Origin of the sequence: Rhodococcus sp. RS1C4 (assembly GCF_002258225.1) — a bacterium.
In the GTDB taxonomy this organism is placed as follows: domain Bacteria; phylum Actinomycetota; class Actinomycetes; order Mycobacteriales; family Mycobacteriaceae; genus Rhodococcoides; species Rhodococcoides fascians_E.
Genome location: NZ_NOXZ01000027.1, coordinates 1 through 47,944, shown reverse-complemented (window position 1 = coordinate 47,944; position 47,944 = coordinate 1). Strand labels below are relative to the sequence as shown.

Below are 47,944 nucleotides of genomic sequence, written 5' to 3'. Positions count from 1 at the left end.
ACGGCGGACTCACCACCCCACCACCCGGCGCACTGACCTACCGACCCGGCCCCTCGCTCGCAGACCTCGTCCGACACCGCGACCGCACCTGCCGCCACCCCGGATGCGACGTCCCCGCAGCCGGCTGCGAGATCGACCACGTCATCGCCTTCGACCACCACAACCCCACCCGCGGCGGCTGGACCATCCTCACCAACCTCCACTGCCTCTGCAGATACCACCACTCCCTCAAAACCATGGGCGCCTGGAGACCCACCATGCTCGCCGGTGCCGTCGAATACTGGAAGTCGAGTTCCGGCACCACAGCAGTCACCCTCCCCGCAAACACCACCGGCCGAACCGACCTGGCCCCGAGCTCACTCCTACCCCACATACCGAAGAAACGACGACAACCCCACCACCGCACCGACAAACCCGAATCCGATCTCGACGACACCACTGCTCCGCCGACCTACGCAGAGGACACCGATGACCCCGCACCGTTCTGACAGGCGCAGCACAGTCGTCGAGAAAGAGACCGGTGCCGACTACTGCGCTGTGGTGGAATGGCGGGGTGACCCGTCCGGATTCCTCGGTGTCGATTCCGCCTGCGGTGCGGCGCCACGCTGGCAGCTCCGAGATAGAGCCGGTCTGGCTGAACGAGTTGGGTGGACTGACCTTCCGCACCGGACAGGTGTTCGTGAAATGGTGTCCGCTGGACGTGCAGATCGACCTTGCTGTCGAGGCCGACAAGTTGCGCTGGGTTTCGGCCTACACTCGGGTTCCGGAGGTTGTCGACGCCGGTTCCGACTCCGACGCGCAGTGGCTGGTAACCGTAGCGCTACCGGGGACAAACGCAGTCGACGATGCCTGGACGGCGAATCCCACCGTCGCGGCCCGCTCCATCGGCACCGGTCTACGCGCGTTTCACGACGCAGTGCCTCGCGCCACGTGCCCCTACGACTGGTCGATCGAATCCCGAGTCGAGTCCGCCGAAAAGCTGGGGTCGAATCCGTCCGTCGGTACAGCACCTCCAGTAGACCCGGTGGTGTGTCACGGCGACGCGTGCGCTCCGAACACGCTGCTGGACAACGACGGCAACTGGTTCGCCCACGTCGACCTGGGTTCTCTGGGCGTCGCCGACCGATGGGCTGATCTGGCGCCTGCAATCATGAGCACGGAGTGGAACTACGGCCGTCGGTTCACGTCCGAAGTTCTCGACGGCTACGGCATCGAACTGGACCGCCGGAAACTCGACTTCTACTGCCGACTCTGGGACGAGACCTGAACGGGGAACACATGACGAGGGCCCCGATCAGACTGGGCGAGACTCAGCCGTGAACGGACAGATCCACCGCAGCCCGGGCACAGCCGACTCCGCATGCGGTGTGACTGTCGAACCATCGCAGATCGAACAAGCGCCTCAGCCAGGACATGTACAGCAACCTAGACCCATCGACACCGCAGCGGGACCCTTCGAATCAGCCTGATTCTTAACCTGCCCGCCGGAACTATCCGATCCAGGTGTCGAAGAACTGCAATCTGGCGGATGCTTCGAATTCCAGATCATGTACGCGTGGCCCTGCACCGATGGCCTGGGAGAGCTCGATGGTCGGGATCAACAGCCCGTTGCTCGACACCAGTTGCTGCGCGTCGGCGAGGATTTCCTTTCGCTCGGCGGGATCGGTCGTGCTCAACTGCCGCGCCAGCACATCGTCCAGTTCTGGGATGGGGCCGCGACGGTTGTTGTTGCGACCGTCGAGTGCATACGAGGTGCGCAGGATGTCGCCGTCGGCTCGAGTGCTGTTTCCGTAGGTGGAGTCGAAGTCACCGCTCGCCTGCCGCGCCAGAGCTTCCGGCGTCGAGACCAGGTCGAGGACGAGCTCGACGCCCACGTCCGCGAGTTGCTGCTGCACCAGCTCCAGAATGGCCTGGTTACCGGCGAACACCGCGCTGAACGTGACGGAGAACGACAGCCGTCGGCCGTCCTTCTCTCTGATTCCGTCGGCGCCCGGGACCCATCCGGCGGCGTCGAGGATGTCGCGTGAACGATCAGGGTCGTAGGTGACGTCGTCGAGCTTCACGTACTGCGGGGTCTTGCTCGCAAGCGTCCCAGTGGCAGGCAGGAAGTCCGGCCCGAGCACCGTGTCCACCAGTTCCTGACGGTTCAGGGCCGGGATCAACGCACGGCGTACCTCGACGTCGCCGAGAACGGGACGAGTGACGTTGGGTGTGAAGCCGAACGGAGTGCCTGGATTGGATGTCGTGAGCACACGGCCACCCGACGCCTCGATCTGCGGCGCATCCTGCGGCAACGCGTCGCTGATGGCGTCGAGCTGGTCCGAAGCCAGGCTGCCGGTCCGCACCCCGGACTCGGGCACGATCGTGAACTCGATCGCGTCGAGGTATGCCTCCCCGTCGTGGGAGAACACGTCCGAACCCCAGGCGTAGCCGGAGCGCTTCTTCAGCGTGATCGCCTTGTCCTGCTGATAGGACTCGTAGACGAACGGGCCACTGCCGATGTTGTCGCCGAGGCACCGTTCCTCGGCAGGCTTGTCCGTGGTCGCCTTGGCCAGCAGTCCGAGCTGAGGTGTCGACGTGGCCTGCAAGAACTGCGCGTTCGGGGCGTCGAACTGCACTCGGGCCGTCAACGGATCCACGACGGTGGTGCCCGCGTAACCGGAGAGGTAACTGGCACCGAGCTGCGCTTTGGGGGCGCCGAGAACGTTCACGACAGAATCGAAGGTGGCTTTGACCGCATCCGCGTCGACAGGAGTTCCGTCGCTGAACGTGACGCCGTCCTTCAGAACGAAGGTGAACTGCGTCGCGTCACTGCTGACTTCCCAACTCTCGGCCAACCACGGCGTGATCTCGCCGGTCTCGGGGTCCTGGTCGGTCAGGGAATCGACGATCTGACGGGACACGTAGATGGTCTGGTTGGTGCCACCCTGCGCGGGATCCGAGCACGTCGGAGCCTGCGACAGCGCGTACCGGAGCGTGCCGCCGGCTTGCGGCTCCCCTTCCTGCGACGTCGATTCCGCCGATCCGCCGCATGCGGCGACGAGCGTCGTCGCCGACACCGCGAGCACAACCGAAGCCGACCGTTTCATGCTTCCCCCTGGAATCGAGCGAGTGGAGGGAGTTCGAGATTCTCCCTGAATGTCCCTCCGCGATAATCGTTTCCGACGATTCCGCGGCGCCGAAGCTCCGGCAGCAATCCGTTCTCGACGAAATCGCGTGTGCTTGGATCACCGAGACCGCCGAGACTGATCACGTCGAGGACCCCGGCGTCGTACCGTTGCGCGATCGCGTCGGCCAGCTGCTCGGGTGTCCCGGACTCGGCCCAATGTCCGGTGTCCTTCGAGGCGATGATCAACTCGCGCAGCGTCTTTCCCTCCGCGGCGAGCTTACCGAATATCTCCACTCGTCCACGACGGCGGTTGACTGTCTTCGGGTCGGGCAGCAACTCCACCGGGATCGGCTTGTCCAACGACAGCTCCGACAGGTCGATTCCGCCTCCGAGCATGTCCTCCAACCGTGCGCGTCCGGCGACGAAGTCCAGAGTGCCGATCGACTCCTCGACCCGTTGTCGGGCCTCGGCTTCCGTCGCACCGTACGTCGCGTGGAACGAACTGAAGATCAACGGAAGTTCGTCACCGCGCCCCAACTCGGCAGCGCGGGCTCGGATGGTCTTGGTGTAGGTGATGGCATCCTCGAGGGTCGCCAGCGACGTGAACACGACTTCGGCGAAACGCGCTCCGAGTTCGATTCCTCCGGCAGACTGTCCGGCCTGAAATTGAACGGGCCTGCCCTGAGGCAGCGACGGAATGTTCAGCGGCCCTTGGACGGTGTAGTACGTGCCGCGGTACTCGATGGGTCGCACCAACGACGCATCCAACACCGCGCCGTCGGAACCCGGTACCAGCGCGCCCGGCTTCCAGCTGTCGAAGAGTGCGTTCACCACTTCGAGCGACTCGGTGGCACGTGCGTACCGTTCTTCGGGACTCGGCAGGTCCTGATCTCCGTAGTTCTCCTCACCCAGCGAGGACGTCACCGCGTTCCAGGCGGCGCGTCCGTTGCTGACGTGATCCAGCGTCCCGAACAGTCGGGCCAGGTTGTACGGGTGATGGAACGTCGTGGTCACGGTCGCGATCAATCCGATGTCCGTGGTCACACCGGCCAGCGCCGCAAGGTAGATCAGTGGCTCCTGGGCCCCGATCGCCCCCTGTGCACCGAAACTCAACAGGTCCGCGGCGAACAACGCGTCGATCTTGTTGTTCTCGGCGATCTTCGCGATCTCGATCGACGACGCGAGGGTGGACCGCGCCGGGTCGACCGCGGCGTCGTACACGTCGAGGCCGCCGCTGACCCCGGTGACCGTCTTGAGTGTTCGACGTCTGCTCATCGGGTAAACACCATGGACAACTGCACCTCACCAACGAACGAGAACGAACAGGAAAGCCGCCGTGGACACAGCACACGCGGCAGAGCAACACATAAGTTTAAGGAGCTCCGACGGCCCTGAACAGAAATAGAATCAGCGTGATTCTGCGTTGACTCTTCAATGCGACTCCCGCAACAATCAGGCGGTACTACCAGGGTCGACGGAGGCACCAGAACTATGAGCACCACCCCCGCGCACCGTATTGCGATCGTCGGTGCGGGACCGCGCGGTACCGGTGTCCTCGAGCGACTGCTCGCCCATCTCGATGCGACGCCGGAGCGCCGCGTCACCGTCGACGTCTTCGATCCCTTTCCTGCCGGCGCCGGCCGCATCTGGCGAGGCTCGCAACCGCCGCTGCTGTGGATGAACTCGGTCGCCGCCGACGTCACGATGTTCACCGACGACACCACCGTGGTCGCCGGGCCGGTCTCGACCGGCCCGACTCTCGCCGAATGGGTCGAGAGCAACCTCGAATCCCTCCGCGACGACCCGGCGCTCACCGCCGAGCTTGCCGATTTCACACCCAGGTCGTTCGCTTCGCGGACACTGCAGAGCCGCTACCTCGAGTGGGTCTTCGCGAGAGCCGTGACGGACGCTCCCGTGGATGTCACGGTGCATCGCAACACCGTCGTCGACATCGTCGACGACGAGCCCGGGCAGCGCCTGATTCTCGACGACGGTTCGGTGGTCGGGGTCGATGTCGTGCTGTTGTCCCAGGGCCATCCGGACGCCCTGCCGTCGTCCGCCGAGAAGTATCTGCACACGTTCGCCGATACCTACGGACTGACGTACGTCGGGCCCGGATACACGGCCGACCTGGATCCGGACGTCGTCCCGGAGTCGGAACCCATCCTGGTGGCAGGCCTGGGGCTCGCGTTCGTCGACTGGATGGTGTTGCTCGCCGAAAGCCGGGGTGGAACGTTCTCGCGGCTACCGGACAAAACCCTGACCTACCGGCCGTCGGGCCGTGAGCCGGTCATCTATGCAGGCTCGCGCCGCGGCGTGCCGTACCACTCGAAGATCGGCTACGACATCGCCGCCGCCCGGCCACCGCTCCCGAAGTACTTCACCGCCGACGGCTTCCCCGGGGACGGGTTTCTCGACTTCCGGCGCGACGTGTGGCCGACCGCAGCGAAAGAGCTTGCCGGCGCTCACTATCACGAGCTGTTCGCCTCGCACGCCGACCGCACCACCGGCACGTGGCAGGATTTCGAGATCGAGTTCGACGCTGTCGCCTGGGGTTCGGAGGAGTCGGCAGCCCTGGTCGAGCGGTTCGTACCCAAAGACGACGACCGTATCGATCTCGCTCTGATCGATCGCCCTCTCACCGGTGAGACGTACGACAGCGTCGACGACGCCACCGCGCGCATCATCGGATACATCGAATCGGACCTGGCCCGACGCGCCGATCATCACTACAGTAGCGACGCAGCGGTGTTCAACGCGCTGCTGTCGGTGTACATGACCACGGGAGAATTGCTGAGACGCGGTCGAATTCCTGCCGAGTCGGTAGCGCAGGACATCGAAGGGTGGCTGCACTCGTTCTTCAGTTTCATCGCCAGCGGCCCTCCTCCACAACGTCTCGAACAGCTGCGCGCGCTCGCGTCGAGCGGGATCGTTCGGTTCCTCGGCCCCGACACCACGTTCAGTGCCGATACCAACGCCGGCGTGTTCACGGCTCGGAGCGCGTCACACGACGACACCGTCACCGCGCGAACGCTCGTCGACGCCAGACTTCCCGTCGCGTCCATCCGATCCAGCGGGGACGCACTGCTTCGCTCCCTGCACGAATGTGGACAGATGGTGGAGGTGCGCGCCAACGAACGCAGTGCCGCCAAGATCTCCGTCGACGGACGGTCCCGAATCCTGCACTCCGACGGCAGCGTTCACCCCGCTCGGTTCGCGGTCGGTCCGTGGGTCGCGGGTCACACCTGGTCCTCTGCCTTCCCGCGACCTCGGACCAACGCCGGATTCTTCCGCCACAACGATGCTCTCGCCGTCGAGCTCCTCACGTCCGGCGCCAACGAATCACGCTGATCGAAAGGGTTTTACGGCCTGGCCGACTGATACAGGCTGGGGGACATGAGGCGCAACCATGTCCTGTCGGCGTCAGCTCTCGCCGTCGCTGCCGGTCTGTTCCTGTCCGCCTGCGCGGGCGGCAGCGACACGGCGAGTACGTTCGACGAGAACGCCGAGCCCGTCAGCGGCGGCACCTTCACCTTCGGTCTCAACTCGGACCTCGATTGTGTCGATCCGCAGCAGACCGGCAGTTCCGTTGCCGCACTGGTGTCGCGCAACGTTCTCGATTCGCTTGTGGGACATACCGAGAACAACGAGTTCACGCCGTGGCTGGCGGAGAGCTGGGAAGTGTCCGACGACGCGACGAGCTACACGTTCTCGCTCCGCGACGGCGTCACGTTCTCGGACGGAACGCCACTCGACGCCGACGCCGTGAAGTTCAATCTGGATCGGATATTCGATCCGGCCACCAAGTCCAACTACGCACGCTCGTTGCTGGGCCCATTGCGTGAGGTCACCGCAGTCGATCCGACCACGGTCCGCGTCGACTTCACCGCGCCCTATCCGTCGTTCCTGCAGGGCGCATCGCTACCGTTCCTGGGTATCGAATCTCCGACTCACTTGCGTGGCACCGACAATGCCGAGTGCACCACCGTCGTCGGCTCCGGTCCCTTCGTCCTCGACAGCTACACCAAGGGCGTCGGTTTCGAACTCTCCAAGCGTGACGACTACAACTGGGGACCCGGGTACGCCGATCACACCGGCGCCGCGTACCTCGACCGACTGAACTTCCGCATTCTGCCGGAGAACTCCACCCGCCTCGGGTCGCTCGAGAACGGCGAGGTCGACGCCATCGCGGCGGTACCGTCGGCCAATGCGCCCGTGGTGGACGAGGATCCGAATCTGCAACTGATCAAGTACGAGAATCCAGGTGTCAACTACGGCATCTTCCTCAACACACAGGCGGAACCGTTCACGGACGTCAGGGTTCGCAAGGCTTTCCAGAGCGCGCTCAACTCACCTGAGCTCGTGCAATCGGTGTTCTTCGGACAGCTCGCGGCGGCGGACAACGTTCTCGGCCCGAAGACGCCGTACTACGATTCCTCGATCGCGCAGACGTGGGGATTCGACGCGGACCAGGCCAATTCGCTTCTGGACGAGGCGGGGTGGACCGGACGCGACGCCGACGGGTACCGCACCAAGGACGGTCAGCGCCTCACCGTGCGTTTCCCGTACGACTCCTCCAGCTACTTCGCCGAGAACGCGCCTCTGCTCGAAGCGTTCCAGGACCAGATCAAGCGCGACGTGGGCTTCGACCTCGTCGTCGAGCCCATCGACACCGGTACGTGGACGGACCGAGCTGCGCGGGGTGACTACGAGGCTGCGGCCATCTTCTTCGTGCGACCGGAGCCGGACATTCTCCGTACCGTGTTTCTCTCCACCAACACCCCGCCGAACGGTGGCGCCTATGCACGGAACACCGATCCCGCACTCGACGAACTCCTGACCAGGGGCGCGGCTACGGCCAACGGACCGGATCGTGAGCAGATCTACGCCGACGTGCAGCGCGAGGTCATCGACAAGGCGTACTACGTACCGGTCTACGTTCAGGCCTACCGGCTCGGGGCGTCCAACGGCGTACACGGAATCAAGTTCGCCACCAACGCATCACCACTGTTCTACGATGCCTTCCTCACAGACTGACGCCTCACGGCCGGTCGAGACAGCGCCGGTGCTCGATACAGCGCCGCCGTCCACCGCACACCGCCTGGTCCGTGCAGTGGGCGGTAAGGCACTCGCCGCGGTTCTCGTGGTGTGGGGTGCGGGAACGGCGACGTTCCTGGCTCTGCACGCAATCAAGGGCGATCCGGTGGACATCATCCTGGGTAGCGACTCCGTGGTGCAGCCCGCCGAGAGGGATGCGATACGCAGCTCGTACGGGCTCGATCAGCCAGTGCTGCTCCAGTACCTGAGCTATCTGAAGCGAGTCTTCACCGGTGATCTCGGCCGGTCCTACCAGTTGCAGCGACCGGTTGCCGACGTCATCGGGGCCGAGCTGTGGCCGACGGTGTCGTTGGCGGTTCCGGCTGTCGTTCTCGCCGTCGTCATTGCGTCCGTCCTTGCGCTGACCACCGCAGGCCGTCCCCGATCACGTTCGTGGGCGTCGAGTTTCGAGCTGCTGTCCGTGTCGATCCCCACCTTCTGGATCGGAATCCTGCTGCTGTGGGTGTTCGCGTTCACCCTCGGATGGTTCCCTGCGTCGTCCGCGAAGACCGATGCTTCCCTGGTTCTTCCGGTCGTCACACTTGCACTTCCTGTCGCAGGGCTGCTGTCGCAGGTCCTTCGAGACGGTGTCGAGGACGCCCTGGCTCAACCGTTCGTCCTCACCGCCCAGGCACGAGGTGCATCGAGGGCACGCGTCCTTCTCGTGCACGCCTTTCGGCACGCACTCCTGCCTGCCACGACACTGACGGCGTACTTCGTCGGCGCGACCCTGGGCGGGGCAGTCCTCACCGAAACCGTCTTCGCCAGGCCCGGACTCGGTCGCGTGACGCTCGCCGCCATCGGATCCAAGGACATGCCCGTCGTACTCGGCATCGTCCTGCTGTCCGCGCTGGTGTTCATCGTCGTCAACACCGTGCTCGACGCCTTGTACGTGGTCATCGACCCCCGGCTCCGCACGACCTCTCGCCGACGCCCGGGCACGGCGAAGGAGGTTCCCGCGTGACCGATGTACTCACCGCGCGGCGATCGGTTCCGCGGACCACCCGCCCCGGCCTCGCCCTGGCCGCGGTATTCGTCGTGATCGCAGCGCTCGCGGCCGCCTTTCCGACGCTGCTGGCGTCGGCCGATCCGAACCTCACCGATCCCAGCTCACCGTTCGCCGAACCCGGTGTCGACCACCTGTTCGGGACCGACAACCTGGGTCGCGACGTGTTCGCTCGGGTCGTGCACGGGGCACGGTTCTCGTTGCTGATCGGCGTGGGGGCAACTGTTCTCGCGGTCGTGATCGGCACTGCACTCGGCATCGCGGCCGCGCTCGGTCCCCGTGTCGTGCGCGCGACACTGCTACGCGGCATCGACATCGCCATGGCATTTCCCGACCTGCTGCTGACGTTGCTCGTGATCGCCGTGCTCGGACCCGGGCCGCTCAACACGCTGATCGCCGTCGCTCTTGGAATGGTTCCCCGGTTCGCCAGGGTGGTACGTGCGCAGGCGCTCCCCGTCGCCGGCGCGGGGTACGTGACGTCCGCCGTCGCACTCGGAACGCCGCGACTGCGAATAGTTCGTCTCCACATCCTCCCCAACACGGTGCGCCCGCTGCTCGCGGTGGCGACCGTGGGTGTCGGGACCGCCATAATCTCCGTCGCTGCACTGAGCTTTCTCGGCCTGGGAGTGAAGCCTCCGGACGCCGAATGGGGCGTGATGCTTGCTCAGGGCCGCGAGTTCCTGAGATTGGCGTGGTGGATCTCGATCTTTCCCGGCCTGGCCGTCGCCGCGACCGTCGTCTCCATCACCGTGCTCGGGCGGGCACTGCAGCGCAGAAACTCGGAGGTCTGACCCATGCCGGTACGACAACGCTTGGTGGACATCGAGAACCTGTCCGTGTCCTTCCCGGCGGCCGGTCGACGATCGGCGCCGGTGCGCGCCGTGCAGGACGTGTCACTGCACGTCTCCTCCGGCGAGTGCCTCGCCCTCGTCGGCGAATCGGGTTCGGGCAAGTCCGTCACAGCACGTGCCGTCATCGGCCTGGCCGGGCGACGGGCGGACGTGCGCATGTCGCGGTTCCACATCGACGGCGTCGACGCATCGTCGTTCGGCGAGAAGCAGTTCCGGCAAGTGCGTGGCACGACGGTCGGACTGGTGTTACAGGACGCTCTGGTGTCGCTGGATCCGCTGCGTACCATCGGCCGCGAGGTCGCCGAGCCCATGGCGATACACAACACCGTCCCGCGTCACGCGCGTTCACGTGCTGCCGTGGACTTGCTCCGCTCGGTCGGCATCGACGACCCCGAGGTCAGAGCCACGCAGATCTCGCACGAGTTGTCCGGCGGCCTTCGTCAACGTGCTTTGATCGCATCGGGTCTCGCTGCAGGCCCCTCACTGTTGATCGCGGACGAGCCGACCACGGCGCTCGACGTCACGGTTCAGGCACGCATTCTCGCTCTGCTCGGTGACCTCCGAGACGACGGCACCGGTCTGCTGCTCATCAGCCACGATCTGGCCGTCGTCGCCGCACTCGCCGATCGAATAGCAGTGATGAAGGACGGTCGGATAGTCGAACAGGGTGCAGCCCAGGATATTCTGCGGGATCCGCAGCACGAGTACACACGAGCCCTGTTGAGCGCAGCCCCGAGCGGAGCGACACGAGGAACGACTCTAGTGGGCCGGACACCGATCGCTGTCCCGTCCGCCCACTCAGGCGATCCTGTGCTCGTCGTCGACGCGGTGAGCAAGTCCTTCGATCGGCGTGACGGCTCACGGCACCGGGCGGTCGATTCGGTCTCGCTCACGCTCCGTCAGGGTGAGATCCACGGTCTCGTCGGCGAATCCGGTTCGGGGAAGTCCACTCTCGCGTCGACAGCCCTCGGACTCGTCGAACCGGATACCGGGACGGTGCGTCTGACCCCACCCGGTGGGCCGAGCCTGAACTGGAACTCACCCAGCGGCCCGGGAGAACGAGGCAGGCGTGCGCACCGGTCGCGGATACAACCGATCTGGCAGGATCCACTGAGCTCGTTCGACCCCAGATTCACGGTCGCCAACGTAATCGATCGTGCACTGGTCGAGACCGGAACACTCGATGCCGACGCGCGCAAGGCTCGGACGATCGAACTGCTCCACCAGGTGGGCCTGGACCCTGATCACCTCGCTCGCACACCGCGCCGGCTGTCCGGTGGCCAGCGTCAGCGCGTGGCGATCGCCCGGGCACTGGCAACCGAGCCGGACATCCTGATCTGCGACGAGCCGGTCTCGGCACTCGACGTGTCCATCCAGGCCCAGGTACTCGATCTGTTGCTCGACCTCCGGGCACGAACCGGTGTGTCGATGATCTTCATCTCCCACGACCTGGGTGTGATCAGCCATGTCAGCGACACCGTGTCGGTCATGAAGGACGGGGCGATCGTCGAACGAGGCAGAGCCGAGCAGATTTTCGAGGACCCACAGCACAGCTACACCGTCGAGCTCCTCGATTCGGTCCCGTCGCTTCCGTATCCGGTGGCCGTCGAAGGCTAAAAAATTCGACGGCTGGAAAGTCGACGACTGAGAAGTCGGGGCGCTCGGACCGACCTGCACATACTTATATTCACGGAAACGTAAACTGTTGTCGGCGCTTCGCTGCCGATGTTGGCTGTGCGGATGCGAACATTCCTGGCAAGCCGAAGATCGACGCGGCGGACAGCAATTGCCCTCACCTCACTTGTCCTCGCGGTCGGAATGGCCGCCGGCTGCGCCGGCAGCGACACTCCGGAGAACGCACTTGCGTCGGATGCGGCACTTCCGACCGAGATCCCGGCCGGCACCACGCTTGTCATCGCCGACCAGTCCGAGTTCCAGCAATCCGTCCTCCGCGCCTCGGGTGAGCTGGACAAGCTGCCGTTCGAGTACGAGTTCGCGAACTTCGTCGGTGGCCCGGCCATTCTCGAAGCGTTCCGGGCAGGCGCAGCCGATACTGCGAGAGTGGGCGACACCCCACCGATCCAAGCGCTCATCGCCGGCCAGGACGTCCCGATCATCCACGCCACTCAATCCGAGCCGAACAACACTCGGTTGGCCGTAGCTGCGGATCGGGACATCACGACACTGGCCGATCTGAAGGGCAAGAAGATCGCCTACGCCGAGGGCACCGCGCAGCAGGCCATCGTGTTGCGCGCACTCGCCAAGGCCGATCTGAGCACCGACGACGTCGAACTGGTCCGTCTGCAACTCTCGGAGTTTCCCGACGCCATCAGAACCGGACAGGTGGACGTCGCTCCGTTGAACGAGCCGAACCTGACTCGTTTTCTGAACAATCCGGGGACCACACTGATCGACACGTCGGAGTCCGGGGGCACGTCCACGGGCCTGTCCTACCTCTACGCCCGTCGTGAGGCCATTCAGGATCCCGCCAAAGCCGCTGCGCTGCAGGCATACATCGCCAGCTTCACGCGTGCCGTCCAGTGGGCCAACGAGCATCCCGACGAGTGGCTGCAGAAGTACTACGTCGAGGGGCAGGGGTTGACGCCCGAGGACGGCCGGCGCATCGTCGACTCGCTCGGCGCGTACGCATTTCCCAAGTTGGACAGTCTCGTGGAGCAGCAGCAGTCGACCATCGATGTCATCGACGACGCCGGTGAGCTACCCAAGTCCGTTCAGGCCTCGGACGGATTCGACCTCCGGTTCGGCGACGTCGGCGCCCGCACCGTCGAAGAAGTCGGCGGATCGTTCACCAGGAGTGAGAGCTGATGGCAATCGCAACCCCGGTAGGAGACAAGAGAAAATCCAGGACCACCAGTACCTCGAAGAACACGGGTACATCGAAGAACACGGCGTCGTCGACGGTTCTACGACCCCGGAAGATCGCGCGTCGCAGGCTGGGGCCTGGTAAGGCCATTCCGTACGGTCTCGCGATCGGTCCGCTCATCCTGGTCGTGGCATGGATAGCCTCCTCGGCGGCAGGGATACTCGATCCTCAGACCCTGCCCGCACCGCTGACCATCGTCGAGGCCGCGCGAGACCTGATCGACGACGGTCGACTCCAGAGCAACCTGCTCACGTCGCTGCAGCGGGCAGTGATCTCGCTCGTTCTCGGTGTGGCGATCGGTGTCGTACTCGCACTCGTGTCGGGTCTGTCGAGGCTCGGAGAATCGATCATCGACGGCCCGGTCCAGATCAAACGAGCGATCCCGACGCTTGCGCTCATTCCTCTGTTCATCGTGTGGTTCGGCATCGGCGAGTCGATGAAGATCATCGTCATCACCACCAGCGTGCTGATCCCGGTCTACATCAACACCCATGCACAGTTGCGCAGTGTCGACAATCGTTACGTCGAGCTCGCCGAGACGGTCGGTCTGTCCAGGTGGCAGTTCGTCCGGCGAATCGCCCTCCCGGGCGCGTTGCCCGGCTTCTTCACCGGACTTCGCATGGCCGTGACCATTTCGTGGCTCGCCCTCGTCGTCGTCGAGCAGGTCAACGCCACCAGCGGCATCGGTTACCTGATGACCCAGGCGCGAACGTACGGACAGATCGACATCATCGTCGTCGGCCTGGTCGTCTACGCCATCTTCGGACTCGTAGGCGACTTCCTGGTCAGGCGAGTGGAAAGGAAAGCATTGTCATGGCGCCAGACACTGGGCGGGTAGGAACGGGCGGGGATCAGGCCGGTCGGGTGGTGAGTGCGAGGTCGTTGAGCCGGGGGTTCGGTGATCGGGTGGTGCTCGATGCCATCGATCTCGATATCGCACGGGGTGAGTTCGTGGCGCTGCTGGGACGCAGTGGGTCCGGCAAGAGCACGTTGCTGCGTGCGCTGGCGGAGTTGGACTACGACGTACTCGGTTCGGGTGAACTCCAGGTGCCGGCGAATCGGTCCGTGGTGTTCCAGGATTCACGCCTGCTTCCGTGGTCCCGAGTGCTGGACAACGTGATCCTCGGTCTTCCCGGCCGCGATGCAGCGGAGCGAGGCCAAGCGGCGTTGGCCGAGGTCGGCTTGGCCGGCCGCGAGAAGGCCTGGCCCAAGGAGCTTTCCGGTGGCGAGCAGCAGCGCGTTGCACTGGCGCGTTCGTTGGTGCGTGAGCCCGAACTCCTGTTGGCGGACGAGCCGTTCGGTGCCCTCGATGCACTCACTCGAATCCGCATGCACGCTCTGTTGCGCGAGTTGTGCGCCAAGCACACGCCTGCAGTTCTGTTCATCACCCACGACGTCGACGAGGCTCTTCTGCTCGCAGATCGTGTACTCGTCCTTCAGGACGGTCGCATCGTCTCCGATCGGACAGTCGAACTCGACACGCCCCGTACACACAGTGATCCGAAGTTCGCCGCTCAGCGTGAAGATCTGCTGACCGCGCTCGGCGCTTTCGAGAAAGTGACGGCATGACAAGGCAATTGCACTTCAACGCTTTTCTGATGACGACCGGGCATCACGAGTCGTCCTGGCGTCTACCTCAGTCCGACCCGCTCGCCGGTGTCGACATCAAGCATTACCAGCGGCTCGCGCAGATCGCGGAACGGGGGAAGTTCGATTCGATCTTCTTCGCCGACAGCCCCCAGCTCGTCGCCGACGTCGGTCGTCGGCCGTCGGGATATCTCGAACCTCTTCAGATCCTGACCGCGGTGTCGACGGTCACCGAGCGAATCGGCCTCGTAGCCACAGCGACGACGAGCTACAACGAGCCGTACAACCTGGCCCGAGCGTTCGCGTCGCTCGATCACATCTCCGGTGGCCGCGCGGGATGGAACATCGTCACCACAGCGGGGCTCGATGCGGCCCAGAACTTCAATCTCGACGCGTTACCTGCGCACGGCGATCGGTATGCCCGAGCGGCCGAGTTCGTCGACGTCGCCCAGAAACTCTGGGACAGTTGCGACGACGACGCCGTCCTCGCGGACAAGGATTCCGGAGTGTGGGGTGACAACGACCGGGTTCGCACCGTCGACCATCGAGGTGACTACTTCACCGTGCGCGGCCCGTTGAACGTTCCGCGTCCGGTACAGGGGTATCCGCTTCTGGTTCAGGCGGGTTCGTCCGACGACGGCAAGGTCCTCGCGTCGAAGTACGCCGAGGCCGTGTTCACCGCGCAGCAGACCATCGAGGACGCGAGGGCGTTCTACTCGGACCTCAAAGCGCGCACCGTCGCCGTCGGCCGTGACCCGGACCACATCAAGATTCTGCCCGGCATCGTTCCGGTGATCGGTTCCACCGAGGCCGAGGCTCGTGCACTCGACGCCGAGCTGGACCGCCTCATCGTTCCGGAATACGCACTGCTGCAGCTCGCGAAGACATTGAAGGTGGATCCGTCGGCGCTGTCGCTCGACGAGCAGCTACCGGAGAATCTGCTGGCGGAAGACGACATCGAGGAAGCCAAGAGTCGCTACACGCTGATCGTCGAGCTTGCGCGACGGGAGTCGCTGACCGTGCGCGAACTCATCGGCAGACTCGGCGGCGGCCGCGGACACCACACGTTCACCGGCACGCCCGAGCAAGTCGCCGACGCCATCGAAGAATGGTTCCTCGGCGGTGCAGCCGACGGCTTCAACATCATGCCGCCTGCGTTGCCGTCGGGACTCGAGATCTTCGTCGACGAAGTGGTGCCCATTCTGCGGGCCCGTGGGCTGTTCCGCAGCGAGTACACCGGGACCACATTGCGCGAGCACTACGGTCTTCCGCGTCCGGCCAACCGGTTCACAGCGGTACCCGTGTAGCGCTACGCACCGATCTCGATCAGCAGAACGCCGCCGATGATCAGGGCGATACCTGCGCCCATGACCCAGGTCAACGGTTCTCGGAACAGGTAGCGGCCGGCGATGGCCGTCAAGGCCACGCCGCTCGCTGCCCACACGCCGTAGGCGACACCGACAGCCATCCCGGCCGACAGTGTCAGGGCCAGCAGAGTGAACGCGGCTCCGTAGCCTGCGACGACGGGGACGAGCCACCACTTCTTGCGTCCTCCCTCGGATGCTCGCAAGGACAGCGTGGCCATGACTTCGGTGACGATTGCTCCGGCAAGTAACAACCACATCAGGCGTGCGCCCTGTCCGCGCCGAATTCCACCAACACCACTCCCCCGATGACCAGCACGATGCCGGCCAGCATCGTCGGCGTCAGCGGTTCACCGAACACCGCGGTACCCAGTACGGCGGTCAACGCGATTCCCGACGCCGCCCAGATCCCGTAGGTCTTCCCGATGGGCGAGCCCATCCGCAGGATCAGCGACAGCAGTACGAACGATGCGCCGTACCCTGCCACCACGACGCTGTACCAGGCGGGTGTGTTCAGCGCAGCTTTCAACGACAGCGATGCCGCTACTTCCGACACGATGGCCGACGCCAGCAGCGCCCAGTATCTGTTGCTCACCGTTCGACGAACCATCGGCGATCGAGATTGATTCCACACCTGGCACACGAGTTACGGGATCAACACGAACTTCCCGCGCGGGTGTTCGGCTTTCAATTCCTCGTGTGCCGTGGCCGCCTCCGCGAGAGGAAACGTCTTGGCGACTGTCACGATGAAATCGCCTGCACCGGCCGAGTTCACCAGGTCGAGTCGGGCTGCCTTGCGGCGCTTCGCACTCTCCGGGTTGCCACCGCCCACGGAGGGGAACCCTTCCTCGGCCGCGCGGTCGAATGCGGCGATCGTGACGATGCGATCCTTGTCCGAGACGAGAGCAAGCGAGACGTCCACGGCCTCGTCGGTACCGACCGTGTCGATCGCGACATCGATTCCGTCGGGAGCGAGTTCCTGCACCCGCTCCAGCAATCCGTCACCGTACTCGACGGGCTCGGCGCCCAGTTCACGCAGTGCGTCGTGGTTGACGGGCCGAGCGGTACCGATGACCCGCGCCCCGCGCGCTTTCGCTTGCTGAACGACGATCGACCCGACACCTCCCGCTGCGCCGTGTACCAGCACCGTGTCGCCCTCGGCGACCTTCGTGACCTCGAGGGCGTCGTACGACGTCCCGGCAACGACGAGCAGTCCTGCTGCGGCCTCCCAGCCGAGCGACGCAGGCTTGGGAAGCACAGCATCTGCCGGAACCAGCAGCTTCTCCGCGTACGCTCCCTTCGCCCCGGAGACGATGACCTCGTCGCCGACGGAGATCTGCCCGCCCGGACCACTGGTCGAATTGCCAACGGCGACAACGACACCGCTGGCCTCACTTCCGAGATGAAGTGGGAGAGTGGAGGGGTCCGAGCCGAACGCTCCGCTGTAGAGCTTGTAGTCGATCGGGTTCACGCCGATGGCCTTGACCTCGATCGAGACCTGGCCGGCCGCCGGGGCGGCCAAGGCCTCGTCGACGATGCGCACCACCTCGGGTCCACCGAATGCCGTTGCTACCGCTACTCGTGTCATGGAACTTTTCAACTCCTCGCTGTCACGGATTGTTCCTGCAGCAGATTACGCCGCGTCATCTCTGCCACTATCGCACTTCCGACGGCTCCCACCGCGGCCAGAACCACGAAAGGCAGTGCACGCCAGCTTGGTTCTGTGATGTCGAGGGCTCGGCCAACGACGGAACCGACAACGAGCGATGCCACGGCCGACACCAGGTAGAACCATCCGTAGTAGGTACCGGACAGCCGATCTTCGCCCACCACTCCCAGCAGTTCCATGATGTAGGGATTCGCCAACGCGATTCCGATGCTGAACACCGCCGTCGTGAGAATCACCGGCCACAACAGGGTGAGCCATCCTGCGATCGGCCTCGACTCAGCAGCCGTGTCGAGAATCGGCGCACTGACCGCGAGCGGGACGAACGCGGCACCCATCAGTCCCACGCCGAGACCCGCCGCGCTGCCCGGTCGCAGCAGCCGTCGTGCCACGGCCGTGACGGGCATCTGCAACCCGATCCCGAGCACCGTGGACACCACGAACACAACGCTGACCGACTGCGGGTTGCCCGTCACGCGTTCGGCTTCGATCGGCAATGCCAGATACAGCTGGTTGAACAGCGCGAAATACGCGCACCCTCCGAGCGTGAAGATCAGAAACCGCCTGTTGCGCAATACCAGTCCCCAGCTGCCGACGACGCTGTCATGGTGCTCGATCCGTGGCTGACGCGGCAACGCAATCAATTGCGCAGCGGTCAACACCGCGAACACCGCGGCGGCGATCGCGGCGATCAACCGAAAGTCCACACTCAACAGAGCGGCACCCAGCAGCGGGCCCACCAAGGCACCGGCGTTGCCGAACACGTTGTACACCGAGAACACTTCGGCACGATCGGTGTCCGACTCACGCATCAGGTAGGTACGGACCGCCGGGCTGAATATTGCACCAGCAACGCCGATCGCCACCGTCGCCGTCACAACTCCGACCGCACTGTCGGTGGTCGCGTAGAGCCCGAATGCCACGCTCCTGAGGGCACATCCGGTGATGATCGTCGCTCGCGGTCCCCATCGGTCCGCCAGGGTACCTCCGACGAGGAACAGACCTTGCTGACTGAACGTCCTCAGTCCCAGCACGATCCCGACGAAGGCGACGCTGAAACCCAGGTCACCTCGCAGATAGGTCGCCAGAAACGGCAGCACCATGTAGAAACCGAGACTGATACCGAAGTTGTTGATCATCAACAGCTTCGACGCTGTCGGCAGCACAGCGTACGACGATCGCAGCGAACCTACACGCGCAGCCGTGGCAGTCCCCATTCCTTCCCGAGCAGTTCGAAGGACCGCAGCCGGTCTCCGTGTCCGTGCGTCGCGGTGGTCACGACGAGTTCGTTGGCTCCCGTGGCTCGTTGCAGACCGTCGAGCTTCTCCGCCACCGTGACGGCGGAGCCGACGAACTGAGTGGCGACTCGGTCCGACACCAACTCCGCCTGCTCCGGGGTCAGCGGCGCCGCCGTCTTGGGATCCGGGTACGCAATTGCACCGTGCCCACTACGGATGCTGTGGACCCACTGGCCGAACGACGAGGCCAAGTACTGCGCGTCCGCATCCGTGTCCGCTACGACGACGTCCGCCGACACGACGACGTACGGCTCCTTCACGGTGTCCGAGGGCACGAACGCCGCACGGTAGGCCTCGACGGCGTCGAGCGTCGTACCGGGACTGACATGGTAGTTGGCGACGAAGGGCAATCCTCGTGCTCCGGCGACCTGTGCGCTCTGGCCACCGCTGCTACCGAAGAGCCAGACTTCGACCTGCGCACCGAGTCCGGGTGTGGCCGTCAGTTCCACACCACCGGACGTGGAGAATCGTCCGCCGAGGAAGTCGAGGACGTCCTGCAGTTGGGTGTCGAAATCCGGGGCGACTGCATGTGGTTGCTGCAGCACCTCACCCGATGCGAGCACCCGCTCGGAGAGAACGAGCTTGCCGGAACGGAACGGCTTCGGGAACAGAATGCCGTCGACGACCCGTTCCTCGTGCTCGGGCTCCGGAACGTCCTTACCCGCCAGCGCTTCCTGCCTGCGCTGACCCGATCGTCCGATACCCAGGTCGATACGACCGGGATACACGGCGTCGACGGTGCCGAACGATTCCACGACCGACGCAGCCGTGTGATGACCGATCTGTACGGCCGCCGACCCGACGCGAATCCTGTTGGTGGCGGCCGCGATCAACCCGACGAGCACGGCCGGGGACGAACTGGCGGCCGCGACGAAGTGATGCTCGGCGACCCAGTAGCGCTCGTACCCCCATTCCTCTGCCTGACGCGCCAGGTCGAGAGTGTTGCGCAATGCCTCGGCGGCGGTGGAACCTTCGCTGATCGGCGACAGATCCAGTACCGACAGCGGAACCCTACTCACGACGCGCTGCCGAACGGACGCGGATTCTTCTCGCCCGCCTCGACCGCAACGGCGAGCTTGTTCTCCGCCGGCGCCACGGGGCACGTCGCGTAATCGGTGAACGAGCACGGCAGGTTCGACGCACGGTTGAAGTCCAGGATCACCTCGCCGCTGTCGGTCGGATCGGTCACGACGAGCGTCCTCGCGGCCGGGTACGTCGTCACACCCGACGTCGCATCGGTGAACATCACCCGCAGCCCACCGTCCTTGCCGCCGAAAGCTACGAACTGCTGCTTGTCTCCGCCCAGTTCGAAGTCGATGACACCGACCGCGGCGTGGTGGTGCTCCAGTCCCTCGACGACGGCACCGGTGGTGACGATCTTCGCCTCGGGATACGGCGTGAACGTGCCAGTGACACTCCACTTCTCGTCGGGATCGTAGGTCGGAATTCCGGAGAATTCCTGAAGGTGGGGTGATGCGGGGTCGTGCACTCGCAGCGCCACCGAACCGGTACGACGGATGACCTCGATGCGTCGGTCACCGTCCTCGACCAGAATGCCCGGTGCGCCCTCGACCGGTTCGAGCGTGGTGACCGACAATCCGTCGACATGAACGACATCCTCGTCGGCGCGCCAGCGGCCGGGAAGATCTCCGACGGTCTCGAATTCGTCCGTCAGCCAGTACAGCCCGGTGAGCGACACCCATCCGAGTGGGTCGCTGTAGTAACTCTCACGCTCGCTGTGCCACTGGTTCCACGATGCTTCGAACGTCTCGTTCACGGTGGCGGTCATGATGCTCGCACTCCTTCTCGCTCGGTGTCCGGATGGTTCAGCGCGGCGGAATCGGATCCGAAGAGGTGGCTGCGCAGCGTCGTACCGGAGTATTCGGTACGGAAGCTGCCGCGGTCCTGCAGAATCGGAACCACCTTGTCCACGAACTCGTCCAGCCCCGCCGGGGTGATGTGCGAGACGAGGATGAACCCGTCGCTCGCGTCGTTCTGTACGTAACTGTCGATCTCCTCGGCCACCTGTGCAGGCGTGCCGACGAACTGCTGACGCGTGGTGACCTCGATGATCAGTTCGCGGATGCTCAGACCCTTCGACTCGGCCCGCTCACGCCAGTCGCGCGCAACCTGCACCGGATCGGCGTGGCGGACCCGGCCTCGGGTGATGTTGACGTCGTCCGTCGGGTCTTCGTCGGGAAGAGGACCGTCGGGATCGTATTCCGACAGGTCACGCCCCCACACCTGCTCCAGGAACGAAATCGCTGTCTGCGGCCCGACCTGCTGGTGACGGATGGCGTCGGCTCGCTCCTCCGCGTCCTCGGCGGTGTCGCCGAGGACGAACGTCGCGGCGGGAAGGACCTTCAGATCGTCACGCTCCCGGCCGTACTTCGCCAGCCTGCCCTTGACGTCGGAGTAGAACGCCTGCCCCGCCTCGAGCGTGCCGTGGACGGTGAAGATGGCGTCGGCCTTCGCGGCACCGAACTCGCGTCCCTCGTCGGAATCGCCCGCCTGCAGAAGCACCGGGTGACCCTGCGGGCTACGTGGCACCGTGAACGCCGCATCGATGTCGAACTGCGGTCCGGTGTGGCGGACCTGTGCGATGTGCTCGCGACGTGCGAACACCCCGTTCTCTCGATCGACGACGAGCGCGTCGGGTGACCAGCTGTCCCAGAGCTCTCGGGCCGTGTCGATGATCTCGCGAGCACGGACGTACCGATCCGCTCGGTCCAGATATCCACCGCGGCGGAAGTTCTCGCCGGTGAACGCATCCGACGAGGTCACCATGTTCCACGCCGCGCGGCCACCGGACAGGTGATCGAGCGTCGCGAACTGCTTCGCCAGCTCGAACGGCTCGTTGAACGTCGTGTTGATGGTGCCGGCCAGCCCGAGATGCGTGGTGACGGAGGCCAACGCGTTGAGCACGATCAACGTGTCGGGACGACCGACGACGTCCAGGTCGTGGATACGGCCTCGGTGCTCGCGCAGCCGCAACCCTTCGGCCAGGAAGAAGAAGTCGAACAACCCGCGCTCCGCGGTCTCCGCGAGGTGGACGAACGAGTCGAACTCGATCTGGCTCTTCGATTCCGGGTCCTGCCACACCGTCGTGTTGTTGACACCCGGGAAGTGCGCTCCCAGATGGATTTGCTTCTTGATCGCGCTCATTTCGACGCTCCCTGTGCTGCCTGACGGCGTACTGCGTATCGGTTCTCCGGTCGTGCAAGGCCGAGCCTGCTGCGCAGCAGCGGACCGGGGCGCAGACGGGGCGTTGCACCATCGTGCCAGGCCAAGCCGGGTACGACATCGGTCGTGATGGCCTCGACCGACTGGGCGAGCGCCAACGGTCGCAAGGTCACGCCGTCGACGACGCCGGATGCGGCGAGGCCGTCGAGCAACTCCTGCAGTTCCGCGGCGTTCCCCCGGAAGCTCACCGAGTCCGGCACGTACGGCGACCAGCTGTTCAGCTGATCGACGTCGGCCGCCGCGGTATCCGAGACGTGCACTTCGAGATCGAGCACCACGTGAACCTCGGCAGGGTCACGTCCCTCGGCCACGACGGCACGACGCACCCGCGCGGCCACGACGGCTGCGTCGTCGATCGTCGGCGCGGAGATTCGCGCGATGTCCGCGCGCTTGGCGGCAACGGCCGTGGACGGGTCGTCCTCGGCCCGGACGACGACGATCGGCTGCCCCTGCGGCGGGCGCGGCGTGATGGACGGGCCCTTCACCGAGAAGTAGTCGCCCTCGAAGTCGATGTAGTGCAGTTTGTCTCGGTCGATGAAGCGTCCGGTGGACGCGTCGCGAATCTCCGCGTCGTCCTCCCAGCTGTCCCACAACCGGGTGACGACCTCGGCGGCGTCGTCGGCCTCATTCCAGAGTTCGTCGACGGTCTGCGGGCCCTTGCGCCCGAACAGCGTCGCTTCGTCGGCGTCCTGCGAGACAGCGACTTCCCAGCCTGCGCGACCCGACGATGCGTAGTCGATGCTCGCGATCTGCTTCGACACGTGGAACGGCTCGGTGTGCGTGACGGTCACCGTCGGGACGAGGCCGATCGAGCGGGTGCCCGCGGCAGCCCGTGCGGCGATCGCCGCCGCCTCGATCCTGCCCAGTTCGACGCCGTCACCGCTCTGAAGCGCGAAGGCGTCGGGGAGGAACGCGATGTCGATCCCTGCGCGGTCGGCCGCCTCGATGTGATCGGTCCAGTACTGCGCGGTGAACAGTTCCTCGGCGCGAGAATCCTCCCGTCGCCAGGCATGCGGGTGAATTCCGGCTCCGCGCAGTTCGACGGCGATCAAGAACTTATCGGGCACCTGCGGTCTCCTTGTCGTGACTTCTCGGGCGCGAGTTGCCGGGAATAGCCGCCAGCAACTCGCGGGTGTACTCACGCTGAGGCGAATCGAATATCCGTGCCGTCGGCCCGTATTCGACGATCGTCCCGGATTGCATCACCGCGACGGTGTCGCTGATCTGCCGCACGACGGCGAGGTCGTGCGAGATGAACAGGTAGCTCAGGTCCAGTCCGGTCTGCAACTCGTCGAGAAGGTCCAGAATCTGCGCCTGCACCGACACGTCGAGTGCGGACACCGGTTCGTCCAGAACCACCAGGTCCGGCCTGAGTGCCAGCGCTCGCGCGATCGCAACGCGCTGGCGTTGCCCGCCGGACAGTTCCGCGGGTTTGCGCCGGGAGTAGTCGGCAGGCAACGCGACTCGATCCAACAGCTCCGCGGTCCGCGCCGAACGCTCGGCACTCGTCCCGACCTTGAACGCGTCGAGTGGTTCCTCGATGATCTGCTCGACGGTCAGTTTCGGGTTGAGCGAGGCGTAGGGGTTCTGGTACACGATCTGAACGCGTCGGCGAAGATCACGAAGCCGCGAGCCACGCAAGCCCGTCACCTCGGTCCCGTCGAACTCGACGCGCCCGGACGTCGGCTTCTCCAACCCGATGGTGATGCGCGCCAACGTCGACTTGCCGGATCCGGACTCCCCCACGAGCGACAGTGTCCGCCCACGTTCGACCGTCAACGACGCAGCCTTCACCGCATCGAGGTGCACACCGCCTTTCGGGTCGTTCCGCAGGCTCCACTCCTGCCGTCCGATTCGGAACGTCTTGGACACCTCGGTGGCCGTCAGAATCGGTGTCGTCGACGGCCTGGCCGGCCGCAGTACCGTCCCCAGGCTGGGTGCGGCGGCCAGCAGCGACCTCGTGTACTCGTGCTTCGGATTCGCGAGAACTTCGGAGGTAGGCCCGGTCTCGACGATGTCGCCCTTGCTCATGACGACGAGCCGGTCGGCGCGGTCGGCAGCGACCCCGAGGTCGTGCGTGATGAGCAGAACGGCCGTCCCCGTCTCGGCGATACGGGCGTCCAGGTGGTCGAGGATGCGGCGCTGCACGGTGACGTCGAGCGCGGACGTGGGCTCGTCGGCGATCACGAGCTCGGGCGTACATGCCAGTGCGATGCCGATGAGAACGCGTTGACGCTGACCGCCCGAGAGATCCTGCGGGTACTGCTGGGCCCGCACCTCGGGGTTGTCGATCCCGGCCTCGGTGAGGATCCTGATCGCTTCGAGCTTCGCCGACCGCTTGGTGGCCAGCCCGTGCACGCGGAGCACCTCGGCCACCTGCTCACCGACTCGGATGACCGGGTTGAGCGACGTCGTCGGGTCCTGGGGAACCAGACCGATGTGAGCCCCGCGCAGGCGGTCCAGCACCTTCTCGGAGGCATCGTCGATCCGCTTGCCGTCGAAGCGGACTTCGCCGGACGTGATGCGACCCGCGCCGGGAAGCAGACCGATGATCGCGTGTGCCGTCGTCGATTTGCCCGATCCGGACTCACCCACCACCGCCACCACTTCGCCGCGCTCGACCGTCAGCGACACTCCTCGGACCGCGGCACCGTTGCCGTAGTCCACCTGGAGGTTCTCGACTTCCAGAATGGGGCTCATCGTGTGCCTCCCTCGATTGCGTGGCCGACGCGGTGGGCCGACAGGACGACGGCCACGATCACCAGGCCGGGCAGAGTGGTCATCCACCATGCGGTGGCCAGGAAACTCCGGCCCTCGGAGATCAACGATCCCCACTCGGGTGTCGGTGGGACAGCGCCGAATCCGAGGAAACTGAGGGCGGACACCGCCAGCACCGCCTGGCCGAATTCCACTGCGGCAAGGGCGATGACCGGTCCGTAGGAGTTGCGGAGGATGTGGCGCCGGAACACGTCGTACCACCGGACGCCGGAGGCGTAGGCGGCTTCGACGTACAGCGACTGCCGCACCCGGAGCACTTCGGAGCGCATGACGCGCGCGAAGTTCGCGACGAGGGAGACACCGACAGCGATGGCGACGTTGCGTGTACCGAACCCGAGCGCCGTGACCAGCGCCAGCGAGAGCAGAAGTGCGGGAATCGACAGCAGCACGTCGACGATGCGCATCAGGATCGCGTCGACGACGCCGCCGACGGCGCCTGCGAGCAGACCGATCAGCGATCCGGCCACGAGTGCAATCGCGACCGCGAACAACGTTGCGGTGAGCGACAATCCGGCACCGTGGACGACGCGGGTGTAGAGGTCACGTCCGATGTTGTCGGTTCCGAACCAGTGCGCCGCGCTCGGTCCTTGCAATTTGTCCGCAGGCGTTCCCTTCAGAGGGTCCCCACTGGCGAAGAGCGAGGGAAACAATGCGAAGCCGACGGCGAGAACCAGGACGACGACCGACAGCGCCAGCCAGATGTTCTTCACCAGTGACCGCACACGCGGCCTACGACGAACAGGGTTCGGCTTCGGGACGACAGGTTCAGCGGTGGCGACCGTCTCGACGCGGGTCAGGATGTCAGACATGTGCCTTCTCCTTCGCGGGAGCGGACTGCTTGTACTCGGACACGATCCGAGGGTCTATCAACGGATAGAACAGGTCGACCAGCAGGTTGACCAGAACGAACACCAGCGATGTCAGAACGACGATGCCCTGCACCACGGGAATGTCCTGCGCCAGAACGGACGTCTGAGTCAACCTGCCGACACCGGCCCTGGAGAAGACCGTCTCCACGACGACCGATCCGGCGAGCAGGTTGCCGACGAGTACGCCGGCGATGGTGAAGGCCGGAATCGAGGACAGCCGCACGACGTGCTTGGTCTGTACTCGCAGACGTGACACTCCCTTGGCGCGCGCAGATTCGACGAACGGTTGCTTCCACGTCGTGGTCATCGACGTGGCGAGAACCTGAGCGATCACGGCACCCGTCGGCAACGCGAGCGTGATCGCAGGCAGCACGAGCGACGACGCTCCCTGGTCACCGAACGCGGGGAAGATCCTGAGTTGGAACGAGAACACCTGCAGCAGAAGCAGCCCGACCCAGAAGGTCGGCACAGCAACGCCCAGCGGCGGGATGGAGAACAGAAGCGTGCGCAGCCACTGGACACGCGTGTAGGTGGCCAGGAAGGCAACCGACCCGCCGAAGATCAACGACAGCACCAGCGCGGTCGTCGCCAACGCCAGGGTGCTCGGCAGTGCGTCGAGGATGGCCGTCGTGACCTTCTGACCGGTGGCGATGGAGAACCCGAAGTCACCTCGCACTGCACCGCTCAGAGAGTTCCAGTACTGCACCCACACCGGCTGATCCAGCCCGTATCGCGCCTGCAACTCGGCGATGGCCGCCGCGTCGACGGGCGTACCGGACCCTGCCGAGTCGGCGGCGATGCTGACGGGGTCGGACGGCAGAAGGAACAGCACGATGAACGAGATCGTGAACGCCGCCCAGAGAACGAGGACGGCCTGCACGACGCGCAGTGCGAGATAACGAATCATGGTTATTGTCCGCTCAGCCAGGTGTCGAAGAACTGCAGCCGGGCCGACGCCTCGAACTTCAGGTCCTGCACGTTCGGTCCGGCACCGATGGCCTGCGACAGTTCGATCGTCGGAATCCACAGTCCGTTGTCGAGAACCTGCTGCTGCGCGGTAGCGATGATCTCGTTCCTGGCAGCGGTGTCGGTGGTGGCCAACTCCTCGTCGAGCGAGGCGTCGAGGTCGGGAATCGGTCCGCGGGCGTTGAGGTTTCGCCCGTCCACGGCGAAGGACGTACGCAGGATGTCGCCGTCGGCGCGGGTGCTGTTGTAGTACGTCGAGTCGTAGTCCTTCGTCCCCTGACGCGCCGTGGCCTCGGAATTGGAAACGAGCTCGAGCTGCAGATCCACTCCGACGTCGCGCAGCTGCTGCTGCGTCAGTTCGAGGATCGCCTGATTACCGGCGAACACCGCGCTGAACATGACCTTGAACGAGAGCTTCTGGCCGTCCTTCTCGCGGATTCCGTCGGCACCGGGCACCCAGCCTGCTGCGTCGAGAATCGATTTCGCCTTCTCCGGGTCGTACGTGACGTCCGCCAACTCCGTGTAACCGGGGGTCTTGCTGGCCAGCGTGCTCGTCGCGACCTTGAAGTCGGGTCCGAGAATGGTGTCGATCAGTTCCTGACGGTTGATCGCCGGCACCAGCGCCTTACGGACCTCGGGATCCTGCAGCACCCCGCGAGTGACGTTGGGTTGGAAGCCGAACGGTGTGCCTGGGTTGGACGTCGTCAGAATCTGCCCTCCGGTGGCCTCGATCTGCGGCGCGTCCTGAGGAAGCGCGTCGGAGATGGCGTCGAGCTGGTTGGAGGACAAGCTGCCGGTACGCACACCCGACTCGGGTACGACGGTGAACTCGATCGTGTCGAGGTATGCCTCGCCCTCGTGTCCGAACACGTCCGAGCCCCAGTCGTACCCGGTGCGCTTGGCCAACGTGACCGACTTGTCCTGCTGATAATCGGCGTAGGTGAACGGCCCGCTGCCGACGTTGGAGCCGTCGCACCGTTCCTCGGCAGGCTTGGCGACGGTGGACAGCGCCTGAAGGCCCAACTGCGCCGTCGACGTCGCCTGCAGGAACTGTGCGTTCGGGCCGTCGAAGTCGACCTGCGCAGTGAGCGGGTCGACGACGGTGGTGCCCTGGTAACCCGACAGGTAGCTACCACCGAGCGGCGACTTGGCCGTGGTCAGGATGTTCACGATCGAGTCGAAATTGGCCTTCACCGCCTCCGCGTCGACCGGTGTGCCGTCGCTGAAGGTGACACCGTCCTTCAGCTTGAACGTGAACGACGACGCGTCGGGTGCCACCTCCCAGCTCTCCGCGAGCCACGGAGTGATGTCCCCCGTCTCCGGATCCTGATCCGTCAGCGAGTCGACGACTTGCCTGACGACGTAGATGGTCTGGTTGGTCCCGGACTGAGCGGGGTCCGAGCAGGTGGGAGCACCCGACAATCCGTAGCGCAGAGTGCCGCCGGCAGTGGGCTCTCCGGCATCGGCCGAGGTGGTTGCCCCGCCACCTCCGCAGGCTGTGAGCACGACACTCAGGGCAGCGACAGCGCTGACACCTGCAAAAACGGAACGTGAAGACACCGAGATACTCCGGATCTTGATAGGACGCCGTCGACGCGCACGCAGGCGCGCCGAGTCAGGCGGAGAGGGATGGAGAGAACAGCAGACCGAGTGAGAACTCAGCCGCGACAGATCGAACCGGTCAACCGGCACAGATCCACGTGAATACGGCCCCAGGCCGTGACGAAGCCCTCGCTGAGCTGCGTGGTGGTCATCGTTCCTCCATCGGTCCCGGCGGTAGCACCCTCACCCGCGTGTTTCACCCCGCGGGGGGTTGCTGCGACGTCGTAGAGCCAGGTCTCTCGGTCGCTCTGGATGGTGTTTCGCCGACGAGTCTACGACGACGCGGTCGGGCTGCGCCAATTGGGTCGGTTTCCTACCGACAAACTAGGTGAAGTTCTTGCGCAGTACTTCCCCGAAGTGCTCGGCCTCCTCGAGGTGCGGATAGCCGGAGAAGATGAACTCCTCGATCCCGACGTCGACGTACTCGCGGATTCGCTCGGCCACCTCGTCGTGGCTCCCGACGAGGGCCGTGCCCGCTCCGCCGCGAACGAGCCCGAATCCGGCCCACAGATTGGGTCCGACCACAAGCTTCGTTCGATCCCCACCGTGCAGATCCAGCATTCGACGCTGCCCTTCGGACCCGATACTGCGCAACGCTTTCTGGCGCCGCGCAACGAGTTCGTCGTCGACACCCGAGATCAGATTCTCCGCGACCTGCCACGCCTCCTCACTGGTTTCCCTCGTCACCACGTGCAGGCGAATCCCGCCGCGAATGCTCCGCCCCTTCTCCCTCGCGGCGGCCTTGACCGCGGCGAGCTTGTCCGCGACCTGCGCGGGCGGTTCTCCCCAGGTGAGAAACACGTCCGCCTCGGAGGCTGCGACGTCGATCGCCTCCGGCGAGGACCCGCCCAGGTACACCTCGGGCAGCGGAGTAGATGCGTACCCGCCGAATCCACCTGCAGGCCGGTCCACCTCGTAGAACTCACTGTGCACCGAGACTGCCTCGCCGTCGCCCACGGCTCGCGCGATCTGGAGGAACTCCTGCGCTCGACGGTACCGCGACTGCTTGTCCAGCGTGTCGCCGTACGCTCGCTGCTCGGCGTCGTCTCCACCGACGACGACATTCAACAACGCGCGTCCGGCCGACAATCGTTGGAACGTACTCACCATCTGCGCGGACAGAACGGGCGCCACGGCACCGGGACGAAAAGCCACCAGGAACTTCAGATTCTTCGTCGCCGAAATGAGCGCCGACGTCACCAGCCACGCGTCCTCGCAATGCGCACCCGTCGGCGTCAGAACCGCGTGAAAACCCAGCCGATCGACGGTCTGCGCGACCTGCGTGAGGTAGTCGAGCGACGCCTCCCGGTGGCCGGTGTCCGCAACGACGACTCCGGTGGCCCCGATGCCGACTCCGTGCGACGCACCACCCAGACGTTCGTCGTCACCGCCCGTCGGGAGAAACCACGAGAACTTCGGTGTCACCGAGGCCTTCTGGCTCACTTCTGTTCGTGTCGCTTCTGTTCGTGTCACTGCTGTCTCCGATCAGCTCTACGCCGGCTGTCCGCCACTGCACATACGAGAGACCCGATCAGCATCATGCCACTGACCCCGAGTCCGAGGCCTGCCGCACGCCCGAAGTCGGTGTCGTCGGCCGCGAGAACCCCCAGGTAGATGCCCGGCACCGCGGCAAGGGAAATTGTTGCCGAAAGTCGTTGGGACAGTTGCAGAAATCCGGCCGCGACGCCGTTGGCCTGGGGAGGCGAGTACTCGAGCGTCATCGCGCGATTCGGTGCGTCAACGAATCCACTTGCCACGCCGGACAACACCGCGAGCACGACGAACGCCGGTACCGTCGCACCCCGGGGCAGGTATGCGATCACGCCGATGTAGCCGGCCACCACGAACAGTTCGAGCACGATCGCACCGACCACGGCACTGCGGCCGAACTTCGCTACGACCCTCCATCCGAACGCAGACGTCACCGCCATCAGAATCGAACTGCCGACCATGATCAGAGCGGCCTGCAGCGCGGGGTATCCCAGGCCCTCGATGAGGTAGAGACTCAGCACCGCCTGCAGCGCCAGCACGGCGCCGAACCAGAACATCGCAACGGCCGTCCCCAGCGTGTATCCCTTGGCGGCCAGCAGTGCAGGCAGGAGAACGGGTGTGCCGCCCCTCGACGCGAAACGCTTCTCCCAGAACCAGAAGCCCACCAGCAGTCCCACCGATCCGACCACCGACAGGGTCGAGAACACCGCGCCGAGCGAAGACACCATGGGCAGCAACAGCAGCAGCGTCGCGACACCGAGAGCGAGGAGGCCGAGCACGTCGATGCTGGCGCCGGAGCGCCTACTGGAATCCCTGCGTAACCACAGGGAACCCGCGATCAGGGTCGCTACGGCGAACGGGACGTTGAGCAGCAACAGCAGGCGCCAGCCGACGTCTGGATCGGCGACGCCGAGAAGCGTTCCGCCGAGGATCGGACCACAGAGGCCTGCCAGGCCCCCTGCTGTGCTGTAGACACCGAGCGCCTTCGCGCGTTCGCGGCCACTGTACCGATCGGTGATGATGCCCAGAACCTGCGAGCTGACCGTGCCCGCACCTATCCCCTGTCCCAGCCGCGCTGCGACGATCATCCACGCCTCGGCCGCACCTGCCCCGATCAGGCCCATGACGGAGAACACACCGAGTCCTGCGAGAAACAACCGTCGACGCCCGATGACGTCGCCCAGCCTGCCCGCCGGTACCAGCGCGAGACCGAACGTCAGGGAGTAACTCGCCAGAATCCACTGCACGTCGGAAGTGCCCGCATCCAGTGACGACCGGATCGCGGGCACGCCGATACTGAGAACCGCGGAGTCCAGAAGGGTGGTGAACCCCGCTGCCGCGCAGACGTATACGTCCTTCCGCGAGACACCGGTTCCTTGCTGCTCGAGATCAGCCTGCAGCGCTGCTATCGGTCTCACCGGTCTTTCTCCACGTCAACGGTTCGCGAAGACCGAGATGGCCACGCAGCGTGGTCTCCGTGTACTCGGTCCGGTACGCACCGCGCTCCTGCAGTTCCGGAACCAGCCAGTCGACGATCTCGTCCAGGCCACCGGGGACGATGTACGGTGAGATGTTGAATCCGTCCGTCGCTCCTTCGCGGACCCATTTCGTGAGCTCGTCGGCGACCTGCCCCGGCGTACCGGCGAACCCGGAGCGCGCCGTCGTCTCGATGGCGACCTCGCGTAGCGAGAGGTTCTTGGCCTCGGCCAATGCGCGCCACTCCTTGGCGATGGCGTTGGGATCCTTGCCGTCTCGGAACGCACCCCGGGTTCCGGAGATCGGCGCCGATACCGGATCCTCGGAGGGCAACGGCCCGTCCGGGTCGCGATCGGACAGATCCTTGCCCCAGACGAGGCCGACGAGCGACAGCGCGGTCGGACCGGTGAACTGTCCCTCCCGAACCCACCGCTCCTTCTCCTCCACCTCGGACGCGTTCTCCGCCAACACGATCTGAGTACCGGGAAGAATCTTGATGTCGTCCTCCGGACGACCCGCGGCGCGGAGCCGGGCGCGGATGTCGTCGGCGAAGGTCAGTGCCTCGTCGAAATCGGTTCCGTGTCGAGAGAAGATGACGTCGGCGTTCGCAGCAGCGAAATCGCGACCGGTCGACGAGTCACCGGCTTGGAAGATGACGGGATGCCCCTGCGCGCTGCGTGGCAGAGTCGCATCGAGCTCGAGGTCGAACTGGGACGTCGTTCTCGACACCCGTTGGACGGCGTTCTTCTCGGCCCAGTACTGGCTGTCACGCGAGGTCGCGAGTGCGTTGTCCGACCAGGAATCCCAGATGGCACGGGCAGTCCGGATGAACTGTCCGGCTCGCTCGTAACGCAGTTCGTGGTCGAGAAAGCCGCCGCGCCGGAAGTTCTCACCCGTCCACGCATTGTCGGTGGTGACGGCATTCCATCCCGCCCGGCCGTCGGACAGAACATCCAGGCCGGCCAGACGACGCGCGAGATCACCCGGCTCGTTGTACGTCGTGTTCTGAGTCGCGACCAGGCCGATCCGAGACGTGATGCCGGCCAACGCGGACAACTGCGCGATCGCGTCGGGACGGCCCGCGATGTCCAGGTCGAGGATCTTGCCTTCCTGCTCGCGCAGGCGCAGGCCTTCACCGAGGAAGAACGCGTCGAACAATCCCCGTTCCGCGGTCGTGATCATCCGGCGGAACGTCTCGAAGTCGATCTGCGAACCACTGGCCGAATCCGACCAGATGGTGGTGTGATTGACGCCTTGGAAGAAGACACCGAAGTGAACCTGGGCGTCGGGGCGGTACGGGCTCATGTCAGACCCTTTCGTAGCGGTTGGCGGGCCGAGTCAGTCCGAGGTTGGCGCGCAACGTCGATCCGGGTACGGGTCGATGTGCAACACCTGACTTCAACAGCGGCGGTAAGACGTAGCGCGCGAGGGCCGGAAGGTCCTCGTCGACGACGGTCGGAAACAGGCGAACGCCGTCGTATCGCGTTGCGATGTCGGTCAGAAGGTTCACCAATCCGGCCGCGTCACCGACGTATTCGCGCCGTCCGCTCGTCGGCGCACTCCCCTGCGAATTCAACAGCTCCGTACGTTCGGACGCCGTGACGCCGGACGCGTCGAGCGTGACGTCCAGTTCGAGGAACGTGAGCCCGTCGCCGCGGTGTGTGCTCTCGTTCGACTCGAGCACGACGTCGACCTGATCCCGGTCGTCTTCGGTACCGAAGACGACCAACTGCCCCTGCGGCGGCCTCGGCACGATCGCCGGGCCCTTCACCGAGAAGCTCTCGCCCTCGAAGTCCACGTAGTGCAGCTTGTCTCGGTCCAGGAAGCGTCCGGTCGCGACGTCACGCACAACGGCATCGTCCTCCCACGAATCCCACAACTGCCGTACGACGGTGATGGTGTCCGCCTGTTCGCGGTCCAGGTCCACCGCAGATTCGACGAGGGGACGGCCCCACGCCCGCGCCGCAGCAGCGTCGTCGACCCGCACCGGAATCCATCCGCCGCGGCCACGGGACGCGTAGTCCAGCGTGGCGAGCTGCGAGGCGGTGTGGAACGGCTCGGCGTAGGTGGTCCCGACGACGGGAACCAACCCGATCGTCGACGTGGTCGCAGCAACGAACGACGCGCGGTTGACGGCGTCGACCCGGGCGCTCACGTCCCCGGTGGGAGCCACGATGGAGTCGTCGAACGTCGCGAACGTGAATCCTGCGTTCTCCGCGGCAGCGACGCGGCGGCCGAGCACTCGACCGGACAGGGATTCGCTCGGTGCATGCGCCGCCCGACGCCATGCCGCTGGATGCGTTCCCTCCCCGTCCAGCTCGATACCGAGGGCGAAAATGCTCATACCAGAACCTCTTTCGGAGAACTTTCGGAAACCAGCGGCCGGCTGGGAATGCGGTGGCGCAGAACGGGAGCCACGTCGGACTGAAAAAGTTCCAGACTGCGGCGCTGTTGAGATGCGGTCACACCGTCGGCATCGGCGCTGAGGTGGATCACCTCGTGGCCGAACCGTTCGTGGTAGCGGCCGACCTTGTCGATCACCTGCTCAGGGCTGCCGATCAACGCCGAGCTGCGCTCCACCAGGTCCTCCAACGTGTCGAAGACGACGGGCAGACCGGCTTTACGCTGCGCCGCGAGGCGTGCCTCGAAGGTGAAGCGGTACGCAGCGAGAGCTTCCTGCGAGGTCGGCGCCACGTGGAAGCCTGCTGTGCCCGCGCCGACGAGTGCGTCCTGTGGAGCACGCCCGTAGTGCTCCCACCTCTCGCGGTAGTAGCGGATGAGCTCGGCGTACGGCTGAACAGGGTGGCTGACGTTCGCCGAGAACAGCGGATCACCGTAGCGCGCAGCAAGATCCACGGACTCGGTGCTGGTTGCGCTACCGTGCCAGATTCTGATGCGCTCCTGCAGCGGACGCGGGAGCGCCTTGGCGTTGTTCAACGACGGGCGGAACCGACCGGACCACGTCACGGTCTCGCTCTCCCACAGCGTGCGGAACAACTCGTAACCCTCGCGGTTACGGTCCCACTGATCGTCCGGGGTGACATGGAACAGATCTGCCTGCGCGCTACCGTTCCCCTTGCCGATGATCAGTTCGAGCCTGCCACCCGACAGGTTGTCCAGCGTCGAGTAATCCTCGAACGCTCGAACCGGATCCAACAGACTCAGCGTCGTGACGGCGGTGAACAACCCGATCCGCGACGTACGAGCCGCGATGTTGCTGAGCACCACCGGCGGCGACGACGAGATGAACGGGTCCTCGTGACGTTCACCGACCGCGAAACCGTCGAAACCCAGTTCTTCTGCGAGAACTGCAGTCTCGACCACATCCGTGAACCTCTCCGCAGGACTCTTCTTCTCCTGCGAGATCGGATCCGGTCGGTGGGCGATGAGGCTCATCAGCAGAAACTTCATTCTGCGCCCTCACAGCTCAAGGACTTCTCGAACGGGTGAACGCCGACTTCCGCCGAGGGCAGCGACCGATCGTAGAGCGCTGTGTACCCGGTGGACAGGTACAGCGCAACAGCCTCGGGCTGATTCCATCCGGTGGTCAGGTAGACACGGCGGTAACCCCGCTCGGACGCGATACGCTCGAGTTCGGCAACGACGAGCTTTCCGTAACCCCTCTTACGGTGCGATGCCGAAGTCCAGATGCGTTTCAATTCCGCAGTGGTGGCGTCGTACTGACGAAAAGCTCCCCCGGCCACCGGAACACCTTCGGCGATCGCCACCACCAGCGCACCGCCCGGTGGCTCGAACTCGTCGGCCGGATACGACGTCAACTCGCTGTACATCTGCCCCGGCGTGGTGTCGTACCGGCTCGAATACTCGAGTGCCAGCTCCTCGATCAGCGGCGCCGCCAGCGGATCGCTCTGGTGGACGGCAACGAACTGCAGTGCTGTGGTTCCCAGCGAGGTTGTCATGTTTCTCCTCCATCGGTCCTGGCGGGAGCACCCGCACGCACACGGCGTGATGGTTGCTGCGACGTCGTCGAGCCAAGGTCTCTCGGTCGCTCTGGATGGTCTGGATCGTCTGGATGGTGTTTTCAGTTGTACGAACCGGGACCGGTGCTGTTCCATTCCCGATTGCTAGGAAATCTGTCGAGCTCCCAGCCGGAACAAGGGTGTCTCGGACGTCCCACCGTCGACCAGGTCCGCGACGAGCTCGCCGATCGCAGGCGCGAATTTGAAGCCGTGTCCGGAGAATCCACCGGCGACGGTCAGGTTCCCGACACGGTCGACGACGAAATTGGAGTCGGGCGTTGTGGTGTACAGGCAGGTCAGAGGGTCGGCTGATGCGGCGTCGACGCCGGGCAGCCAGGTGCGGGCATACGTCTGCAGTCGGTCGACACCGTCCTCGCGAGCGACGAAATCTCGCGTGTCGGGATCGACGATCGGTCCGGTTCCGTGTTCGCCGATCTTGACGCCCTCTTCGCCCTGCAGACCGTAGATCCCCTCACCGTCGAGTTCGGCGCCGGGGTGGTGGATGAAGCTCGGCCAGTCGGCCGAGGTGGTCGGTAGGAAGTGTGCGGGTTGTTCCTGTGTGGTGACCAGTTCGGGCAGGGTGACGTGCGAGTCGACTACCTTCGACGTCCAGGCACCTGCGGCGACCACGATGTGGTCGGCCACGTAGGTGTGCGCGTCGGTGGACACCTCGCTCGCGGAGATGCTGCGCACCGGACTGCCGTACTCGATTCTCGCCCCGAGGGCGGCAGCCGCAGCGGTGAACGCGGCCACACTACGGTCGGCGTGCAACCGCCCGGCGTCCGGGTGATAAAGCACTGTTGTGTCGAATTTCAGCCCTGCCCAACGCTTCTGTGCCTCACGCGGTTCGAGGACCTCGCTCGCCAGCCCGGCCTTCGCGAGCGCCTCGACGCGCGGAGTCACGATGACGGGTGCACCGTGATCGACGGCGCCCGTGAGCGTCAGTAGCTCTGTAGCGGTCTCGTTTTCGAGCTTTCGCCACAGTGTGTACGCACGCGCGGCGAGGTCGACGTAGTAGTCGTCGGCGTAGGCATGACGGAAGATGCGGGAAGTTCCGTGTGACGCGCCGTTACGATGGCCCGGCGCGAATTGTTCCAGCAGGGTGACGCGGTGGCCACGCCGTGCGAGCACCCAGGCGGACGCCGCACCGATCACTCCGCCACCGACGACTACTACGTTCATGTACCGATTATCCAGCCTTGCGCGGCAGACCCGGCGGGTTGACGACCGATTCGGTGACTGCCTCGTCCTTCAGGCCCCACCGGTCGATGACCTTCTGGTAATCACCGGTCTCGATCGCATGGTCGATCGCCTCCTGCACGGCCTCGATGAGCCCGTTGTCCTTCTTCGTCGTCACGGCGATCTCACCCTGCAAAGCGTCGCCTGCTCCGGAGACCGTGCCGATGATCTTGCTCTCGCCACTGGTGGCAGCGTGATAGACAGCGCTCGGGTTCGGCCCGACGTAGCCGTCGATGCGACCGGAAGACAGTGCGAGGTAATAGTCGGACGTGTTCTGGTAGTAGGCGATCTCGGCCGGAGCCAACCCGTCGGCGATGTTGGCCTCGTTCCACTCCACCAGCAGCTGCTCCTGGTTGGTACCCGATCCGACACCGATCTTCTTGCCCGCGATGTCCTCTCGCTTGTCGACAGTCCAGTCCGTGTCCTTCTGCGTCTCGAACGCGAGGTTGTCCAGACGGTACGTCGCGAAGTCGTACTTGTCCTTGCGCTCCTCGGTGACCGTGACGTTCGAGATGAAGACGTCGTTCTCGCCCGAGTCGATCTTGACGAAGTTCTGCGCCCAGTCGGCGACGGTGATCTCGGGCTTCAATCCCAGGATGTCGGCAATGAGGATGCCGAAGTCGACCTCGGATCCGACGACGGTGGTGTCGTCGGTGGCGTAGAAGCGCAGCGGCGGGGCAGTTCCGGATGTTCCGGCGATGGTCAGCACGCCGCTGTCACGGATCGCCTGCGGAACCTTGGCTGCGATGTCGTCCACCTTGTCGGCGTGGACTCGGCCTTCCTGCTCCGGCGAGAGATCGAAGGTCTGACCTGTCTCGGTCACCACCTCGGATTCCGCCGCCGGCTCGCTGCATGCGGTGAGGGTCACGGCCGCAGCAGAGAGTGCAGACGCGAGGACAAGAAGTCCCCGGTTGAATCTGGGCATGGTTGTTCCTTGTGTTGTGTGGGTGTGGAGGTCTAGAGAACGTGCGCGAGAAAAGCTTTGGTGCGCGGTTCCTGTGGATTGTCGAGCAGTTCGGAAGGAGTGCCTCGTTCGACGACCTGCCCGGCATCCATGAAGACGACGGTGTCGGCGATTTCCTTGGCGAATCCGACCTCGTGGGTCACGATCACCAGGGTCGCGCCTTCACGGGCCAGTCCTCGGATGACTTCGAGTACCTCTCCGACCAGCTCGGGGTCGAGGGCCGACGTCGGTTCGTCGAACAGAATCACTTTGGGACGCAGAGCAAGTGCGCGTGCGATCGCCACACGCTGCTGCTGCCCGCCCGACAGGCGTCGTGGATAGTCGTGTGCCTTGTCCTTCAACCCGACGCGCTCGAGAAGGGCGAGCGCCTCGGGTTCCACGTCGGCACGCTTGCGCTTCTGCGCGGACACCGGAGCTTCGAGCACGTTCTCGAGAACGGTCAGGTGCGGAAACAGATTGAAGTTCTGGAACACGAAACCGATCTGCGAGCGCTGCTTCAGGATGTCCTTGTTGCTGAGCTCGTGCAGTTTGTTGCCCCGACGACGGTATCCGACGAGGTCGCCGTCGACACGGACCGTTCCCTGATCGACCTTCTCGAGGTGGTTGAGGCTGCGTAACAGCGTCGACTTGCCCGACCCGGAGGGACCGATGATCACCGTCACCTCACCGGGCCGGACGACGAGGTCGACACCCTTGAGGACCTCGAGTGGTCCGTAGGACTTGTGCACGCCCCGGACCTCGACGGCGTACTTGCTGTTCTCGGTGGGCGTGGTGGCGTCGAGCGTCGTCATCGCGTTGCTCCTCCGCGCGGCGGTGCGGTGATCTCGGCAACCCGCTTGCGAATCTTCTGGATCGGTGTCAGGGGAATGGTCCGCACCGCGCCTTTGGCGTAGTGCCGTTCGACGTAGAACTGCACGACGGACAGAACCGAGGTCAAGATGATGTACCAGACCGTCGCGACCATGAGCAACGGAACGACGCGGCCGTTACGGCCGTAAATGACCTGCACCTGGTAGAACAGCTCGGCGATCGCCATGACGGACACGATCGAGGTCCCCTTGAAGAGGCTGATCACCTCGTTCGCGGCATTCGGCAGGATGCCCCGCATCGCCTGTGGCAGAACGATCTTGAAGAACTCGCGCCGCTTCGGGATACCCAGCGCGGCAGCGGCTTCGAGTTGGCCCTGGTCCACCGAGATGATGCCGGCACGGACGATCTCGGCCGAGTACGCAGCCTGATGAAGAGCAAGACCGATGATCGCGGCCGTCGATCCACTGATGACGTTGTTGACGTTGAACTCGAAGAACGCAGGACCGAAGGGAATTCCGAGCGTCAATGTCTGATACAGGTACGCGATGTTGAACCAGAACAGAAGCTGCACGATCAGCGGAATGGACCTGAACGCCCAGATGTAGAACCACGAAATGACCTGCAGAACAGGGTTGTTGGACAACCGAGCGACAGCAAGACCGATACCGATCGCGAACCCGATCAGCGTGCCCCAGAACGTCAGCTGAATCGTCAACCACAGCGCGGACATGACCGACGCCGCCGTGAAGTACTGAGCGAACGTCGTCCAATCCCAGCCCGGGTTGGTGGCCAGACCGTGGACGAACTGCGCCACGAGTACGAGAACCACCACGCTGACGATCCAGCGCCACGGGTGCCATTTCTTGGCGACGATCAGATCTTCGTCGTCGACGGTCGGTTCTGCGGCGGCGGGCCGCGCGTCCAATTGAGTCACCGGATCCACCGGGTGTGAGCATGCATGATCGAAACCTTTGCCGAGGTAAGTAGAGCGAGGGGTGGTGCGATGCGGGTAGCGCGCTAGCTACAGCAGTACGTCGCGATACGGCACAGGTCGACGTGCAGACGACGCCACTCGGTCCGGTACAGCGGTGCGCTGTTCATGTGTCCTCCATCGGTCCTGGCGGTAGCACCCACACCTACCGTGAGGCAGGGGGTTGCTGCGACGTCGTAGAGCCAAGGTCTCTCGGTCGCTCTGGATGGTGACAGGAATGTATTCGCTCGATAGTGCAACCGTCAAGTCAGCGCAACCGATTTGTGCAGCGGCGCTTGACGTTAGGGTTCGAATCACCCTGATTTCAAACCTTGCATCCAGGAAGACGGATTATTCGGAGTGCGTTGCAATCGAACACTTGTTCGAGTACCTTCGAAGCCATGGGGAAGCCGGGGGGCATCGAAGAGCGGGTACGGAGCGAGGCCGACGCGGCTGCGCATATCCTCGACGGCCTTGCAGAGTCACGCAGGGCCGAAAACCGAGCTTCGGCCGAACTGATCCGCGGCCTGTACGCACTCGGAGAGTTCAGGCTGGCCACCGAGGCGGATATCCACAGCCAGGGCGGCGAAGCGGACGTGACACTCGCGCAGCGAGCCGTCGAATGCGAGGCCTCGGTGACTCTTGCTCTGTCGCGCACAGCGACTCGCGAGAGACTGATCGTGGGCAGGGAATTTGGAGGAGCGACTCCCGGCCATCCTCGACGCATTCAGAGCGGGCGACCTCGACTATCAACGGGTTCGCACCATCGCGCTCGTGCTGTCGAAAGCGAGCGACAACACCGTCCGCGGGATCGAAGCAGATGTTCTGGCCTCTGCACGTCGGTGCAGTATCCGTCGATTGCGCGAGCGCATCTGGGCGCACTGGTTCGACTACAACGAGGCCGAAGCACTGGCGGCACGCAAGGCAACAGAATCGGAAGAACCATGCGCATCGATCAAGCACGGCGCCGACGGAATGGCCACTCTGTTCGCAAAGATGACCGCTCTCGAAGGCGTGGAATGCAATTCGGTTCTCGACGAGATCGCAGGCACGGTGATGGTCCCGGGCAACGGTGTACCCGCGCGCAAGAACAAACGCACACGCACGCCCCGACCGACCGCCCCCACCGGCGATCCACCCGACGAGCTGTATGCACCCACGTGGTGGGAAACGTACATCGGTGAGTACAGCGAATACGGCGACGTGGCCGACACCGATCGGGCTGCCTACGTGCCGTCGCTCGGTGACATCGCGCGACTGACAGACCCCACGGCACGTGCCGACGCGATTTTCCTCCGAGAACGATTCCTCGAACATCGCGCAGTCGTGACCGCGCGTGAACGCTACCGGCCGCCGCCGTTCTGACGAACAGGCGGCACGACCGAATTCAACGCTGCGAGCGCAACCGAGGTGAACGCTCGCACCCCGACGTCGATGGCGACGTCGGGGTCGGGCGCGTACCAGGGGCTGTGACCGTTCGGCACCGGAACCCTGCTCGCCACTTCTTCCGCCAGACCGGTGCCGAAGTACCAATAGACAGACGGGACACCGAAACTGGTGCCGTATTCGCCGAAGTCCTCCGAACCGGTGACCGGGTCGACCACGGTGAAGCCGTGCTCGCCGAACTCGGTTTCGAGCGCCGATCGAACGGTCTCGAATGCGGCGACGTCGTTGACGTTCAGCGGGAAGTGCACCGTGTGCTCGAATTCGGGTTCTGCCTGGAGGCCGCTGGCCTGGGCTTCGGCAACGACGATTCGACGCACGGATCGCTCGATCAGAGACCGCACCTCCTCGGTGAACGACCGAGCGTTGACGGTGAACGTCAATTCGTCGGGAAGGATGTTGCTGACGGTGCCCGCATGAATCGTGCCCACCGATACCACCGCAGTCTCGTTCGGCGGAACCTCCCTGGACACGATGGTCTGCAAACGCAGGATCATCGACGCCGCCAGCACGACGAGATCGACGGTCTTGTGCGGACCGGCCGCATGCCCACCGTCGCCGCGCAGAGTTATCTGCCAGGTATCGGCAGCGGCTTGCAACACCGCGGGCCGTGACCCGACGGTGCCCGGAGCAAGTGCGCCGCTGGCATGCTGCCCGAGCACGATGTGCGGGGTCGGATGATCGTCGAAGATTCCCGACGCCAACTGCGCGCGTGCCCCCGATCCGACCTCCTCCGCAGGCTGGAAGATCGCGACGACGGTGCCCGACCACCGGTCCCGTACCGCCAGGAGCCTGTCGATCGTGCCGATCAGCGACGTGATGTGAACATCGTGGCCACAGGCATGCATCGCACCGGTAGTGCTCGCGTACGGAACGCCCGTCTGCTCCGCGATGGGCAGCGCATCTATGTCCGCGCGAAGGCCGACCACCGGCCCCGGCCCGTTCTCCAGCGTCGCGACGAGACCGGTCACGGTGTCCGACGTGGACACGTGAAGTCCGCGGCCGCGTAACTCGTCGGCGATCACGGCCGTAGTCCGTCTCTCCTGGAACGCCACCTCCGGCCAACGGTGGAAATCCTCGTACAGTTCGCGCAGTCGAGATGGCCGCACCGCCGCCAACGTCGTCATCCAGATCTCCCGTCGAGTGAAGACACTTCGGTCAGGAGGTTAGTTCCCGTACCTTCACATCTCCCTGAATTCGACGACAAGAGAAGTGCACAAGTGCATCGAAGGCCCACGAAGACAATGCTTTTCGCGCACTCGGTAAACTCAGAATCAGGCTGATTCTATTGCCGGTCTCGGTAGAGGCGCTGTCACCACTGAACACCGTTGCCCTACGCGGTCACCAGATGTTCACTCCATCATTAGACGCTCGATGATTCGAAACCTTCTCCGTGGTCTGCAGGAACGCCATCATCGGTTCATGGCCCCAACGACAACAGCATGGCAGTGGCAGTTGGACGCGGTTTGCCGTGGGCACGGCACCACCGAAGACTCCGCAGGCCCCGATCCGATCTCCGATGTGTTCTTCTCCCCGTCGGGCGAAGGCAGGACCGCACGGCGCCAGCGCGAGAACAGGGCGAAGGTGTTGTGCGAACAATGCCCGGTCATCGTTCAGTGCCGTCAGTTCGCCCTCGCGACCAACGAGCCGTTCGGAGTGTGGGGTGGAATGACCGCCCGCGAACGGGCCCTGCGGCGCACGGCACTGAAGAAAGCCGGCTAGATCGCACTTCCCGCGAGTGGAAAACGTCGCGAGTGGAAGACTGTAGGGGTGAGCGACAAGGACGAGCCCCAGCGTTGGACCTACCTGATGGACATGGACGGTGTGCTCGTCCACGAGGATCACCTCATACCCGGCGCCGACGCGTTCGTCGCGGAGCTGCAGGCGAACGAGATTCCGTTCATCGTGCTCACCAACAACTCGATCCGCACACCCCGCGACCTGCGCGCGAGGCTCGAACGCACCGGCCTGAACATCCCCGAGAAGTCCATCTGGACGTCGGCACTGGCGACGGCCAACTTCCTGGGGAACCAACGTCCCCGCGGCAGCGCGTACGTCGTCGGCGAATCAGGTCTGACGACGGCGCTGCACGACATCGGATACGTGCTCACCGACTCCAACCCGGACTACGTCGTGCTCGGTGAGACCCGCACCTACTCGTTCGAGGCCATCACCACCGCCATTCGCCTCGTCGAGAAGGGCGCTCGGTTCATCGCCACCAATCCCGACGCCACCGGGCCGTCGCGAGAAGGCTCCCTGCCCGCGACGGGGTCCGTCGCAGCCCTCATCACCAAGGCAACCGGCAAAGAGCCATACTACGTTGGGAAGCCGAACGCGCTGATGATGCGCTCGGCGCTGCGCGCCATCGGCGGTCACTCCGAAAGCACGCTGATGATCGGTGACCGCATGGACACCGACGTTCTCTCCGGACTCGAAGCAGGCCTGCAGACCATCCTGGTACTCACCGGAATCTCCACGAAGACGTCCGTCGAGAACTACCCGTTCCGCCCGACGAAGGTGATCAACTCGGTCGCCGATCTCGTCGGCCGGACCCAGTCGCCGTTCTGATGGCGCCCTCGCCCACCGGTACACCGACCTTCGTTCTGTCACGCAGCACCTACAACGTCGAAGCAGACGGAGTGGAGAACGCGTACGCGTCGACGGACGACGCCGTCGCAGCCGTCCGCAGTGGAACGCCCGTCGTCGGTGCCCTGCCGTTCGACGACGCCGACCCGGTGGCCCTGACACACCCGACATCACTGCGTCGAACCGACGGTCCCTGGCGAGCGTTCACGACTGCGCTGCCCCGGGTCCGCGTCGGAGAACAGATCCCTTCTGCGGAGGAACACGTCGCGCGCGTGCACGCACTGGTGAACAGCATGCGCGACGGGTCGGTGCAGAAAGTGGTGCTGGCGCGATCGCTCCGATTGTTTGCCGACTCCCCGATCGACCCCATGGCCCTGCTCGGCACCCTCGTCGAGAAGGACGTCCTGGGAAACGGCTATGCCGTCGACCTCTCCGCAGCGGGGGCAGAGCATGCGGGCTCGTACCTCGTCGGGTCGAGCCCGGAGCTGTTGATTCGGCGCCACGGCCGCGCCGTGACATGCCATCCATTCGCCGGAACCGCGGCGCGCAGCGACATCCCCGACGAGGACGCCGCCATCGCCGCTCGCCTCGCAGCCAGCGCCAAGGACCAAGCCGAACACCGATTCGTCGTCGACGAGATCAGGTCCGCACTGGAACCGCTGTGCAGCGACCTCGACATCCCGCCGGAACCGCAGCTCAGCAGCACCCCGCAACTGTGGCACCTCAGCACACCCATCACCGGGACTCTGCGCGACGCGGCGACGACCTCGCTCGATCTGGCGATCGCCCTGCATCCCACACCTGCCGTCGCGGGCGTACCGCGCCGGGCGGCGATGGACGCGATCAAGCGGATCGAAGGACCACGGGGCTTCTACGCAGGCGCAGTCGGATGGGCCGACGCCGTGGGTGACGGTGAATGGATGGTGGCCATCCGAGGCCTCGAACTCGCCGCCGACGGCCGCTCGGCCCTCGCCACCGCCGGCGGCGGGATCGTCGCCCAATCCGACCCCGACGCCGAACTCGCCGAAACGACAGCCAAGTTCCGAACGGTACTGGCCGCCTTCGGCGTCTGAGCTCAGCCGAGCGCCTGCTTCAGGTCCGCGATGAGATCCTCGGTGTCCTCCAGGCCGATCGAGATACGAACGACCCCGTCGGAAAGACCCACTGCAGCACGGCCTTCCGGCCCCATGGCGCGATGCGTCGTGGTCGCAGGGTGCGTGATGAGAGTCTTCGAGTCGCCGAGGTTGTTGGAGATGTCGACGACACGCAGAGCGTCGAGCAACTCGAACGCACGCTTCTTGCCTTCACCCTCGGGAGCAGCGAGCTCGAAAGTGACGACGGTTCCGCCGCCCGTCATCTGACTCTTCGCCAGCTCGTGCTGCGGATGTGACTCCAGGAACGGGTATTTCACCCACGACACCGCAGGATGGGATTCGAGGAACGTCGCGATCTCGAGCGCCGACTGCGTCGAATGACGCACCCGAACCGGCATGGTCTCGAGACCCTTGAGCAGCGTCCACGCGTTGAACGGGCTCAGCGCAGGGCCGGTATGACGCATCAACGTCTGCACCGGGCCCTCGATGTACTCCTTGCTACCGAGAATCGCACCACCGAGGACACGTCCCTGGCCGTCGATGTGCTTGGTGCCGGAATACACCACCACATCCGCACCCAGTTCCAAGCTCTTCTGCAGCAACGGCGTCGCGAACACGTTGTCCAACACCACCGTTGCGCCCGCCGCGTGAGCAAGCTCGGACACACGCCTGACGTCCACCAGCGACTGCATCGGGTTCGACGGCGTCTCGAAGAACACCGCAGTCGTCGGTACCGACAGCGCCTCTTCCCACTGCGCGTTGTCTTCACCGTCGACGAACACGGTCTCGACGCCCCACCGCGGGAGGATCTCGTTGCACACCACGAAGCACGAACCGAACAAGCTGCGCGCAGCCACCAGACGGTCACCCGCCTTCAACAGCGCACCGAGGGCCGTGAACACCGCCGACATACCGCTGGAGGTACCGAAGCACGCCTCGGCGCCCTCGATCAACCGCAGTCGCTCCTCGAACATCTTGACCGTCGGATTGCCGTACCGCGAGTAGACGAAATGATCGATCTCCCCGGTGAACGCCTGCTCGGCCGCACCTGCGCTCTCGTAGACGAAGCCCGACGACAGATACAACGCTTCCGCATTCTCGTCGAACCCGGACCTCATCAACCCGCCGCGAACACCCAGCGTTCCCTGCCCCACACCGTCAGGCAGCTTCTTGTCGAAGCCTCCGCCCTTGGGCAGGCCCGGAATCCTCTGCTCGCTCACTGCTGCCTCCACGGAAGTCCTACTGCACGCCACCCGACGACGCCGCGGTGACCGTCGGCGTCGGTTGCACCCTCGAAACCGTCGAGCACGTTGTAGGACGGGCCGATACCCGCGGCCGTCGCGGCCTCCGCCGCACCGATGGAACGCTGACCGGAGCGGCACAGGAACACCACCGGGCGCTCGCCGTCGACACCGGCTTCCTTCAGCTGATCGACGAAGTTCTCGTTCCGCGCGCCGTTCGGGTAGCTCACCCACTCGATCAGGTGAGTGGGCCGCTCGATCGACGACGTGTCCGGGACGCCGACGTACTGCCACTCGGCGTGCGTGCGGACGTCGACCAGAACTGCCTCGGGATTGTCACGAAGCAGCTCCCAGGCCGCCTCCGGGGTTATGTCACCTGCGTAAGTCACGGATCAAGCCTTTCATACGTTGCACACCAGCCATTTGTCGTCGACGCGGACGAACTTCCACACCTCGCTCGACGTAGCCCCGGTCTTCTCGAACTTCGTCGGCACCGTGACGACCCCGCGGTCACCGTTGATCTCGTACTCACTGGGAGCCCCGTCGACCACAAGTTTGCCGTTCTCCTCCACATCGGCAACCCGAGCGTCGGTGTAGTCCTGATCGGACCCGGTGACGAGGCTGCTCACCTGCTCGTCACAGGTGACGGCGCGCAGAGCGTCGGCGTCGCCCTCGTTCTGGGCGTCGACGAACTCGGTGATGCTGTCGGTGAGCAACTGAGCCTGAGTGACGTTGTCCTCGGCGGGAGCGAACCGAGCCGCGAGAAAGATTCCGGCGAGCAGCACGACGACGATGCCGACGGCGATCAGAAACGGCCACGCGTTCGGCGGGCGGCGTTCACCCGACGCGGCAGCTGCTGCAGACGCGTTGTTCTGCGCTTCCTCACGACTGTCGACCCACTGTTGCCTACGTTCACGCCACGACGCCATGGCGACAATCTTCCCCGCCCGGCAAACCTCTAGTGCTGCTGGGGTCCGACTGGAATGTCGCCGCGCAGGGTGATGCGGTGCATCTTGCGGTGCTCGGTGCCGTAATCACGGTTGGCGTAGTGCGAGGTGCTCCGGTTGTCCCACAGCACCAGGTCACCGAGACGCCAGCGGTGACGCACCACGTGCTCCGGCTTGGTCAGATGCGCGTACAGGAAGTCGAGGATGCCCCGACTCTCCGCCTCGGAGACACCGACGATGTGCGACGTGAAACCAGGGTTGACGAAAATGCCCTTGCGACCGGTCTCCGGGTGCACCCGAACAACCGGATGCTCGACGGGTACCAGCGCAGTCACCTCTTTGCCGTCCCAGACGTTGCCCTTGCCTCCTCGCTTCTGCGCGAGGTAGTAGCCGAACTCGCGGTTACCGTCGTGCACCGCGGTCAGCTGGTCGATCATCTGCCGCACCGGCGCAGCCAACGACTCGTAGGCGAGCTGACTGTCCGCCCAGTTGGTGTCACCCCCGTGCGGAGGGAGGACGACGGGCCGCAGAATCGACCCCATCGGCGGACGCTCCATGAACGTCACGTCCGTGTGCCAGATGTCCGCGAACCCGTTGTCCTGACTGTCGAGGGCATAGACCTCGGCAGCGACATGACCACTGTCGTGCACCGGATGCCCCGCCGTCAGCTCGCCGAGCCGTCGACCGAAATCGATCTGCCCCGCATCGTCGAGGGACTGCCCGCGCAGTACCAGAACCTTGTGCTCGACCAGTGCGTCGCGCACCGCTCGAATGTGCGCATCGGACGCCGACGCCACATCGAGCCCGATCACCTCGGCACCGAAACTCGGGCCGAACTTGTCGAGCGTGAGTGAAACCGTGGTTTCCACAGTGGTCATGTCTGTCCTCGATTCATGATGGCCGCGGACGTTTCGACGGCGAGCCGCATGGCCCGTCCGCGCCGAGACCGTGGTCGGTGCAGCCGTACTGGATGTGTGGCGAAAGAAGCGAAGGGCGCTCAGAGGGCCCGGTGCGCGGGAGAGGTCACCGACAACACATGGTGGTGCAGGTACGACAAAGGTCCAGGGCGATTCGCCGGACCAGGAATGTCGTCTGCATGATGAAATTCCTACCTGAAACCGGGAAATAGCTCAAGTCCGGATGCCTTGGAGTGTGCCCGGAGTGCGACGTAGCCTTGAGTGACGACCACCAGCCCAGATCAGGTAACACTTAATTTATGCTGGGGTGTCCGTACATGCCCTCGACGAAGGTAGTTCGCTGCACATGACCGATCAGACTCGTCCACTCCGCGTCGCCATCGTCGGCGCCGGACCCGCAGGCATCTACGCCGCCGACGCACTCATGAAGTCCGACACAGATGTCAGTATCGACTTATTGGCGCGA

Annotated in this window: 46 protein-coding genes and 3 riboswitches; of the genes, 16 read left to right on the top strand and 30 right to left on the bottom strand. The window is 64.8% G+C overall.

Annotated features, from left to right (window positions below):
• Both CH289_RS13435 and CH289_RS13430 read left to right on the top strand, forming a co-directional pair.
• A partial coding sequence (locus CH289_RS13435) for an HNH endonuclease signature motif containing protein (RefSeq protein WP_143545082.1) occupies positions 1-488 on the top strand: 488 nt, incomplete at its 5' end.
• A gap of 65 nt (positions 489-553) precedes the next feature.
• The gene (locus CH289_RS13430; RefSeq protein WP_094728045.1) at positions 554-1,267 is read left to right on the top strand and encodes an aminoglycoside 3'-phosphotransferase; all 714 of its coding nucleotides are present in this window, start codon (positions 554-556) and stop codon (positions 1,265-1,267) included.
• A gap of 223 nt (positions 1,268-1,490) precedes the next feature.
• On the opposite strand, the gene CH289_RS13425 is transcribed toward CH289_RS13430, so the two are convergent.
• Positions 1,491-3,089 carry an ABC transporter substrate-binding protein gene (locus CH289_RS13425; RefSeq protein WP_094728044.1) on the bottom strand — a complete coding sequence of 533 codons (1,599 nt, stop codon included), beginning with the start codon at positions 3,087-3,089 and terminating at the stop codon, positions 1,491-1,493.
• Entirely contained in the window at positions 3,086-4,384 is a 1,299-nt protein-coding gene (locus CH289_RS13420) for an NtaA/DmoA family FMN-dependent monooxygenase (protein ID WP_094728043.1), read from the bottom strand. The genes CH289_RS13425 and CH289_RS13420 overlap by 4 nt, the downstream gene beginning before the upstream one ends.
• 216 nt (positions 4,385-4,600) lie before the next feature.
• Here CH289_RS13420 and CH289_RS13415 point away from each other — a divergent pair, with 216 nt between their 5' ends.
• The 9 genes from CH289_RS13415 to CH289_RS13375 all read left to right on the top strand — a co-directional run bounded on the left by CH289_RS13415 (position 4,601) and on the right by CH289_RS13375 (position 15,841).
• The gene (locus CH289_RS13415; RefSeq protein ID WP_094728042.1) at positions 4,601-6,460 is read left to right on the top strand and encodes an FAD/NAD(P)-binding protein; all 1,860 of its coding nucleotides are present in this window, start codon (positions 4,601-4,603) and stop codon (positions 6,458-6,460) included.
• Between the two features lie 45 nt (positions 6,461-6,505).
• Entirely contained in the window at positions 6,506-8,146 is a 1,641-nt protein-coding gene (locus CH289_RS13410) for an ABC transporter substrate-binding protein (protein ID WP_094728041.1), read from the top strand.
• Positions 8,127-9,170 carry an ABC transporter permease gene (locus CH289_RS13405; protein WP_196806157.1) on the top strand — a complete coding sequence of 348 codons (1,044 nt, stop codon included), beginning with the start codon at positions 8,127-8,129 and terminating at the stop codon, positions 9,168-9,170. The genes CH289_RS13410 and CH289_RS13405 overlap by 20 nt, the downstream gene beginning before the upstream one ends.
• Positions 9,167-10,003 (top strand): ABC transporter permease, encoded by an 837-nt coding sequence (locus tag CH289_RS13400; protein ID WP_020110831.1) that lies wholly within the window; start codon positions 9,167-9,169, stop codon positions 10,001-10,003. Before CH289_RS13405 ends, CH289_RS13400 begins: the two co-directional genes overlap by 4 nt.
• Positions 10,004-10,006: 3 nt before the next feature.
• Positions 10,007-11,680 (top strand): ABC transporter ATP-binding protein, encoded by a 1,674-nt coding sequence (locus tag CH289_RS13395; RefSeq protein ID WP_256977196.1) that lies wholly within the window; start codon positions 10,007-10,009, stop codon positions 11,678-11,680.
• A 201-nt stretch (positions 11,681-11,881) separates the two neighbouring features.
• A complete protein-coding gene (locus tag CH289_RS13390; protein WP_020110833.1) occupies positions 11,882-12,889 on the top strand; it encodes an ABC transporter substrate-binding protein in 1,008 nt (335 codons plus the stop codon).
• On the top strand, positions 12,889-13,785 hold the full coding sequence (locus CH289_RS13385; protein WP_019663226.1) for an ABC transporter permease: 897 nt from the start codon (positions 12,889-12,891) through the stop codon (positions 13,783-13,785). The genes CH289_RS13390 and CH289_RS13385 overlap by 1 nt, the downstream gene beginning before the upstream one ends.
• Positions 13,761-14,516: an ABC transporter ATP-binding protein gene (locus tag CH289_RS13380; RefSeq protein ID WP_230621063.1), complete on the top strand. Its 756-nt coding sequence runs from the start codon at positions 13,761-13,763 to the stop codon at positions 14,514-14,516. Before CH289_RS13385 ends, CH289_RS13380 begins: the two co-directional genes overlap by 25 nt.
• Positions 14,513-15,841, top strand: a complete 1,329-nt coding sequence (locus CH289_RS13375) for an LLM class flavin-dependent oxidoreductase (protein WP_094728039.1) — start codon at positions 14,513-14,515, stop codon at positions 15,839-15,841. The genes CH289_RS13380 and CH289_RS13375 overlap by 4 nt, the downstream gene beginning before the upstream one ends.
• A 2-nt stretch (positions 15,842-15,843) precedes the next feature.
• Here CH289_RS13375 and CH289_RS13370 read toward each other — a convergent pair whose 3' ends face one another.
• The 23 genes from CH289_RS13370 to CH289_RS13265 form a co-directional block, all read right to left on the bottom strand.
• A complete protein-coding gene (locus CH289_RS13370; protein ID WP_019663223.1) occupies positions 15,844-16,158 on the bottom strand; it encodes a DMT family transporter in 315 nt (104 codons plus the stop codon).
• Positions 16,158-16,508: a DMT family transporter gene (locus tag CH289_RS13365; RefSeq protein WP_094728038.1), complete on the bottom strand. Its 351-nt coding sequence runs from the start codon at positions 16,506-16,508 to the stop codon at positions 16,158-16,160. Before CH289_RS13365 ends, CH289_RS13370 begins: the two co-directional genes overlap by 1 nt.
• A gap of 36 nt (positions 16,509-16,544) precedes the next feature.
• Positions 16,545-17,486 (bottom strand): NADP-dependent oxidoreductase, encoded by a 942-nt coding sequence (locus tag CH289_RS13360; protein WP_026347449.1) that lies wholly within the window; start codon positions 17,484-17,486, stop codon positions 16,545-16,547.
• Between the two features lie 8 nt (positions 17,487-17,494).
• Positions 17,495-18,730 carry an MFS transporter gene (locus CH289_RS13355; protein ID WP_170949298.1) on the bottom strand — a complete coding sequence of 412 codons (1,236 nt, stop codon included), beginning with the start codon at positions 18,728-18,730 and terminating at the stop codon, positions 17,495-17,497.
• A 23-nt stretch (positions 18,731-18,753) separates the two neighbouring features.
• Positions 18,754-19,881, bottom strand: coding sequence for an LLM class flavin-dependent oxidoreductase (locus tag CH289_RS13350; RefSeq protein WP_037182931.1), 1,128 nt, complete (start codon positions 19,879-19,881; stop codon positions 18,754-18,756).
• Positions 19,878-20,651, bottom strand: a complete 774-nt coding sequence (locus CH289_RS13345) for a DUF1684 domain-containing protein (protein WP_037163927.1) — start codon at positions 20,649-20,651, stop codon at positions 19,878-19,880. The genes CH289_RS13350 and CH289_RS13345 overlap by 4 nt, the downstream gene beginning before the upstream one ends.
• Positions 20,648-22,027 (bottom strand): NtaA/DmoA family FMN-dependent monooxygenase, encoded by a 1,380-nt coding sequence (locus tag CH289_RS13340; RefSeq protein ID WP_094728037.1) that lies wholly within the window; start codon positions 22,025-22,027, stop codon positions 20,648-20,650. Before CH289_RS13340 ends, CH289_RS13345 begins: the two co-directional genes overlap by 4 nt.
• Entirely contained in the window at positions 22,024-23,172 is a 1,149-nt protein-coding gene (locus CH289_RS13335) for an LLM class flavin-dependent oxidoreductase (protein WP_019663216.1), read from the bottom strand. The genes CH289_RS13340 and CH289_RS13335 overlap by 4 nt, the downstream gene beginning before the upstream one ends.
• Positions 23,162-24,805, bottom strand: coding sequence for a dipeptide ABC transporter ATP-binding protein (locus tag CH289_RS13330; protein WP_094728036.1), 1,644 nt, complete (start codon positions 24,803-24,805; stop codon positions 23,162-23,164). Before CH289_RS13330 ends, CH289_RS13335 begins: the two co-directional genes overlap by 11 nt.
• Positions 24,802-25,692 carry an ABC transporter permease gene (locus CH289_RS13325; RefSeq protein ID WP_094728035.1) on the bottom strand — a complete coding sequence of 297 codons (891 nt, stop codon included), beginning with the start codon at positions 25,690-25,692 and terminating at the stop codon, positions 24,802-24,804. The genes CH289_RS13330 and CH289_RS13325 overlap by 4 nt, the downstream gene beginning before the upstream one ends.
• Positions 25,685-26,659: an ABC transporter permease gene (locus CH289_RS13320; protein ID WP_037112284.1), complete on the bottom strand. Its 975-nt coding sequence runs from the start codon at positions 26,657-26,659 to the stop codon at positions 25,685-25,687. Before CH289_RS13320 ends, CH289_RS13325 begins: the two co-directional genes overlap by 8 nt.
• A 2-nt stretch (positions 26,660-26,661) precedes the next feature.
• Positions 26,662-28,278 carry an ABC transporter substrate-binding protein gene (locus tag CH289_RS13315; protein WP_094728034.1) on the bottom strand — a complete coding sequence of 539 codons (1,617 nt, stop codon included), beginning with the start codon at positions 28,276-28,278 and terminating at the stop codon, positions 26,662-26,664.
• 98 nt (positions 28,279-28,376) lie between these two features.
• Positions 28,377-28,472 carry a putative leader peptide gene (locus tag CH289_RS29020; protein ID WP_329955143.1) on the bottom strand — a complete coding sequence of 32 codons (96 nt, stop codon included), beginning with the start codon at positions 28,470-28,472 and terminating at the stop codon, positions 28,377-28,379.
• Between the two features lie 4 nt (positions 28,473-28,476).
• Positions 28,477-28,579, bottom strand: a riboswitch (SAM riboswitch).
• A 65-nt stretch (positions 28,580-28,644) separates the two neighbouring features.
• The gene (locus CH289_RS13310) at positions 28,645-29,745 is read right to left on the bottom strand and encodes an LLM class flavin-dependent oxidoreductase (RefSeq protein ID WP_218828460.1); all 1,101 of its coding nucleotides are present in this window, start codon (positions 29,743-29,745) and stop codon (positions 28,645-28,647) included.
• A 44-nt stretch (positions 29,746-29,789) separates the two neighbouring features.
• Positions 29,790-31,229, bottom strand: coding sequence for an MFS transporter (locus CH289_RS13305; RefSeq protein ID WP_094728033.1), 1,440 nt, complete (start codon positions 31,227-31,229; stop codon positions 29,790-29,792).
• Positions 31,201-32,592: an NtaA/DmoA family FMN-dependent monooxygenase gene (locus tag CH289_RS13300; RefSeq protein ID WP_019663208.1), complete on the bottom strand. Its 1,392-nt coding sequence runs from the start codon at positions 32,590-32,592 to the stop codon at positions 31,201-31,203. Before CH289_RS13300 ends, CH289_RS13305 begins: the two co-directional genes overlap by 29 nt.
• Before the next feature lies 1 nt (position 32,593).
• Positions 32,594-33,631, bottom strand: coding sequence for an LLM class flavin-dependent oxidoreductase (locus CH289_RS13295; RefSeq protein WP_019663207.1), 1,038 nt, complete (start codon positions 33,629-33,631; stop codon positions 32,594-32,596).
• A complete protein-coding gene (locus CH289_RS13290) occupies positions 33,628-34,698 on the bottom strand; it encodes an LLM class flavin-dependent oxidoreductase (RefSeq protein WP_094728032.1) in 1,071 nt (356 codons plus the stop codon). The genes CH289_RS13295 and CH289_RS13290 overlap by 4 nt, the downstream gene beginning before the upstream one ends.
• On the bottom strand, positions 34,695-35,207 hold the full coding sequence (locus CH289_RS13285; protein WP_019663205.1) for a GNAT family N-acetyltransferase: 513 nt from the start codon (positions 35,205-35,207) through the stop codon (positions 34,695-34,697). The genes CH289_RS13290 and CH289_RS13285 overlap by 4 nt, the downstream gene beginning before the upstream one ends.
• A gap of 6 nt (positions 35,208-35,213) precedes the next feature.
• Positions 35,214-35,309: riboswitch (SAM riboswitch) on the bottom strand.
• Between the two features lie 63 nt (positions 35,310-35,372).
• Positions 35,373-36,449, bottom strand: a complete 1,077-nt coding sequence (locus CH289_RS13280) for an FAD-dependent oxidoreductase (RefSeq protein WP_094728031.1) — start codon at positions 36,447-36,449, stop codon at positions 35,373-35,375.
• 7 nt (positions 36,450-36,456) lie between these two features.
• Positions 36,457-37,431 carry an ABC transporter substrate-binding protein gene (locus tag CH289_RS13275; protein WP_094728030.1) on the bottom strand — a complete coding sequence of 325 codons (975 nt, stop codon included), beginning with the start codon at positions 37,429-37,431 and terminating at the stop codon, positions 36,457-36,459.
• Positions 37,432-37,463: 32 nt separating this feature from the next.
• The gene (locus CH289_RS13270; RefSeq protein ID WP_033190168.1) at positions 37,464-38,261 is read right to left on the bottom strand and encodes an amino acid ABC transporter ATP-binding protein; all 798 of its coding nucleotides are present in this window, start codon (positions 38,259-38,261) and stop codon (positions 37,464-37,466) included.
• Positions 38,258-39,223, bottom strand: a complete 966-nt coding sequence (locus CH289_RS13265) for an amino acid ABC transporter permease (RefSeq protein WP_019663201.1) — start codon at positions 39,221-39,223, stop codon at positions 38,258-38,260. The genes CH289_RS13270 and CH289_RS13265 overlap by 4 nt, the downstream gene beginning before the upstream one ends.
• A gap of 162 nt (positions 39,224-39,385) precedes the next feature.
• Positions 39,386-39,483, bottom strand: a riboswitch (SAM riboswitch).
• Positions 39,484-39,943: 460 nt separating this feature from the next.
• Here CH289_RS13265 and CH289_RS13260 point away from each other — a divergent pair.
• A complete protein-coding gene (locus CH289_RS13260) occupies positions 39,944-40,615 on the top strand; it encodes a DUF222 domain-containing protein (RefSeq protein ID WP_094728029.1) in 672 nt (223 codons plus the stop codon).
• Here the strand turns inward: CH289_RS13260 and CH289_RS13255 are convergent.
• Entirely contained in the window at positions 40,594-41,820 is a 1,227-nt protein-coding gene (locus tag CH289_RS13255) for an amidohydrolase (protein ID WP_033190166.1), read from the bottom strand. The genes CH289_RS13260 and CH289_RS13255 overlap by 22 nt on opposite strands.
• A 295-nt stretch (positions 41,821-42,115) precedes the next feature.
• Here CH289_RS13255 and CH289_RS13250 point away from each other — a divergent pair, with 295 nt between their 5' ends.
• The 3 genes from CH289_RS13250 (at position 42,116) to CH289_RS13240 (ending at position 44,352) form a co-directional block, all read left to right on the top strand.
• Positions 42,116-42,415: a WhiB family transcriptional regulator gene (locus CH289_RS13250; protein ID WP_026347446.1), complete on the top strand. Its 300-nt coding sequence runs from the start codon at positions 42,116-42,118 to the stop codon at positions 42,413-42,415.
• Between the two features lie 87 nt (positions 42,416-42,502).
• The gene (locus CH289_RS13245) at positions 42,503-43,261 is read left to right on the top strand and encodes an HAD-IIA family hydrolase (protein WP_371828087.1); all 759 of its coding nucleotides are present in this window, start codon (positions 42,503-42,505) and stop codon (positions 43,259-43,261) included.
• Positions 43,261-44,352, top strand: a complete 1,092-nt coding sequence (locus CH289_RS13240; RefSeq protein WP_020110855.1) for an isochorismate synthase — start codon at positions 43,261-43,263, stop codon at positions 44,350-44,352. The genes CH289_RS13245 and CH289_RS13240 overlap by 1 nt, the downstream gene beginning before the upstream one ends.
• A 2-nt stretch (positions 44,353-44,354) precedes the next feature.
• Here the strand turns inward: CH289_RS13240 and CH289_RS13235 are convergent, their stop codons facing one another.
• Genes CH289_RS13235 through CH289_RS13220 form a run of 4 tightly spaced genes read right to left on the bottom strand, consistent with a single transcriptional unit; the run spans position 44,355 to position 47,439 of the window.
• On the bottom strand, positions 44,355-45,578 hold the full coding sequence (locus CH289_RS13235; RefSeq protein ID WP_026347444.1) for an O-succinylhomoserine sulfhydrylase: 1,224 nt from the start codon (positions 45,576-45,578) through the stop codon (positions 44,355-44,357).
• Between the two features lie 11 nt (positions 45,579-45,589).
• A complete protein-coding gene (locus CH289_RS13230; RefSeq protein WP_019663194.1) occupies positions 45,590-46,003 on the bottom strand; it encodes a rhodanese-like domain-containing protein in 414 nt (137 codons plus the stop codon).
• A gap of 12 nt (positions 46,004-46,015) precedes the next feature.
• On the bottom strand, positions 46,016-46,543 hold the full coding sequence (locus CH289_RS13225; RefSeq protein ID WP_019663193.1) for an Rv0361 family membrane protein: 528 nt from the start codon (positions 46,541-46,543) through the stop codon (positions 46,016-46,018).
• A 29-nt stretch (positions 46,544-46,572) separates the two neighbouring features.
• Positions 46,573-47,439, bottom strand: coding sequence for a TauD/TfdA dioxygenase family protein (locus tag CH289_RS13220; protein ID WP_019663192.1), 867 nt, complete (start codon positions 47,437-47,439; stop codon positions 46,573-46,575).
• Between the two features lie 385 nt (positions 47,440-47,824).
• Here CH289_RS13220 and CH289_RS28735 point away from each other — a divergent pair.
• The coding region (locus CH289_RS28735; protein ID WP_256977198.1) for an FAD/NAD(P)-binding protein at positions 47,825-47,944 on the top strand (120 nt) is incomplete at its 3' end.

What these genes read in the sequence shown, in the direction of transcription:
- CH289_RS13395 (WP_256977196.1), top strand. Translation starts at nt 10,007, where the DNA reads ATGCCGGTACGACAACGCTTGGTGGACATCGAGAACCTGTCCGTGTCC.
- CH289_RS13345 (WP_037163927.1), bottom strand. Translation starts at nt 20,651, where the DNA reads ATGACCGCCACCGTGAACGAGACGTTCGAAGCATCGTGGAACCAGTGG.
- CH289_RS13410 (WP_094728041.1), top strand. Translation starts at nt 6,506, where the DNA reads ATGAGGCGCAACCATGTCCTGTCGGCGTCAGCTCTCGCCGTCGCTGCC.
- CH289_RS13360 (WP_026347449.1), bottom strand. Translation starts at nt 17,486, where the DNA reads ATGACACGAGTAGCGGTAGCAACGGCATTCGGTGGACCCGAGGTGGTG.
- CH289_RS13380 (WP_230621063.1), top strand. Translation starts at nt 13,761, where the DNA reads ATGGCGCCAGACACTGGGCGGGTAGGAACGGGCGGGGATCAGGCCGGT.
- CH289_RS13285 (WP_019663205.1), bottom strand. Translation starts at nt 35,207, where the DNA reads ATGACAACCTCGCTGGGAACCACAGCACTGCAGTTCGTTGCCGTCCAC.
- CH289_RS13290 (WP_094728032.1), bottom strand. Translation starts at nt 34,698, where the DNA reads ATGAAGTTTCTGCTGATGAGCCTCATCGCCCACCGACCGGATCCGATC.
- CH289_RS13370 (WP_019663223.1), bottom strand. Translation starts at nt 16,158, where the DNA reads ATGTGGTTGTTACTTGCCGGAGCAATCGTCACCGAAGTCATGGCCACG.
- CH289_RS13405 (WP_196806157.1), top strand. Translation starts at nt 8,127, where the DNA reads ATGCCTTCCTCACAGACTGACGCCTCACGGCCGGTCGAGACAGCGCCG.
- CH289_RS13375 (WP_094728039.1), top strand. Translation starts at nt 14,513, where the DNA reads ATGACAAGGCAATTGCACTTCAACGCTTTTCTGATGACGACCGGGCAT.
- CH289_RS13245 (WP_371828087.1), top strand. Translation starts at nt 42,503, where the DNA reads ATGGACATGGACGGTGTGCTCGTCCACGAGGATCACCTCATACCCGGC.
- CH289_RS13385 (WP_019663226.1), top strand. Translation starts at nt 12,889, where the DNA reads ATGGCAATCGCAACCCCGGTAGGAGACAAGAGAAAATCCAGGACCACC.
- CH289_RS13365 (WP_094728038.1), bottom strand. Translation starts at nt 16,508, where the DNA reads ATGGTTCGTCGAACGGTGAGCAACAGATACTGGGCGCTGCTGGCGTCG.
- CH289_RS13240 (WP_020110855.1), top strand. Translation starts at nt 43,261, where the DNA reads ATGGCGCCCTCGCCCACCGGTACACCGACCTTCGTTCTGTCACGCAGC.
- CH289_RS13425 (WP_094728044.1), bottom strand. Translation starts at nt 3,089, where the DNA reads ATGAAACGGTCGGCTTCGGTTGTGCTCGCGGTGTCGGCGACGACGCTC.
- CH289_RS13280 (WP_094728031.1), bottom strand. Translation starts at nt 36,449, where the DNA reads ATGAACGTAGTAGTCGTCGGTGGCGGAGTGATCGGTGCGGCGTCCGCC.
- CH289_RS13220 (WP_019663192.1), bottom strand. Translation starts at nt 47,439, where the DNA reads ATGACCACTGTGGAAACCACGGTTTCACTCACGCTCGACAAGTTCGGC.
- CH289_RS13420 (WP_094728043.1), bottom strand. Translation starts at nt 4,384, where the DNA reads ATGAGCAGACGTCGAACACTCAAGACGGTCACCGGGGTCAGCGGCGGC.
- CH289_RS13390 (WP_020110833.1), top strand. Translation starts at nt 11,882, where the DNA reads ATGGCCGCCGGCTGCGCCGGCAGCGACACTCCGGAGAACGCACTTGCG.
- CH289_RS13300 (WP_019663208.1), bottom strand. Translation starts at nt 32,592, where the DNA reads ATGAGCCCGTACCGCCCCGACGCCCAGGTTCACTTCGGTGTCTTCTTC.
- CH289_RS13225 (WP_019663193.1), bottom strand. Translation starts at nt 46,543, where the DNA reads ATGGCGTCGTGGCGTGAACGTAGGCAACAGTGGGTCGACAGTCGTGAG.
- CH289_RS13415 (WP_094728042.1), top strand. Translation starts at nt 4,601, where the DNA reads ATGAGCACCACCCCCGCGCACCGTATTGCGATCGTCGGTGCGGGACCG.
- CH289_RS13250 (WP_026347446.1), top strand. Translation starts at nt 42,116, where the DNA reads ATGGCCCCAACGACAACAGCATGGCAGTGGCAGTTGGACGCGGTTTGC.
- CH289_RS13255 (WP_033190166.1), bottom strand. Translation starts at nt 41,820, where the DNA reads ATGACGACGTTGGCGGCGGTGCGGCCATCTCGACTGCGCGAACTGTAC.
- CH289_RS13340 (WP_094728037.1), bottom strand. Translation starts at nt 22,027, where the DNA reads ATGAGCGCGATCAAGAAGCAAATCCATCTGGGAGCGCACTTCCCGGGT.
- CH289_RS13320 (WP_037112284.1), bottom strand. Translation starts at nt 26,659, where the DNA reads ATGATTCGTTATCTCGCACTGCGCGTCGTGCAGGCCGTCCTCGTTCTC.
- CH289_RS13275 (WP_094728030.1), bottom strand. Translation starts at nt 37,431, where the DNA reads ATGCCCAGATTCAACCGGGGACTTCTTGTCCTCGCGTCTGCACTCTCT.
- CH289_RS13270 (WP_033190168.1), bottom strand. Translation starts at nt 38,261, where the DNA reads ATGACGACGCTCGACGCCACCACGCCCACCGAGAACAGCAAGTACGCC.
- CH289_RS13330 (WP_094728036.1), bottom strand. Translation starts at nt 24,805, where the DNA reads ATGAGCCCCATTCTGGAAGTCGAGAACCTCCAGGTGGACTACGGCAAC.
- CH289_RS29020 (WP_329955143.1), bottom strand. Translation starts at nt 28,472, where the DNA reads ATGACCACCACGCAGCTCAGCGAGGGCTTCGTCACGGCCTGGGGCCGT.
- CH289_RS13295 (WP_019663207.1), bottom strand. Translation starts at nt 33,631, where the DNA reads ATGAGCATTTTCGCCCTCGGTATCGAGCTGGACGGGGAGGGAACGCAT.
- CH289_RS13325 (WP_094728035.1), bottom strand. Translation starts at nt 25,692, where the DNA reads ATGTCTGACATCCTGACCCGCGTCGAGACGGTCGCCACCGCTGAACCT.